The organism is Rouxiella sp. T17, assembly GCF_036663475.1.
In the GTDB taxonomy this organism is placed as follows: domain Bacteria; phylum Pseudomonadota; class Gammaproteobacteria; order Enterobacterales; family Enterobacteriaceae; genus Rouxiella.
This window is the reverse complement of the sequence record NZ_JAWUEA010000027.1, coordinates 115,344-173,014: the sequence shown is the minus strand read 5'-3', so window position 1 is coordinate 173,014 and position 57,671 is coordinate 115,344. Positions and strand designations below refer to the sequence as shown.

At 53.1% G+C, this 57,671-nt stretch carries 47 protein-coding genes and 1 tRNA gene (2 of these 48 cut by a window edge); 26 read left to right on the top strand and 22 right to left on the bottom strand.

The window, feature by feature from the left end:
- A protein-coding gene (locus SC206_RS08555) for an AsmA family protein (RefSeq protein ID WP_332736137.1) crosses the window boundary here: on the bottom strand, positions 1-1,795 show its 5' portion. 332 nt of this gene lie to the left of the window's left edge; the window shows 1,795 of its 2,127 coding nt (coding positions 1-1,795); the start codon lies at positions 1,793-1,795; its stop codon lies off the left edge, out of view.
- 234 nt (positions 1,796-2,029) lie between these two features.
- Here SC206_RS08555 and SC206_RS08550 point away from each other — a divergent pair, with 234 nt between their 5' ends.
- Positions 2,030-2,968, top strand: a complete 939-nt coding sequence (locus SC206_RS08550; protein ID WP_332736135.1) for a sugar kinase — start codon at positions 2,030-2,032, stop codon at positions 2,966-2,968.
- A gap of 28 nt (positions 2,969-2,996) precedes the next feature.
- Here the strand turns inward: SC206_RS08550 and glf are convergent, their stop codons facing one another.
- From glf to dppA, 9 genes are all read right to left on the bottom strand, one after another.
- Positions 2,997-4,157: a UDP-galactopyranose mutase gene (gene glf / locus SC206_RS08545; protein WP_332736133.1), complete on the bottom strand. Its 1,161-nt coding sequence runs from the start codon at positions 4,155-4,157 to the stop codon at positions 2,997-2,999.
- A gap of 159 nt (positions 4,158-4,316) precedes the next feature.
- On the bottom strand, positions 4,317-5,852 hold the full coding sequence (locus SC206_RS08540; RefSeq protein ID WP_332736131.1) for a M16 family metallopeptidase: 1,536 nt from the start codon (positions 5,850-5,852) through the stop codon (positions 4,317-4,319).
- Positions 5,853-6,269: 417 nt separating this feature from the next.
- Positions 6,270-7,550 carry a dicarboxylate/amino acid:cation symporter gene (locus SC206_RS08535; protein WP_332736129.1) on the bottom strand — a complete coding sequence of 427 codons (1,281 nt, stop codon included), beginning with the start codon at positions 7,548-7,550 and terminating at the stop codon, positions 6,270-6,272.
- Between the two features lie 278 nt (positions 7,551-7,828).
- On the bottom strand, positions 7,829-9,817 hold the full coding sequence (gene hmsP / locus SC206_RS08530) for a biofilm formation regulator HmsP (protein WP_332736127.1): 1,989 nt from the start codon (positions 9,815-9,817) through the stop codon (positions 7,829-7,831).
- A gap of 201 nt (positions 9,818-10,018) precedes the next feature.
- Positions 10,019-11,071: a dipeptide ABC transporter ATP-binding subunit DppF gene (gene dppF / locus SC206_RS08525; protein WP_332736125.1), complete on the bottom strand. Its 1,053-nt coding sequence runs from the start codon at positions 11,069-11,071 to the stop codon at positions 10,019-10,021.
- Positions 11,061-12,101, bottom strand: a complete 1,041-nt coding sequence (gene dppD / locus SC206_RS08520) for a dipeptide ABC transporter ATP-binding protein (protein WP_332736123.1) — start codon at positions 12,099-12,101, stop codon at positions 11,061-11,063. Before dppD ends, dppF begins: the two co-directional genes overlap by 11 nt.
- A 10-nt stretch (positions 12,102-12,111) precedes the next feature.
- Complete coding sequence (gene dppC / locus SC206_RS08515) at positions 12,112-13,026, bottom strand: dipeptide ABC transporter permease DppC (RefSeq protein WP_332736120.1); 915 nt, start codon at positions 13,024-13,026, stop codon at positions 12,112-12,114.
- A gap of 10 nt (positions 13,027-13,036) precedes the next feature.
- Positions 13,037-14,056 carry a dipeptide ABC transporter permease DppB gene (dppB, locus tag SC206_RS08510; RefSeq protein WP_332736118.1) on the bottom strand — a complete coding sequence of 340 codons (1,020 nt, stop codon included), beginning with the start codon at positions 14,054-14,056 and terminating at the stop codon, positions 13,037-13,039.
- 144 nt (positions 14,057-14,200) lie between these two features.
- Complete coding sequence (gene dppA, locus SC206_RS08505) at positions 14,201-15,808, bottom strand: dipeptide ABC transporter periplasmic-binding protein DppA (RefSeq protein WP_332736116.1); 1,608 nt, start codon at positions 15,806-15,808, stop codon at positions 14,201-14,203.
- An 826-nt stretch (positions 15,809-16,634) separates the two neighbouring features.
- Between dppA and SC206_RS08500 the strand changes: the two genes are divergently transcribed.
- The 11 genes from SC206_RS08500 (at position 16,635) to SC206_RS08450 (ending at position 28,107) form a co-directional block, all read left to right on the top strand.
- Positions 16,635-17,564: a LysR family transcriptional regulator gene (locus SC206_RS08500; protein WP_332736114.1), complete on the top strand. Its 930-nt coding sequence runs from the start codon at positions 16,635-16,637 to the stop codon at positions 17,562-17,564.
- 247 nt (positions 17,565-17,811) lie between these two features.
- Entirely contained in the window at positions 17,812-19,263 is a 1,452-nt protein-coding gene (locus tag SC206_RS08495; protein WP_332736112.1) for a M20 family metallopeptidase, read from the top strand.
- Positions 19,263-20,888: an ABC transporter substrate-binding protein gene (locus tag SC206_RS08490; RefSeq protein WP_332736110.1), complete on the top strand. Its 1,626-nt coding sequence runs from the start codon at positions 19,263-19,265 to the stop codon at positions 20,886-20,888. Before SC206_RS08495 ends, SC206_RS08490 begins: the two co-directional genes overlap by 1 nt.
- A 30-nt stretch (positions 20,889-20,918) precedes the next feature.
- Positions 20,919-22,001 carry an ABC transporter permease gene (locus SC206_RS08485; protein WP_332736108.1) on the top strand — a complete coding sequence of 361 codons (1,083 nt, stop codon included), beginning with the start codon at positions 20,919-20,921 and terminating at the stop codon, positions 21,999-22,001.
- Positions 21,998-22,933 carry an ABC transporter permease gene (locus SC206_RS08480; protein ID WP_332736106.1) on the top strand — a complete coding sequence of 312 codons (936 nt, stop codon included), beginning with the start codon at positions 21,998-22,000 and terminating at the stop codon, positions 22,931-22,933. Before SC206_RS08485 ends, SC206_RS08480 begins: the two co-directional genes overlap by 4 nt.
- A complete protein-coding gene (locus tag SC206_RS08475; protein ID WP_332736104.1) occupies positions 22,926-23,813 on the top strand; it encodes an ABC transporter ATP-binding protein in 888 nt (295 codons plus the stop codon). The genes SC206_RS08480 and SC206_RS08475 overlap by 8 nt, the downstream gene beginning before the upstream one ends.
- 77 nt (positions 23,814-23,890) lie before the next feature.
- The gene (locus SC206_RS08470; protein ID WP_332736387.1) at positions 23,891-24,628 is read left to right on the top strand and encodes an ABC transporter ATP-binding protein; all 738 of its coding nucleotides are present in this window, start codon (positions 23,891-23,893) and stop codon (positions 24,626-24,628) included.
- A 16-nt stretch (positions 24,629-24,644) separates the two neighbouring features.
- A complete protein-coding gene (locus SC206_RS08465; RefSeq protein ID WP_332736102.1) occupies positions 24,645-25,580 on the top strand; it encodes a serine hydrolase domain-containing protein in 936 nt (311 codons plus the stop codon).
- A 23-nt stretch (positions 25,581-25,603) separates the two neighbouring features.
- Positions 25,604-26,959 carry an MmgE/PrpD family protein gene (locus tag SC206_RS08460; protein WP_332736100.1) on the top strand — a complete coding sequence of 452 codons (1,356 nt, stop codon included), beginning with the start codon at positions 25,604-25,606 and terminating at the stop codon, positions 26,957-26,959.
- A gap of 327 nt (positions 26,960-27,286) precedes the next feature.
- Entirely contained in the window at positions 27,287-27,580 is a 294-nt protein-coding gene (locus SC206_RS08455; RefSeq protein ID WP_332736385.1) for a type II toxin-antitoxin system TacA family antitoxin, read from the top strand.
- Between the two features lie 2 nt (positions 27,581-27,582).
- Complete coding sequence (locus SC206_RS08450) at positions 27,583-28,107, top strand: GNAT family N-acetyltransferase (RefSeq protein ID WP_332736098.1); 525 nt, start codon at positions 27,583-27,585, stop codon at positions 28,105-28,107.
- On the opposite strand, the gene SC206_RS08445 is transcribed toward SC206_RS08450, so the two are convergent.
- From SC206_RS08445 to SC206_RS08430, 4 genes are read right to left on the bottom strand one after another with little or no spacing between them, the layout of a single operon-like run.
- On the bottom strand, positions 28,085-29,335 hold the full coding sequence (locus SC206_RS08445; protein ID WP_332736096.1) for an NAD(P)/FAD-dependent oxidoreductase: 1,251 nt from the start codon (positions 29,333-29,335) through the stop codon (positions 28,085-28,087). The two genes, SC206_RS08450 and SC206_RS08445, sit on opposite strands and share 23 nt — an antisense overlap.
- A gap of 20 nt (positions 29,336-29,355) precedes the next feature.
- Entirely contained in the window at positions 29,356-29,709 is a 354-nt protein-coding gene (locus SC206_RS08440) for a RidA family protein (protein WP_332736094.1), read from the bottom strand.
- Positions 29,710-29,755: 46 nt separating this feature from the next.
- Positions 29,756-31,258 (bottom strand): amidase, encoded by a 1,503-nt coding sequence (locus tag SC206_RS08435; protein ID WP_332736093.1) that lies wholly within the window; start codon positions 31,256-31,258, stop codon positions 29,756-29,758.
- A gap of 53 nt (positions 31,259-31,311) precedes the next feature.
- Positions 31,312-32,535: an MFS transporter gene (locus SC206_RS08430; protein ID WP_332736091.1), complete on the bottom strand. Its 1,224-nt coding sequence runs from the start codon at positions 32,533-32,535 to the stop codon at positions 31,312-31,314.
- A gap of 197 nt (positions 32,536-32,732) precedes the next feature.
- Between SC206_RS08430 and SC206_RS08425 the strand changes: the two genes are divergently transcribed.
- From SC206_RS08425 to SC206_RS08415, 3 genes are all read left to right on the top strand, one after another.
- Positions 32,733-33,647 (top strand): LysR family transcriptional regulator, encoded by a 915-nt coding sequence (locus tag SC206_RS08425; RefSeq protein ID WP_332736089.1) that lies wholly within the window; start codon positions 32,733-32,735, stop codon positions 33,645-33,647.
- Between the two features lie 549 nt (positions 33,648-34,196).
- The gene (locus SC206_RS08420) at positions 34,197-35,018 is read left to right on the top strand and encodes an alpha/beta fold hydrolase (RefSeq protein ID WP_332736087.1); all 822 of its coding nucleotides are present in this window, start codon (positions 34,197-34,199) and stop codon (positions 35,016-35,018) included.
- Between the two features lie 189 nt (positions 35,019-35,207).
- Positions 35,208-36,758, top strand: coding sequence for an FAD-dependent oxidoreductase (locus SC206_RS08415; protein WP_332736085.1), 1,551 nt, complete (start codon positions 35,208-35,210; stop codon positions 36,756-36,758).
- A gap of 83 nt (positions 36,759-36,841) precedes the next feature.
- On the opposite strand, the gene catC is transcribed toward SC206_RS08415, so the two are convergent.
- The 5 genes from catC to SC206_RS08390 form a co-directional block, all read right to left on the bottom strand.
- Complete coding sequence (gene catC, locus SC206_RS08410; RefSeq protein WP_332736083.1) at positions 36,842-37,132, bottom strand: muconolactone Delta-isomerase; 291 nt, start codon at positions 37,130-37,132, stop codon at positions 36,842-36,844.
- Positions 37,133-37,329: 197 nt separating this feature from the next.
- Positions 37,330-37,406 (bottom strand) — tRNA-Pro (locus SC206_RS08405).
- Positions 37,407-37,518: 112 nt separating this feature from the next.
- Entirely contained in the window at positions 37,519-39,204 is a 1,686-nt protein-coding gene (gene eptB / locus SC206_RS08400) for a kdo(2)-lipid A phosphoethanolamine 7''-transferase (RefSeq protein ID WP_332736081.1), read from the bottom strand.
- 171 nt (positions 39,205-39,375) lie between these two features.
- A complete protein-coding gene (locus SC206_RS08395; protein ID WP_332736079.1) occupies positions 39,376-39,801 on the bottom strand; it encodes an organic hydroperoxide resistance protein in 426 nt (141 codons plus the stop codon).
- Positions 39,802-39,974: 173 nt separating this feature from the next.
- Entirely contained in the window at positions 39,975-40,439 is a 465-nt protein-coding gene (locus SC206_RS08390) for a MarR family winged helix-turn-helix transcriptional regulator (RefSeq protein ID WP_332736077.1), read from the bottom strand.
- A gap of 130 nt (positions 40,440-40,569) precedes the next feature.
- On the opposite strand from SC206_RS08390, the gene SC206_RS08385 reads away from it, so the two are divergent.
- From SC206_RS08385 to urtE, 9 genes are all read left to right on the top strand, one after another.
- Positions 40,570-41,160 carry an HD domain-containing protein gene (locus SC206_RS08385; protein ID WP_332736074.1) on the top strand — a complete coding sequence of 197 codons (591 nt, stop codon included), beginning with the start codon at positions 40,570-40,572 and terminating at the stop codon, positions 41,158-41,160.
- A 177-nt stretch (positions 41,161-41,337) separates the two neighbouring features.
- Positions 41,338-43,182 carry an allophanate hydrolase gene (gene atzF, locus SC206_RS08380; RefSeq protein WP_332736071.1) on the top strand — a complete coding sequence of 615 codons (1,845 nt, stop codon included), beginning with the start codon at positions 41,338-41,340 and terminating at the stop codon, positions 43,180-43,182.
- 12 nt (positions 43,183-43,194) lie between these two features.
- Positions 43,195-46,872: an urea carboxylase gene (uca, locus tag SC206_RS08375; RefSeq protein ID WP_332736069.1), complete on the top strand. Its 3,678-nt coding sequence runs from the start codon at positions 43,195-43,197 to the stop codon at positions 46,870-46,872.
- 17 nt (positions 46,873-46,889) lie between these two features.
- Positions 46,890-47,603 (top strand): GntR family transcriptional regulator, encoded by a 714-nt coding sequence (locus SC206_RS08370; RefSeq protein WP_332736383.1) that lies wholly within the window; start codon positions 46,890-46,892, stop codon positions 47,601-47,603.
- 60 nt (positions 47,604-47,663) lie between these two features.
- Positions 47,664-48,929 carry an urea ABC transporter substrate-binding protein gene (urtA, locus tag SC206_RS08365; RefSeq protein ID WP_332736067.1) on the top strand — a complete coding sequence of 422 codons (1,266 nt, stop codon included), beginning with the start codon at positions 47,664-47,666 and terminating at the stop codon, positions 48,927-48,929.
- A 105-nt stretch (positions 48,930-49,034) separates the two neighbouring features.
- Positions 49,035-50,639 carry an urea ABC transporter permease subunit UrtB gene (gene urtB, locus SC206_RS08360; protein ID WP_442976053.1) on the top strand — a complete coding sequence of 535 codons (1,605 nt, stop codon included), beginning with the start codon at positions 49,035-49,037 and terminating at the stop codon, positions 50,637-50,639.
- Positions 50,639-51,715 carry an urea ABC transporter permease subunit UrtC gene (gene urtC, locus SC206_RS08355; protein ID WP_332736063.1) on the top strand — a complete coding sequence of 359 codons (1,077 nt, stop codon included), beginning with the start codon at positions 50,639-50,641 and terminating at the stop codon, positions 51,713-51,715. The genes urtB and urtC overlap by 1 nt, the downstream gene beginning before the upstream one ends.
- On the top strand, positions 51,712-52,518 hold the full coding sequence (gene urtD / locus SC206_RS08350; protein WP_332736061.1) for an urea ABC transporter ATP-binding protein UrtD: 807 nt from the start codon (positions 51,712-51,714) through the stop codon (positions 52,516-52,518). The genes urtC and urtD overlap by 4 nt, the downstream gene beginning before the upstream one ends.
- Before the next feature lie 36 nt (positions 52,519-52,554).
- A complete protein-coding gene (urtE, locus tag SC206_RS08345; protein ID WP_332736059.1) occupies positions 52,555-53,253 on the top strand; it encodes an urea ABC transporter ATP-binding subunit UrtE in 699 nt (232 codons plus the stop codon).
- Between the two features lie 104 nt (positions 53,254-53,357).
- Here the strand turns inward: urtE and SC206_RS08340 are convergent, their stop codons facing one another.
- The 3 genes from SC206_RS08340 to SC206_RS08330 all read right to left on the bottom strand — a co-directional run bounded on the left by SC206_RS08340 (position 53,358) and on the right by SC206_RS08330 (position 56,861).
- Positions 53,358-54,857, bottom strand: a complete 1,500-nt coding sequence (locus SC206_RS08340; protein ID WP_332736057.1) for a YwqJ-related putative deaminase — start codon at positions 54,855-54,857, stop codon at positions 53,358-53,360.
- A gap of 519 nt (positions 54,858-55,376) precedes the next feature.
- A complete protein-coding gene (locus SC206_RS08335; RefSeq protein ID WP_332736055.1) occupies positions 55,377-56,438 on the bottom strand; it encodes a hypothetical protein in 1,062 nt (353 codons plus the stop codon).
- A gap of 174 nt (positions 56,439-56,612) precedes the next feature.
- Positions 56,613-56,861, bottom strand: a complete 249-nt coding sequence (locus SC206_RS08330) for a GlsB/YeaQ/YmgE family stress response membrane protein (RefSeq protein ID WP_332736053.1) — start codon at positions 56,859-56,861, stop codon at positions 56,613-56,615.
- A 332-nt stretch (positions 56,862-57,193) separates the two neighbouring features.
- Between SC206_RS08330 and SC206_RS08325 the strand changes: the two genes are divergently transcribed.
- On the top strand, positions 57,194-57,640 hold the full coding sequence (locus SC206_RS08325) for a GNAT family N-acetyltransferase (RefSeq protein WP_332736050.1): 447 nt from the start codon (positions 57,194-57,196) through the stop codon (positions 57,638-57,640).
- Between the two features lie 13 nt (positions 57,641-57,653).
- On the top strand, positions 57,654-57,671 hold the beginning of the coding sequence (locus SC206_RS08320; RefSeq protein WP_332736048.1) for a HigA family addiction module antitoxin. The gene runs 303 nt beyond the window's last position; 18 of the gene's 321 nt are visible here — the first part of the coding sequence; the start codon lies at positions 57,654-57,656; its stop codon lies beyond the right edge, outside the window.

The following is a 57,671-nucleotide window of genomic DNA, read 5'->3' as shown; positions in this document are numbered from 1 at the left end:
GCGCCAATCCGCTCCTGATATTGACGTCGGCGGCCGCGCAGTTGATAGCAACCTCGTCGTCACCAAACAGTCGGGTCACCACGTAGTTACCCACGTTGAGGCCAGCAATTTCCATCAGGCCGCGACTGATAACGCCATCGTTGATCAGTAGTTTCATCTCGCCGTTGCTGGTCCCGAGCAGCGCCGCGACGGAGTTACCCGTGCCGGTCAGCTTGGCATCGCCGTTAAGCTGGCCCAAACTTTTCTGCATCGACTGCACGTTCGGCACCAGCTGTTTCAGCTGAAGGCCTCGCGCGTGCATGTCTACGCGGCCCTGCATTGGCGATTTATCGCCTTCAAGACGTACAGTCGAATTCAAGTTACCGCCCGCCACGCCAAAACGCAGAGGATCCAATAACAGGTCGCCATCTTTCAGTTTCAAATGCGTATTCAAGTTACTGATAGGCAGAGATTTACCGTGCTCGATACGCTTGGCGGTGAATTTCACGTCGGCGTCCATCACACGCCAGCTTTTAGTATCAAATTTCTCGACTGGCAAGACTTTGTCCGACGGCTGACGCGTCGTTTCGCCGCGCTTAGCTTTATCCTTGTTGGAATCTGCACCAATCAGCGGCGCCAAATCGGCAAAACGAAGCTGGTTGGAGGTTAACGCCCCTTCGAGAGTCGGACGCGGCTTGCTCGCGGTGTAAGTCAGTGAACCGTGAATATCACTGTCACCAATTTCGCCGTTGAAGTTTTCATACTGGAATTTAGCGCCGTTTTTATCGTGTAACTTGGCAATCAGATGGCCGTCGGTTTCATAAGGCGGCGTTTGCGGCAGCAGTACGCCGGTTAAACCATAGAGATCGGACAGCGTCTGCCCCGAGAATTTCAGCCGCAGGTCCAGCGCGCCAAGGTTCATCGGGTCAAGTAACGTTCCGGCAACCACTACGCGGGTATCACCCGAGCGCACGTCGGCCTGCAGCGGGAAAGGCGCGTCTTTGTCTTGCAACGCCAGCATGCCGCCGATTTTGCCGTTGCCCGACAGTGATTCGCCTTTGTATTTGCCGTCGACTTTCCAGCCAAACACAAAGTCTGGCGTGGCAGGCTTATCAGAATCAGAGCTTTTGGAATCAGAGCTTTTGGAAACCGAGTTATCAGCCGTTTTACTCTCTTTATCCGTTTTCTTGCTCGGCGCGTCTTTCTTGCCGGTAACCTCGGTAAAAGGCAGCGGTTTGCCCAGCGGGTCAACGACCGCGCGGAAATCGGCTTTCAGCGTCGCGTCTTTAAAGTCAATTTGTCCACGGTCAAAGACGATGTCATTCATTTTGAACGACCATGCTGACGGCGGCTGGTTAGGATCTTTGTTGTCACTATTGGCGAGATTAAAGGTCCAGTTATTCTTGCCATTGGCGAGTCGAATCAGCGACGCATCAGGCTGCTTCAGCCAAATACGCGGGATCAGCACTTCTTTATTAAGCAGCGCTAAAGGCGCAAGGCTGGCATCGACGCGTTGCAGGTGAACCATCGGCGTTTTGCTCGGCACATCTTCTGGATTACCCAGCACAATATCTTCGGCATGAATGTGCGGCCAAGGCACCCAGGCACGCCAGCCGCCCTCCTCCTTATGACGCGACCAATCCACGCCGAGGTCGCCCTGAATGGCGAATTCTCGGTTGAGTTCAGCGGAAACTTTCTTGTTAATCGTGGGCTTAAGGCGGTTCCAATCGAATAGCGCTATGAAAATAATGATAGCGACAACCAAGATGACCAAAATCCCACCTGTCCAGCTCAGCGCTTTTCCAGTGCGTGTCATAGAGTTATTCCTGTCAGGCAATTATATGAAAAGTTTCATTAAAGATAGTTGAGTTTGTCGGCCCCTGCATAATCAGGCGGCCAGAGAAGCACGGCTCGAACCAAAAAACGACATAAAAATTCGTGTTTTACGAGGCGTCTTGGAAAAAAATAAAACGCTGTTTTAATGCTATTGACTGAATCCGTGGGAGCGAAGAGACTGGTCAGCATATTTCTTAATCGCTGGGGATAGACAATGACTACCAAAAACATCGCCGTCATTGGCGAGTGCATGATTGAACTCTCGCAGAAAGGCGAATCGATAAATCGCGGGTTTGGCGGCGATACGCTCAATACGGCGGTTTATATTGCCCGTCAGGTTGATGAAGAAGCGTTAAAGGTCCATTACGTGACCGCGCTCGGCACCGACACTTTCAGCGCAGAAATGCTGGCTGCCTGGCAACGCGAAGGGGTAAAAACGGATTTGGTGCAGCGTCTCGACAATAAACTGCCCGGCCTGTATGTCATCGAAACCGACGCCAGCGGAGAGAGAACCTTCTACTATTGGCGCAATGATGCTGCGGCGAAATTTTGGCTAAACGGTCCTGATTCCGACGCGCTCTGCCAACAGTTGGCAGAGTTTGATTACCTCTATTTAAGCGGCATTAGTCTGGCGATTTTAAGCGATGAAAATCGTCAGCGTTTAATGAGTCTGTTGAAAGAGTGTCGCGCGCGCGGCGGCAAGGTGATTTTCGACAATAACTATCGTCCGCGACTGTGGGAAAGCGTCGAACAGGCCAGAGAAGCGTATCAGGCGCTGCTCGCCTGCACGGATATCGCCTTCCTGACGCTTGACGACGAAGATTTGCTGTGGGGAAAACAGCCTTATCAAGATGTCATTGCGCGTACGCAGGCATTGGGCGTGAGCGAGGTGATTATCAAACGAGGCGCGGACAGCTGCATCGTGTCGAATGCACAGGGCGAACACGACGTGCCGGCTGTAAAGCTCGACAAAGAAAAAGTCATTGATACCACCGCCGCCGGAGACTCTTTCAGCGCCGGTTATCTGGCAAAACGTCTATGCGGTGCCAGCGAGATCGAGTCCGCACGGTGCGGGCATTTAACCGCCAGCACCGTTATCCAGTATCGCGGGGCGATTATCCCACTGGAAGCAATGACTTGGTGCATATCCTAGTAAATGGCTTGGTGCATGTTTTGATAAATCAGTGAGCTTGCCCCGTTTCACAAGTGAAAGCAGGCATGGGGGTCGCATTTGCAACCGCGTCAAGAAACAGCTGCGCGGTTTGCATTGCTTCGGCGATGGTGACATCCATATCCAGATAACGATAGGTGCCCAAACGTCCCACAAAGGTGATAGCAGGTTCGTTTTTTGCCAGCGCCACGTATTTTTCAAGCTGGGTCATTTCACCGACCAGACGAATCGGATAATAAGGAATGTCATTTTCGCCGCAAAGTCGGCTGTACTCTTTATAACAGACCGTACCTTCATGACTTTCCCACGGCGCAAAATATTTATGTTCGGTAATACGGGTATAAGGCACGGAAGTTTCACAGTAATTCATTACGGCCGTGCCCTGATAATCGCCCTGCTGGCTGAACTCTTCAAAATCAAGCGTTCTATAAGCCAGATGACCAAATTGATAATCAAAATAGGCGTCTAAAGGTCCGCTATAAAATAGATGATCATATTTTTGCTTATCAGATTTTTCAAACTGAGTGTTTAGTTTTACCGTGATGTTGGGATGATTCAGAATACTTTCGACCAGCGGGGTATAGCCTTCTTCCGGCATGCCCTGAAATTTATGATTGAAGTAATTATCATCATAGTTAAAACGCACGGGTAAACGTTTAAGAATTGAGGCGGGCAGTTCGGAGGGATCAAGCCCCCACTGTTTGATGGTGTAGCCCTTGAAGAAGGCTTCGTACAGCTCTTTGCCGACAAAGCGCAGCGCCTGCTGTTCAAAAGAAGTCGGCTCGGTAATGGTGTGATCGCCTTTACTTTCGATCAGTGCTTTAGCCTCCTGCGGCGAGCAGGTTTTCTTAAAGAACTGATTGATGGTATGCAGGTTTATAGGTAACGAAAATACCTGCCCGTTCACCGTCGCTTTAACGCGATTAACGTAGGGCATCATGTTGGTATGTTTATTCACGAAGTTCCAGACCGTCTCATTATCTGTATGAAATATATGAGGTCCGTAGGTATGAACTAATACATTGGTTTCTTTATGACGCGCCGAATAACAATTACCGGCAATATGATTCCGCGAATCTATAATCGTTACTTTATAGTTTTCTTCAGCAAGCAGACGACCTATTACGGCACCGGAAAATCCGGCGCCAACAATCAGAATGTTTTTCTTCATATCAATCCTCGCCCTTATTATTTTGAGCTTAGTTGATTATTGGAAAAACTCCTTGCCGGAAAAAGGTTAATTAAATTAATCGATGAACATTCCCCGACACCGCTGATTTAGCCGTGCCGGGGAGATGTTGATAAAGCGTGGCGCAAGTAAATGTCGAGATTACTGCGCGGTCGTCGGATTGCTTGGCGCGGGCGCGTTGGAAGCCTGCGCGCCGTCGCTGGCCTGGGATTCTGACGGTGCAGAAACCGGCACGACGATGGCATCAAAGGTTTCTTGCAGCGTCTTCACGCTCAGCTCTTCTTCACCTTTTGGCTGAGCCAGCAGCAGAGAAGGCGCATGCGACAGCTGCTGTTTTAACTCCTGATTAAAGTCAGGCAGCGTCAGGGTCGACAAGAAAGTCTGGCGCAGTTTTTGATACTGTTCCGGCGCGATATCGACCACCGCATTCTGCTGGGAACGCAGACGCTGGCTCATCAAGATGCCGGTATCGGTGCGCGCGTAAGTCGCAAACAGCTGACCAAGCTGGTCTTTTTTCTGCGCAACCAAGGCATCGAACTCAGCCTGAGAGAGCCCGTTGTCGCGGACTTTCATCAGCTCGTTCGCCATGCGTTTCAGCATCGGTTGAATAGCCTCGCGCGGCGCTTCCATGCGAATCGCACACTGCGCATGCTGATACTGCACGCGACAGTCAAAGCCGAGCGCGGGCTGCACCGTTCCGCCTTCTTTGGCCTGCTTGTCTTCAGTGGAGGTTTTCAGCGCCTGCTGAAGGTGCTGGAACAGCGCCTCACGCGCCAAATCGCTGCGCCAGTAGGCGGTAATCGCCTGAGAGTCCTGAATGGGCTGCCACGGCATGCTCCACATCAGCGAAAGCCGGTCTTGGGTCAACGACGGATCAACGGTCGCCATGGCTTTTGACGGCACGTCAGCCAGCGTTGGCATCGTCTGCGGCGTCTGGCGGCTGCCTTTCAGCGTTGAGAAGGCGCGATTAATCTGCTCGGCCATGGCGCGGCTGTCGACGTTGCCGACCACGTAAAGCGTCATCACATCAGGCGTGTACCACTGATGATAAAACTTGGCGAGGTCAGCGGGTTTCGCCACGTTGGCGGGCAGCAGGTCAGGACTATGCCCCACCAGCGTTGAACCGTTGATGCGATAACGCCACCACATGTCGCTGGAGTCCATCGGCACGGAGTCGATCGGGTCCTGCGGTGCCTGATAAGCCGCGTGAACGGAGTCTTGGGTAATTACCATTTTTCCGGTGGTATCGACCAGCCAGTTTAACGCGCTCTTTATCAAGTCCGGGCGGCCATTGGGCAGGCTCAGATTGTAAGAGGTGAAATCGTAGGACGTGATCGCTGGCGAGAGAGGCCGCTGGTTGTCGATGGCCTGCTGCCAGAAAGATTGAAGCTGCGGCGTGGTGAAACCTTCACTGCGGATTAATGCCAGACGCGGTAAAAAGTGCGCGAAGCCTTGCTGCTGCGGATTTTCTGCCAGCGATCCGGTACGAACCAGTAATCTGAGTTCGATGCGATCGTTGGGACGCTGCGGCGTCGTTAACAATTGCCAGGTGAAGCCGTTGTCCAGTTTGCCCTGTTGCCAGGCCGGATCGGGTTGTAGTGCTTCAGCCTGCACGTTGCTGCAAGCCGAAGCCAACAACAACCCACCAAGGAGTAAGCGAATTCTGGTGCCCTGCATGTGGTGAACCCCTACATAATAACTCTACCCGTAGCGAGTGAATCTGCACGATTGAGGAGACAAAAGTGGCGACGCACAAGGCTCGAGTAATTCAATTTTCAATAATTAAATCTTGCTCTTACCTTAATCCTAAGGCGGCAAGCTCGAATACAAAAAACGAAAACGGCAAGAGTAGCACTACGTTGGACATCACGACTCTGCATATGTCGCGCGCGACAATGAAAATATTGTAATGTCTGGCAACGGGCCAAACGTTGAGGTCATCGAGATCCGGAAAGAGAATAAATAGCAGGTTATTATGAAGAAAATCGACCGGTTACATCAAGCAACCGGCCGATTTAATCGAAAATTAGCGGCTAAAGGGGCTGTTTTCGGGAAAAACAGCCGCCTTGCAGACCTAAAATTCGGAGGGAAGCATTATGCAGCCTTGTCAGCCGCTAATGATTTCTTGCCGGACAGCGTGTCATTCAGCTGTTTTTCATCCAGCTGATCGACCCATTTTGCCACGACAACGGTCGCCACGCCGTTACCAATCAGGTTAGTCAGCGCACGCGCTTCGGACATGAAACGGTCGATACCCAGAATCAGCGCCAGACCCGCCACAGGCAGATGACCTACCGCAGACAGCGTTGCCGCCAGCACGATAAATCCGCTGCCGGTCACGCCCGCCGCACCTTTGGAGGAAAGCAGCAGCACCACCAGTAGGGTAATCTGATGCCAGATATCCATGTGGGTATTGGTCGCCTGAGCGATAAACACCGCCGCCATGGTCAGGTAAATCGAGGTACCGTCGAGGTTAAACGAGTAACCCGTTGGAATAACCAGACCCACTACCGACTTCTTGCAACCCAACTTTTCCATCTTGTCGAGCATACGCGGCAGCGCAGATTCGGAAGAGGAGGTCCCCAGCACGATCAACAGCTCTTCCTTGATGTAGTTGATGAACTTGAAGATGTTGAAACCGGTGAAGCGCGCAATCAGGCCCAGCACCACAATCACAAACAGCACGCAGGTCAGGTAGAAGCAGAGGATGAGCTGACCCAGTTGCAGCAGCGACCCCACACCATATTTACCGATGGTAAACGCCATCGCGCCGAAGGCACCCAGCGGCGCAAGACGCATGATCATGTTGATAATGCCGAAGATAACTTTCGAGAAGCTGTCGATGAAGTTAAACATCAGCTGGCCTTTATCGCCTAAACGATGCAGGGCAAAGCCGAACATGATGGCAAACAGCAGCACTTGCAGAATGTTACCGCTGGCAAACGCGCCGATGACACTGTTTGGAATGATATCCAACAGGAACGGAATGATGCCCTGTGACTGCGCCTGCTCGGCGTAAACGGCCACCGCTTTGGCATCCAGCGCCGCAGGATCGACGTTCATCCCCGCACCCGGCTGCACAATGTTGACGATAATCAAGCCGATAATCAGTGAGATAGTACTCACGATTTCAAAATAGAGCAGCGCGATCGCACCTGTGCGACCCACGGCCTTCATGCTTTCCATCCCTGCAATTCCGGTAACTACCGTACAGAAAATTACCGGCGCAATAATCATTTTGATCAGTTTGACAAAGCCGTCACCCAGCGGCTTCATCTGTGCCCCCAGTTCTGGATAAAAGTGCCCCAGCAATACCCCGAGGGTTATCGCAGTCAACACCTGGAAATAAAGACTTTTAAATATTGTTTTTTTCATTTTACGGCCATCCTGTAGTGAAAGTATCCCCTCAGATTTCAATGCGCTGGAACGAAACGTGAAAAGCAATCCAAGGGAACATCGCCATACATATACAGCAGTCGGGCGAATAGCGACAGCCGGAAAATAACACCGACATAACAGGATGGAAATATATTGTTTCGTTTAGCAATCATTGATGTTAGAAAAGTTGAACTGAAAGGATTCAGCTAAAAAATTTAACAAAATTTAAAGTTAAGTCAAGCCAGTGTCGGTGCGGGTTTGCGAGGTATTAAGCGTTAATATTCTAAAGTTGCATTTAAGAGAAATTTTGTTTCAAAATCAGCCTGCGAAAGCGGGGCTGAAAATAGAAATCCCTGACCAATATTTATCCGATTGGCGATTAACCACTCACGTTGCGCGGCGGTTTCAACCCCTTCTGCTTTCAGCTGAATATTCATGGCGCGCGCGATAGACGCCACAATGCTGACCATTGCATCGTCTTCCGGCAAGGTGCTGACAAACAGACGGTCGATTTTCAGCGCGTCGACCGGCAGGTTACGTAGCCTATCCAGATATTCCAGGCCTGAATAACCCTGCCCGAAATCGTCAAGCTCGATGGAAATCCCGAGCTTGCGCAGCTCCGACAGCACGCCAAGCGCCAGCGGCCAGTCTTCAATCCGCGCCGTTTCGGTGATTTCGAGCACCAGCTGCCCGTGATCAATTTGATAGCGGCTCAGCAAACTGCGCAGCTCCGGCAGGAAATTGGCCTGCTGAATCTGAACGCCCGAAAGATTTAACGACAGCGGCAGCACAATGCCGCGCAGCCGCCAGTCGGCCAGAATATGACAGCCCAGCTCCAGCATTTTGTAGCCAAGCTGCGCCATCACGCCAATCTCTTCCGCGACCACGATAAAATCGCTTTCAAGCCCGTAGCTGCCGTCGCACAGCTTGCGGCGCAGGAAAGCCTCCGCGCCAATCACGTCGCCCGTCGCCATATTGAGCTGCGGTTGAATAAACAGCGCAAAGTCGTCTTTCTCCATCGCGTGAAGGATTTCGTTTTCCTGCTGCATACGGCGCTGGATCTTGGCGGTCAGGCCCGGCTCGAAGAACAGAATCTGGTTTTTACCCTGCTGATTCGCCGACAGGCGCGCGGTTCTGGCATTAATCAGCAGTTGCTGAGCGCTGATAGTTTTCCCGCTAACATACTGATATTGCGCAATACCTATGCTTCCGGTCGGATGCAGCGCCATCGGCGTATCATTCAAAGGCTGCGGCGCGTTGATACGCGTCATCAGCTGTTTTGCCAGCCGCATCGCCATAAACGGCCGTTCAATTTCGCTAACCATCAGCGCGTATTCGTTATAGCTGAGACGTGCCAGCAGGCTCTGCTCGGGAAGTTCCTCAAGCAGCGCCGAAATCACCGGACAGCAGGCCGCCTCGCCTTCACCTAAATTATCGATACCAATCAGCATGATATGAAAATCTTTTTGCGCCAGACTGCCGTGCATCCGCTGTTCGACGCGGGTAATAAACTGCGCCTCATTGGGGAAACGGTTCGACGTTTGCTGCATCGCCTTCAGCGCTTTGTCGAGCAGCTGCTGATTGCGGTTATAGCTGCGGATCAGCATGCCCAGCTCGTCATCCTGATGGCGCGGTCGCGTTTCAAGCTGATGATAGTGAACCTCGCTTTCCGGCAAAGATTCCAGCTCGCGTGCGATGGCGCGCAACGGCTTGACGATCAGGCGATTAATGCACCAACTTATTGAAATGGAAAGAATTAATGCCAGCAGCAAATAGGTGGTCAGCATGGTTGAAAGCGCGCTGACGAAGAACTGGAACATGCGATAAGGGTCGGCTTCCAGCACCAGATAAGCCAGCGGCTGGGCGGTATCAGGGTTCGCAACCGGTGAAAAAAGCGGCACCGTGACTTTTATCGGCAGGTCAAAACCTTTCATTATCCATTCTGGAACGGGGCGTCCTTCCGGAAAATGGGTATGCAGCGTCGAAATTTGGTTGGGCAGCACGAGGTCGGCGCGGTTAAGAATCCCGACCGGTCGCAGCGTGTTAAGAATATGCTGCGTCTCTTGAAGATTAACGTCGAGCACGGCCTGCGACAGCGGCCTCGCGACAGAATGGGCGATATTTTCCAGCTGCTGGGCGTAGTCTTCCCGCCTCTGCTCCACGAAGTGAAAAAGTTGGATGGCGATAAAAAAGCAGATAGTCACCAGCGCCACACCGGACACCGCCGCCATCTGTTTAATCGTTAATGAACGCCTAACCCGCACTGTATCTCTCCAATGAAATCGCCCTCACAGCCTGCCTGCCTGAACGCATGATAGCAGTTAGCGAGCAGAGACGCAGTAAACCTGTTAAGACGGGCTTAATGAGGATAATGGCCGCGATTGGTAGCGAAAACAGCAGGAAAGAGGCAAATTACGAGGAAAATGCCGGTCATTGCGCTGACCGGCAGAGAGACGTGGCGGGAATCAGGCGTGAGTGTCGGATTTTTCCTGCTCGTCCTGATCGACAGCAAAACAGGCGACCAGCTGATCACCGTACTGCTTCAGCTGCGGCTGAACCTGCGTGCATTTCACGAAAGCGCGACGACAGCGGGCGTTGAATGCACAGCCCGCAGGCGGATTCAGCGGGCTTGGCAGCTCGCCGGTCAGCTTGATGCGTTCGCGGCGATCGTCCGGATTCAGCCTCGGCGTCGCCGACAGCAGCGCCTGCGTGTAAGGGTGACGCGGATTATTGAAAATCGCCTCTTTGGTGCCCTTTTCCACGCAGCGCCCGAGATACATCACCATCACTTCGTCGGCAATGTGCTCGACCACCGACAGGTCGTGCGAGATAAACACGTACGACAGGCCGAGATCTTGCTGTAAATCCATCATCAGGTTCAATACCTGCGCCCGCACCGACACGTCGAGCGCAGAAACCGGCTCATCGGCGATCACGACGTCGGGATCCAGCATCAGCCCGCGCGCGATGGCGATACGCTGGCGCTGTCCGCCCGAAAACATGTGCGGATAACGGTCGTAATGCTCGGTTTTCAGGCCGACCTTCGCCATCATCGCCAGCGCTTTTTCACGTCGTTCGGCGCTGCTCAGCTTGGTATTGATAAGCAGTGGCTCTTCGAGAATTTGCCCCACTTTCTTGCGCGGATTCAGCGAGCCGTAAGGGTTCTGGAACACAATCTGGATTTTCTGACGACGCAGCTTTTCGGCGGTGACGTCGGGTTTCAGCAGATCCTGCCCCTGATAATAGAGCTCGCCGTGGCTCGGCACTTCAATCATGGTTAACAAACGGCCCAGCGTCGATTTACCGCAGCCCGATTCGCCCACCACCGCCAGCGTTTTGCCGCGCTCAAGCTCGAAAGAGACGCCGTCCAGCGCCTTGACCGTGCGATCGGGTTTAAACAGTCCGCCTTTTACCGCGTAGTGTTTTTTCAGGTCGATAGCCTTTAACAGCGGCTGCCCGCCTACGGAAGGCGTTACGCCGTTAGTTTTAATAGCTTCAACGGGATGATTAAGCGTCATAGGTTGGTCTCCCGGCATCATCCAGCGGATAATGACATTTGGACTGGCGGCCCGGCATACCTTGCAGGGCAGGCTCTTCTTTACGGCAGCGATCGGTGGCGTACGGGCAGCGCGGATTCAGCAAACAGCCGGTTGGACGATCATATTTACCCGGCACCACGCCCGGCAGTGACTGCAATCTCGCCTTGTCGGTTGAAAACTCCGGCAGCGATCGCAGCAGCGCCTGCGTGTAAGGATGACGAGGCGTGCGGAAAATCTCGTGCGATTCGCCCGTTTCGACCACCTGACCGGCGTACATCACGATGATGTGATGCGCGGCCTCGGCCACCAGCGCCAAATCGTGGGTGATCAGCATCAGCGCCATGTGCTCTTTCTGCTGTAGATCCAGCAGCAGCTCGATAATCTGCGCCTGAATCGTTACGTCGAGCGCGGTGGTCGGCTCGTCGGCAATCAGCAGTTTTGGACGGCAGGCGATCGCCATGGCAATCATCACGCGCTGGCTCATCCCGCCGGAAAGCTGGTGCGGATAAACGTCCAGACGCGAGGCCGGGTCAGGAATACCGACCAGATTCAGCAGGTCAATCGTGCGCTGACGGCGGGTCTTTTTATTGCCGCCCTGATGCACCTTGATGGCTTCCATGATCTGGAATCCGACGGTGTAGCACGGGTTGAGGCTAGTCATCGGGTCCTGGAAAATCATCGCCACTTCAGAGCCGACGATTTGTCGACGCTGTTTTTCGCTGATGCCCTGTAGATTTTGCCCGCCAAACTCCAGCTTGTCGGCCATGACTTTGCCCGGGAAATCGATAAGCCCCATCAATGCCAATGAACTGACGGATTTCCCCGAGCCCGATTCGCCCACGATGCCCACGACTTCACCCTGCTTCACGGTATAACTGATCCGGTCTACGGCGCGGAAAGGCGTGCCTTCGCTGCCAAAATGGACCGACAGCTTGTCGACGGTCAGCAGCGTTTTGCCGACCGGCACTTCGTTAATCAACGACTCTTCTTTATGTAATGTGGTTTCCATCTCTCGCCCCTTACTGCTTGAGTTTCGGGTCGAGGGCGTCGCGCAGGCCATCTCCCATCAGGTTGAATGCCAAAACTGTCAGCAGAATAACCACGCCCGGGAAGGTCACGACCCACCAGGCGCTTTGCGCGAACTGCAACACATCGGACAGCATGGTGCCCCACTCCGGCGTTGGCGGCTGAGCGCCCATGCCGAGGAAGCCGAGAGCCGCCATATCAAGAATGGCGTTGGAAAATCCAAGCGACGCCTGCACGATCAGCGGCGCAAGGCAGTTCGGCAGGATATTGACGAACATCTGCCGCGTCGAGCTGGCACCCGCCACGCGAGAAGCGGTGACGTAATCTCGATTGACCTCGACCAGCACCGCCGCGCGCGTTAGACGCACATAGTGCGGCAGCGCGACAAAGGTTAGGGCGAGCGAGGCGTTCACTATCGACGGGCCGAAAATCGCCACCAGCACCAGCGCCAGCAGCAGGCTCGGCAACGCCAGCATGATATCGACCACGCGCATGATAATCGCGTCGACTACGCCGCCGTAATACCCGGCAAACAGGCCGAAGATCACACCGAAAATCAGCGATAACACGACGACTAAACACCCGACGAGCAGCGAGAGCCGCGCGCCATACATTAAGCGGGTTAAAATATCGCGGCCAACATCGTCGGTTCCCAGCAGGAATTTCCAGCTGCCGCCCTCCATCCACACCGGCGGACGCAGCAACGCATCGCGGAACTGCTCGGCCGGCCCGTGTGGGGCCAGCACGTTGGCGCCAATCGCCAGCACCAACATGATGATGATGTAAACCAGCCCCGTAACGGCGCCTTTGTTACGCTTGAAATAGTGCCAAAACTCGCGCATTGGCGGCATAGGCGTCGGTGCGCCCGTGATCAGTTCACCGGCGACAGGTTCAGTAACTTGAGTCATTGTGCGCCTCTTATTTCTTGTGACGAATACGCGGATTGACGATGCCGTAAAGCACGTCGACCAACAGGTTGACCAGGATAATCAGCGTGGCGACCAGCAACACGCCGCCCTGCACCACCGGATAGTCGCGGCGTTGCAACGCTTCGATCAGCCAGCGTCCGACGCCGGGCCACGAGAAGATGGTTTCCGTCAGGATTGCGCCACCCAGCAGCGTGCCGACCTGCAAGCCAATCACCGTCACGACCGGCAGCATCGCGTTTCGCAGCGCGTGTACCACAATCACTCGCATCCGGCTCACCCCTTTGGCGCGCGCGGTGCGAATATAATCTTCGCCCAGCACTTCCAGCATCGAAGAGCGCGTCATGCGCACGATAACCGCCAGCGGAATAGTGCCCAGCACGATGGCAGGCAGGATCATGTGCATCACGGCATCTTTGAAATCGCCCGGTTCGCCCCAAATCAACGTGTCTATCAGGGTAAAGCCGGTTAGCGGCAGGCTGTCATCGAGGAACACCGTGTCGCTGATTCGCCCCGAAACGGGGGTCAAATTCCAGTGCACCGAGACCAGCATCACCAGCATGATCCCCCACCAGAAAATCGGCATCGAATAGCCGGTCAGTGAAATCCCGACCGCCGTGTGGTCGAAAATCGAACCGCGCTTCACCGCTGCCAGCACGCCAACCGGAATACCGACCAGCACCGCGAAGATCATCGCGCAGATACCCAGCTCGAGCGTGGCTTCGAAACGAGGGAGAAACTCGTGCCACACCGGCGTATGACTGCTCAACGACATGCCCAAATCACCGTGCAGCACGCCGTTCACATAGTGGAAATATTGTTGATAGAGCGGCTTGTCCAGCCCCATTTCTGACATCAGCTGAGCGTGACGCTCGGGAGACACACCGCGTTCACCCGCCATAATGGTCACGGGGTCGCCGGGGATGAGGTGCACGAAGGCGAAGGTCAGCAAAGTAATGCCGATAAACGTTGGGATGACTAACCCCAAACGTCGGAGTATGAACTGCAGCATATCCCGTACTCTCTGTGTAAAATGCCCGGCGAACCGTAGCGCGCCGGGCTTATTGTTGGCTCACATTGCTTTTAACGATTTACATCTTTCAAAGCCTGAAACGACACTGATGTTGTACTTATTTACTGTTTACTGTTTAGGCACTTATTTAATGTCGACGTTTTCGAAGTGATGTTTGCCCAGTGGATCAACCACATAGCCGGTCACTTCTTTACGCACAGGTTCATAAACGGTGGAGTTGGCGATGATCAGGGCGGGTGCCTGGTCATGCATAATCACCTGAGCCTGTTTGTACAGCGCGATACGTTTGTCGTGGTCCGGCTCGGCACGTGCAGGCTGAATCACGTCTTCAAACGGCTTGTAACACCATCTTGAATAGTTGGAGCCATCTTTCGCGGCCTGACAGCTAAACAGCGTCGCGAAGAAGTTGTCTGGGTCCCCATTGTCGCCGGTCCAGCCCATCATCACGGTTTGGTGTTCTCCGCTCTTCGCACGCTTCAGATATTCGCCCCACTCGTAGGTCACGATGTTGGCTTTCACGCCAATTTTTGACCAGTCAGCCTGAATCATTTCGGCCATGCGACGCGCGTTCGGGTTGTAAGGACGTTGAACCGGCATTGCCCACAGGTCGATAGAGAAACCGTCCGGCATGCCCGCTTCTTTCAACAGCGCCTTGGCTTTTTCAGGATCGTAAGGGTAATCCTTAACGTCGTTGTTGTAGCCCCACATGGTCGGCGGGATCAGGTTTTTCGCCGCTTGTCCTGCGCCCTGATACACCGCATCAATAATGGCCTGCTTGTTTACCGCCATGGTCAATGCCTGACGCACCTTGACGTTATCCAGCGGTTTCTTCTCGGTATTAAACGACAGATAACCGACGTTCAGACCCGGCTCTTGCATCAGGTTGATTTTGTCATCTTTTTTCATTGCCGCGATGTCAGCCGGGTTTGGATACGGCATCACCTGACATTCGTTTTTCTGCAACTTGGCGTAACGCACGGAGGCATCCGGCGTGATGGAGAACACCAGGCGATCCAGCTTCGGCTTGGTGCCCCAGAAGCCTTTAAACGCGGTATACAGAATGCGCGAGTCTTTCTGGTACTGCATCATCTGGAACGGGCCGGTGCCGATCGGGTTCAGGTCGATTTTCTCCGGCGTGCCGGCTTTCATCATGTTGTCGGCGTATTCGGAAGAGAGGATGGAAGCAAAATCCATCGCCATATCGGCCAGGAACGGTGACTCAGGATGGTTCAACACGAACTGTACGGTGTGGTCATCAACCTTGACGATTTTGCTGATCAGATCGCCCATGCCCATGCCGTCGAAGTATTCATAGTTGCCGCCCGACACTTTATGGAACGGGTTGGCGGTATCTTTCTGACGATTGAAGGAGAAGAGCACGTCGTCGGCATTAAAATCGCGCGAAGGCTTGAAGTCTTTGCTCGACTGCCACTTCACGCCCGAACGCAGGTGGAAAGTGTAAGTTTTGCCGTCGGCGCTCACGTCCCACTTTTCGGCCAGACCCGGCTGAATTTCGGTGGTGCCGATTTTGAACTCGACCAGACGGTTATAGATAGGCACGGAGCTGGCATCGTACGTGGTACCCGAGGTGAAGAGCTGCGGGTTAAAGCCTTCCGGTGAGCCTTCAGAACAATAGACCAGCGTCTTGGCCTGCACGCTTGCCGCCACGGTCAGCGCAATCAAACCCAAACTGAATTTCAGCAGGCCTGATTTACCCAAGGAGATTCTCATCGCTTTTGCTCCATTTTTTTATCGTGAAAATTAAGGTGATGTGGTTGTGTGTTGTGGTTCAGCTCGCCTTACCCTTTATTTTTTATTGACGGGTAAAGGCGTGTGTCGGATAGCTGCAGAAGTGAATTTCAGACGTATGACCGACGCCAACAGAGACATTTTTTGAGAAAGCATTTGCACCAAAAGAGGGTGTAAATAATTCCCTGACTCATCCTCTGGTCATTCCTGTTCCGTTCAATTTCGCAACTCTCTCAGGCGTCGTCAATATGGCGGGCAAGCTTTTACAAAGAGTGTGAGATACAACAAACAAACATAAAAAAACGGTGAATTGTTGTTTACAAGGTTAATATTTAGACATAAAGCCTTAACACAGGAGATAACACCGGTTAACAAAATTTAACCAGTGCATTACTCCACGTAAAAAGTCTAAAAATTTCATGCGGGAGGGAGTTTTTCCGCGTGGAAATTTTAAAAATTTAGGCCAATGGCAGGGTAAAATGCTGGCACATACCTCGAAAGAGTGCGACGAAACGCGCTTAATTCACTGGCGAAATAAACATTTCTGGTTGAAAGATGTGCGAATGCACTAAATCGGTGCGTCGAGGCGAGAACAAAAACGGCTCAATTTTGAAATTTTCGCTTAAAAGGCATACAGCACGGGCCTGCGAGAATGTAACTGATTATTTCAACGTTGGCGCGCTTGTTGCATCGTTTTTCCTTCCAAAAAGTTCTGTGCGGTAAAACGCATACTTTGCTCTCGGAGCTCATCTCTCCCGCAGCTTTTCTCCAGTAGACATGTCGCCATCACTTGTCAGGGGTTTGTCATATGGAATTGAAGTGGTTTGAAGATTTTCTTAGCGTCTCGCACTGTTTCAGCTTTACCCGTGCGGCCAGCGAACGCAACATTACCCAGTCGGCATTAAGTCGACGAATCAAGCAGTTGGAAGAGTGGTTGGGCGTGCCGCTGTTTGATCGCAAAACCTATCCCATTCGTCTTACGCCCGAAGGCCAGGAATTTCTGACCACCGCCTCCGAAATGGTCTTTTCGCTGACCCAATTGCGGGGCGAGCTGCGCGATCGCCACGGGCAGAAAAGCTCGATTCTCCATTTCGCCTCGCTAAATACGCTGGCGCAGACCTTTTTCCCCGACTGGATCAACAAGGTCGACCCGACGCATCAGTGCGGTTGCATTCGCCTGTCGGATCACCCGCCCTCTTTTGCAGGCAACATTGCGCTGCTGCTCGACGGCAAAACCGATTTTCTGCTGACTTACACTCACGATTCGGTCGCGCTGATGAAACAGCTGGAACGCTTTCCTTATATAGAGCTCGGGAAAGAGCGGGCGATGGCGGTTTGCGCGCCCGACAGCGACGGCAATCCGCTCTACCCGATTGTCGAGCGCGGCATGCCGACGCCGTTTCTTAGCTACGGCAACCGATCGTTCTTCGGCCACGCGTTGAGTGCTCTCTTTGCCGCGCGACCGCTGCCGTTAAAACCGATTTACGAGAATCCGATGTCCAGCGGCCTCAAGGCGATGACGATTTCCGGCTGCGGCGTGTCGTGGCTGCCCACCAGCCTGATCAAGGCCGAGCTGGCCAGCGGCGCGCTGACTCGCGCAGGCGATCGTAGCTGGGATATTCAAACCACTATTCGTCTCTATCGGCCTGAAAAATCGCGTAATATTCAGGCCGAAAACCTGTGGAACAAAGCGCGAAAACTGCACGCCACCCAGCTGCACGCTCAGGCCGTCGCCTGATTTTTTCCGGCCTGCGGGCCGGACCTTTCCTTTTTCACCTTTTATTTTTCAACTCTTGTTTTCACCTCGCCCTCTCCCCCAGCTCGCCCTAACTATGCCGTTTTTGCATGGATCCCGTTGGCACATTGCAAACTATGCCATTTCGGAATGAGGCATCCCAAACTCTCATTGGACCTTTGCCCGTTCTGCACACATTCTGCTCGAAAGCCTTTTTTTCCGCCCTCGATGCCGTAACAAGGAGTCCACGTTGAAAAGTGAATCTGCGCAGCAAAAAGAGTTGGTCTGGAGTTTGGTCGATGCCAAGAAAGCCCTGTTTACTGCCCTGAGCGACAGAGTCTGGGGCATGCCGGAAATTTGCTACACCGAATACCGTTCGGTGGCCGAGCACACGGCGATGCTGAAAGAGCAGGGTTTCACGGTAACGGAAAACGTCGCCGATATTCCGACGGCGGTGATGGGTGAAGCCGGTCACGGCGGGCCGATTATCGCGATTCTGGGTGAATACGACGCGCTGCCGGGACTCAGTCAGGTGGCCGGTTTGGCGCGTCAGGAAGCCTTGCCGGGCAATGGTCACGGCCACGGCTGCGGACACAATTTGCTGGGCTCCGCCGCGATGCTGGCAGCCACCGCGCTGAAAGATTGGTTAGCGGAAACCGGCACGCCGGGCCGCGTGCGTTATTACGGCTGCCCTGCCGAAGAAGGCGGCGCGGCGAAATCCTTTATGGCCCGTGCGGGCGCGTTTGACGACGTCGATATTGCCATCACCTGGCATCCGTCGGCCTTTAGCGAGGTGGCGCGCGCCGAATCTCTTGCCAATACGCGCATGGATTTTGTCTTCCATGGCCGCGCCTCCCACGCCGCCGCCGCGCCACATCTGGGTCGCAGCGCCCTCGATGCCGTCGAGTTGATGAACGTCGGCGTCAACTATTTGCGTGAACACGTGCCCGCCGACTCGCGCATTCACTACGCGATGCTCGACTCCGGCGGTATCGCGCCAAACGTGGTGCAGGCCCGCGCGGCGGTGCGTTACGCCATTCGTTCCCGCGACGTTCACGCCATGTTTGCCCTTAACGAACGGGTCAAAAAGGTCGCCAACGGCGCGGCGATGATGACCGAAACTACTGTCGATATCAGCATCATGAGCGCCGTCGCCAACCTGCTCGGCAACGAACCGCTGGAACAGGCGATGCAGCAAAACTTCGAGCTGCTCGGCCCGCTGGAGTTTGACGAGGCCGACAAAGCCTTCGCCGCCGAAATTCAGGCTACGCTAAGCCCTGAAGATATCGGCAGCGCCTATCGCCGTATCGGCATCAAAAAACCGCAGCAGGCCTCGCCGCTGTGCGAATTTATCGTGCCGCTCGAAGCCTCGGGCGAGCTGATGCTCGGCTCCACCGACGTCGGCGATATCAGCTGGAAAATCCCGACCGTGCAGGCTCACGTGCCAACTTATGCTATCGGCACGCCCGGCCATTCGTGGCAATTGACCGCGCAGGGAAAAATGCCCGCCGCGCATAAAGGTCTGGCTTACGTGGCGAAAATCATGGCCGCCACCGCCATCGATACGCTGACCGACAAAGTGCTGCTCGCCCGCGCCAAAACCGCGCATTACGAGCTGACCGCCGAAACGCCTTACGCCTGCCCTATTCCCGCCGAGGTTTCGCCTCCGCTTCAACCACGTCCGTCGGAGGAATCAGCTTGATGACTTACAACCCAAAGTTTGCCGGCAGAAAAAATCTTCTTAACTCGCTGATTGCGCTGACGTTGGCAGGCGGCGCGCTGCCTCTCGCGGCACAGGCCGCCACGCCCGCCGACTCCCTCGTCATGGCGTGGAACATTGATGCCATCAGTACTTTCGACCCCGCGCAAATCGGCGAGGTGGTGACTAACGAGCTGATTAAAAATACCTGTGACACGCTGGTCGATTTTGATCCCAAAGATGAGTCGAAAGTCATTCCTTCGCTGGCGAAAAGCTGGGACGTCTCCGCCGATCGCCAAACGATTACCTTTCATTTGAACAGCGGATTGGTCTTCCCGTCGGGCAATAAAGGCAGCGCGCAGGATTTGGCGTGGTCGATGCAGCGCGTGGTGCTGCTCGGCTTTGGCAACTCCGCCACCCTGACCGAATACGGTTTTACCAAAGATAACGTGATGGAGCGCATTACCGCGCCCGACGCCGACACGCTGGTGATGAAGCTCGACAAGCCTTATCCGACCAACCTTATCTTGCAGGCGATCGCCGCCAATGATGTCGCGATCACCCTCGATAAAGCGTTAATCGAGAAAAATGTTGTCGGCAATGACATGGGCAATAAATATCTGACCACTCACACCGCCTGCATCGGCGCTTATCAGCTGGTGCGCTGGAACGCGGGCGAAGGGCTGGTGTTGCAGGCGAATGAAAATTACTACGGCACCAAGCCGAAGTTAAAACGAATTTTGATTCGTCACGTGGCCGAAACCGGTACGCAACGCCTGTTGCTGACGCAGGGCGACGTCGATATTGCCCGCGATTTGGCCCCTGACGACCTGCGAGATCTCGATAAAAGCGGTCAGGTAAACGTCCAGAAAGTGCTGAAACCGCAGCTGTTCTTCTGGACCATGAACGCTGAAGACCCGATTTTCAAGAATGAGAAAGTGCGGCTGGCGATGCGTTATCTGATTGATTATCAGGGGCTTGCTTCTACGGTCATGCCTTATCTCGGCGTGCCACGCGCCAGTTTTGCCCAGCTCGGCGCCTTTGGTGCGCTGGATAAAGACAAAGGACAGCCCTTCAAACTCGACTTGGTTAAGGCAAAACAGCTGCTGACCGAGGCGGGTTATCCAAATGGCTTCTCGGCTAAAGTCTTTATCGGCACGCTGCCGCACTCCGCGCCTATCGCGCAGAATACGCAGGAAAACGCTGCCAAAGTCGGGGTCAAACTGTCGATCGAAAGCATGGCAAACGCCCAGCTGTTTAGCCGCGTGCGCGGGCGTGAATTCCAGAGCGCGATGATGGCCTGGCAGACTTCCGTGCCCGACGCCTACGGCAACGCCTCGCGACTGGTCTCTAATCCCGACAACAGCAAAGAGGCCAAGAAAACCCAGTATCCGAGCTGGCGCGCCTCCTATTTTGATCCCGCGATGAACAAAAAGGTCGATCAGGCCCTGCTGGAACCGGACGAGCAAAAACGTATCGCGCTTTACCACACACTTCAGGAAGAGCAGATGCAGCAAGGCCCGTTCGCCATTATGTTCCAGATGTACAACACCGCCGGGCTGAGCAAAAGCGTGAAAGACTGGACCTGGAACGGGTTCCGCGTCTATTACGCCGCCGCCTCGAAGTAAGCTTTTTGTGGTCATGATGGAGGAGATCCGATGTCGCTGATTGAACCCACGGCGGGCGCGCAGCCCGCTGAAACACTCGGAGTCAGGGTGGCAGAACACGCCGCCGCGCTGGCTAAACTGCTGGTTTCTGTCGCCGTAACGCTGCTCGGATTGGCGGCACTGACCTTCTTTATTGGTCGGCTGCTGCCTATCGATCCAGTGGTATCGGTGCTGGGCGATAACGCCAGTCAGGAAGCCTATCAAAAAATGTATGTTCTGCTCGGTCTCGACAAGCCGCTGTGGGAGCAGTTTTTGATCTACCTGAAACACGTCTGCATGCTGGATTTCGGCACCTCGCTGACCACCGGCCATCCGGTAAGCGAAGACATCGCCCGCGTATTTCCGGCCACGCTCGAACTTGCCACGCTGGCGGCGCTTATCGGCACCTCGCTGGGCATTCCGGCGGGCGTGCTGTCGGCCATGTATCGCAATACCTGGTTCGATCACTGCATTCGTTTTATCGGCCTGCTCGGCCATTCCGCGCCCAACTTTTGGCTCGGATTGATGGGATTAGTGCTGTTTTACGCCGCGCTGGGCTGGATTGGCGGACCCGGACGCATCGATTTTATGTATGAATTCGACGTCCACAAAGTCACCGGCTTTTATCTGATCGACACGGCGATTGCAGGAAACTGGGAGGCGTTTCGCAACGTGTTCAGCCACCTGATTTTGCCCGCCTCGATTCTCGGCCTCAGCGGCCTTTCCTACATCAGCCGCATGACCCGCAGCTTTATGATTGAACAGCTGTCGCAGGAATATGTCATTACCGCCCGGGTAAAAGGGCTGTCATGGGCGCGCAGCGTGTGGATCCACGCGTTTCGCAACGTGGCGGTGCAGGTGGTGACGGTTGTCGCGCTCTCTTACGCCTTCCTTCTCGAAGGCGCGGTGTTAACCGAAACGGTGTTTGCATGGCCCGGTTTTGGCCGCTATCTCACCAACGCCATGCTGGCCGGTGACATGAACGCCGTGGTGGGCTGTTCGCTGCTGATTGGGGTAATTTTCGTGATGCTGAACCTCATCTGCGACCTGCTTTATCGCATTTTCGATCCCCGCACCCGACAGGAGCAATCATGACCGATTCCGTGAAAACACCTGCTGAGCACGCTCCACGCGGCTCGCTGCGCAACTGGCTGGATGAGCCGTTTCCCGCCACGCCGTGGCAGGCGCGGGTGCAGCAAAGTCTCGGCCAGTGGCGACGCTTTCGCCGCAATACGTCGGCGATGTTTGGGCTAATCGTCATCCTGATCATTGCCTTTGCCGCGATTTTTGCGCCGTGGATTGCCACCCATAATATTTTTGCTCAGGACCTGCAAATTCGACTGGCCGCGCCGAGCCGCGAATACTGGCTCGGCACCGACGAATTAGGCCGCGACATTTTCAGCCGGCTGATTTATGGCGCGCGCATTACGCTCTACATCACCTGCCTGAGCGCGCTGATTGTCGGGCCGATCGGCCTGCTGGTCGGCACGATTGCGGGCACGGTCGGCGGCTGGACCGACACGATTTTAATGCGCGTGGTCGATATTTTTCTCGCCTTCCCGAGCCTGATTCTGGCGCTCGGTTTTGTCGCCGCGCTCGGCCCCGGCATTGAAAACGCCATTATTGCGATTTCGCTCTCCGCGTGGCCGCCTATTGCGCGTCTGGCGAGGGCCGAAGCGCTGTCGATTCGCAAGATGGATTACGTCGCGGCGGTGCGATTACAGGGCGCTTCGTCGCTGCGCATTATTTTGCGCCACATTATTCCGATGTGCCTGCCGTCGGTGGTGGTGCGCCTGACGCTGAACATGGCGGGCATTATTCTCACCGCCTCGGGGCTTGGCTTTTTGGGCCTTGGCGCGCAGGCACCGAGCCCGGAATGGGGCGCGATGCTCTCATCGGGGCGGCAATTTATGATGACCAACTGGACGATTGCCGCGATCCCGGGCCTGTCGATTCTTCTCACCAGCCTGGCTTTCAACCTGTTCGGCGACGGCCTGCGCGACGTACTGGATCTGCGCCATGATTAATTCCTCTTTCGATGAAAATGAGAAGCTGCTCGAGGTCGAGAATTTAAACGTGGTGTTTAAAGGCCATCGACAAGACCATCACGCCGTGCGCAATATTTCCTTTTCTGTCGGCCGTGAAAAAGTCGCCATCGTCGGCGAATCGGGTTCCGGCAAATCTTTAACTGGCCGTTCGCTGCTCAAATTGACGCCGCGCGGCGCGACAGTGACGGCGGGGAAAATGCGGTTTGGCGAGTTGGATCTTTTAGCCTGCTCGGAACGTGAAATGCGCAAAATTCGCGGCAAAAGGATTTCAATGATCATGCAGGATCCGAAATTCTCGCTGAATCCGCTGATGCGCGTCGGCCATCAAATTACCGAAGCCTATCGTATTCACTTTAATGTCAGTGAAAAAGAGGCGCGGGCCAAGGCGCTGCTGATGCTGGAGGCGGTGAATATTCGCGACCCGCAGCGCGTGTTTGCCCTTTATCCGCACGAAATTTCTGGCGGCATGGGCCAGCGCATCATGATTGCGATGATGTTAATTCCCGAACCGGATTTGATCATCGCCGACGAACCCACCTCAGCGCTCGACGTCACCGTGCGCCAGCAAGTATTGAACGTGCTCGACTCGCTGCTTGAACGCCGTAAAACCGGCCTGCTGTTTATCACCCACGATCTCAGTCTGGTATCGAGCTTTTGCGACCGCGCGCTGGTGATGTACGCCGGCAGAATTCTCGAAGAGATCGCCGCCGACCAGCTGCATCTGGCGAAACATCCTTACACCCGCGCCCTGCTCGCCAGCCAGCCCGACCTGCATCATCCGGTTGATATGCTGGCGATTCCTGCCCGCGATCCCGCTTGGCTTACCGGCCCCGTTTATCGCTATGGAGAAGCCGTATGACGCTGTCGCCTACAGAATCGAAAGATAAAGAGCTGCAAAATGATCCGTTGAAAAATGCGCCGCTCGCCGCCGACCGGATGATTGAAACTGTCGATCTCAGCATTGCCTTTGGCAAGGGCCACAAGCGGCGTCTGGTGGTCGATAAGGTTTCGCTAAATATCGCGCGCGGTGAAAGCTACGGGCTGATTGGCGAATCCGGCTGTGGAAAATCGACGATTCTACGCACGCTAACCGGGCAAAATACCCACTATGACGGCGCGATTTTGTATCAGAACCGCGAGCAGCATCCGCAGCGCGACAAAGACTATTATCGGCAGATTCAGATGGTGTTTCAGGACCCGTACGCCTCGCTGCATCCGCGTAAAATGGTCTATCACACGCTGCTCGAGCCGTTGGTGATTCACGGCATGGACCGCCGCGAGGAGCGGATCAGCGAGGTGTTGACGTCGCTCGGGCTCAGCGACGCGTTTCGTTATCGTTATCCGCACCAGCTTTCGGGCGGCCAGCGACAGCGCGTGGCCCTCGCCCGCGCGTTGATTATCGAGCCGCAGGTGTTGCTGCTCGATGAACCGACCTCCGCGCTCGATGTTTCGGTGCAGGCCGAAATCCTCAACCTGCTGAAAACGCTGCGTCGTCAGCGTAATTTGACCTATTTGATGGTCACGCACGACCTCGCGGTGGTTGCGCATCTCTGCGATAGGGTGGCGATTATGCATCAGGGAAAACTGCTGGAAGAGTTGACCGCCGATGAAATTCGACGCGGCGCGGCGACCCAGCCTTATACGCAGCAATTTTTGGCGGCGAGCAGCCACTAGCTTTGGAACTTTACTCATGACTCAACCTTTGATGCCCCGCGACGGATGGGAAGGGTTGCTGCGCCTGTGCGATCGCAGCCATTGTGATGCTTTGCTGGTGATTCAGGGCGGCAAAAACCTGTTCGAATACGGCGATATGCAGCAGCGTTTTCTCTGCCATTCGATGCGCAAAAGCTTTCTCAGCGCGCTGATTGGCATTCAGGTCGCGCAGGGCAATATCGACCTTTCGCTAACGCTGGCCGAGCTGGATATCGACGATCACGACCCGCTCAGCGAGGTCGAACGCAGTGCCACGCTGTACGATCTACTGATTGCACGATCGGGGATTTTTCACCCCGCGCACTATGAAACGCCGTGGATGACGCGCATCAAACCGCCTCGCCACAGCCAGCCGCCGGGCTGTCATTGGAGCTATAACAATTGGGATTTCAACGCGTTGGGCACGGCTTATCGCCAGCTTACCGGGTTGGATATTCATCAGGCTTTTCTTGAGCAGATTGCACAACCGCTCGGCATGGAAGATTTTCGCTACGACCCAGAGCGGCGCGACGGCTGGCTCGAAACCGGCGAAAAATCTCGCCACGCGGCCTATCCGTTTCGACTGTCGACCCGCGATTTAGCCCGTTTCGGCCAGCTTTATCTGCAAAATGGAGGCTGGAATGGCCAACAAATTTTGCCCGCCAGCTGGGTTCGCCGCAGCCTGATGCCCTATTCCGACGCGGGCGATCGCGGCGCTTATGGCTACATGTGGTGGCTGGCGCGGCAGGGCATCGCCTTTCCTGGCTGCGAATTGCCCATCGGCAGCTTTTTTGCCTATGGCGCGGGCGGACATTACTGCCTTGTGATGCCCGCGCTCGACGCCGTGGTCATTCATCGCGTGAACACCGATATCCCCGAGCGCAGCGTTAACCGATTTCAATTCGGTCGACTTCTCGACCTGTTACTTTCCTGATCAGCACTGCCGGAGAATCCCCAATGAATGCCATTCAAGCCATTGCCGACTGGAGTCGTCAGCAGCACACTTTTAGCCCGCAGACCCGCGAACTCGCGCGGCTGGCGATTACCGACACGCTGGCCTGTCTGTATGCCGGAAAAGCGGATTTTTCGAGCCAGACGGTGCGGCACGCGTTTGCCGGTTATCTCAACGACGGCGCAGGCGCGCGTGTAATAGGCGGCGGCAAGGCACCCGCGGCCATTGCCGCCTTGTTGAATGCCACGGCGGCACATGCTATTGATTACGATGATAATTTCCAACCCGGCATGAGCCACGCCTCGGCGGTGCTGGTCCCGGCATTATTAGCCGTTGCCGATGAAATCAACGCCAGCGGCCGTCAGTTAATTGATGCGTATTTGATAGGTTTGCAGGCGCAGGCTTTTGTCGGCTGGGGCGTGGGGCCTTCACATTACACGGCGGGCTGGCACGGCACCTCGACTGTCGGCTGTATCGGCACGGCGGCGGGCGTGGCGTGGTTATTGGGCCTCGATGCGGCGGGCATTGCGCGCGCGCTGAGTAACGCCGTGAGTTTTGCCTCCGGCACCAAAGGACAATTTGGCACGCCGATCAAACCGCTGCACGCCGGTTGGGCAGCGCGCAACGCCATTGACGCCGCGCGACTCGCCGAACAGGGCATGCTCGGTCGGCTCGATATTCTCGAAGCCCCGCAGGGATTTTTAGAACTTTTCGGTGGTGATTCGCCGTCGGGTTGGGACTGTGAATCTATTTTGGCGACGCAAAAACATGTGATCGAAACCGTTGGCGTGATGCCGAAACGTCATCCGTGCTGCGGCTCGACCCACATGATTATCGACGCGCTGCTGGATATCCGCGCGCAGCATGATTTTAGTGATGAAGAGGTGGTCAGCGTCGCCACGTTGGTCGGCATCGCCAATCAGCGCAATCTCGCGTATGTCGTGCCGGAAGATGAGATGCAGGCCCGATTTTCAATGAATTACTGCGTCGACACGCTGCTGCGAAACGGCGCGCTGGGCGTCAATGATTTTACGCCCGCCCGCGTCGCCGCGCTTGCCGATCCGGTTCGTTTAGCGCGTATTTCAATGCAGGCTTACCGCGCCGAACAGGAAAAAGATACGCCGCCCGGCGAGCGTCTGGCGCATCGCGTCACCGTGACGTTGAAAGATGGCCGCGTGCTGGAAGCCGAACGCAAGCTGGCAAAAGGCTCTCTCATCGAACCTTTCACCCCCGCCGATCGCCTGCAAAAGTTTGTCGACTGCTGCGCGTCATTACCTTCCGCCCACACGATTTTCACGCAACTCTCCCGCCTCGACGAACAGCAGGATTTAACGTTTTTGAATGAGATGATGGGTGAATAAATAACCTATTGAGCGTTTGATGAGAGTACAAAACCACGAGATTTTATAAACTACGGCGTAAATTTATTTAAGTAATTTACTGTTTTAAAAGAGGATTACATGAAAAACTTACGCCAAGCTTTAACGAGGCGCGCGTCTCAAAGACAAGTACGCGTTACAGAAATAACAAACGAAATAAACCTCGGTACGCGTTTGTATCTATTAAGAGAAAAATGTAGATATCAGCAAGATTCAAACCTACTGTTTAGTACACATAATAAACAATACTGTAATGACAATGACATTACACCCTGTTACTGTGTGGCTTTCCTACCAGAGGCCAAAATGATGCCAACACCTAATTCTCAAAGGCCAGCAAGTAAGCGAGAATCGCTAAACCTTAGAATTCGTGCTGAAGATAGGGATTTAATTGATCGCGCTGCACAAATTAAAGGTAAAAATCGCACTGATTTTATTCTCGAAGCTGCAAAATCTGCAGCGCAGCTCGCGCTTTTGGATCAGACAGTATTAATGATTAATCCCGAGTCCTATGCCGCATTTATCGCGGAATTGGATAGTCCTGCGCAAATCAATGAAACTCTGCGTCGGACGTTGCAAACTCCAGCACCTTGGGATAAATAGTCATGACATTGGACGTGCCAGTCCCACTTAATGAGCAGCATCGGCTCAGTGAATTTGATTGTGGTGAACCAAATCTTAATGAGTGGCTAGTGAAACGTGCTAAGGGCAACCAAATAAGCGGTGCTTCACGGACATTCGTCGTTTGTGATAGCGGCAAAGTCGTCGCTTTTTATGCTTTGGCTGCCGGGGGCGTAACCAGCTCCTCCTCAACAGGCAGCGTAAAGCGCAATATGCCTAACCCGGTACCCGTAGTTTTTCTAGCACGCCTTGCCGTTGATCATACTTCTAACAGAAAGGGCATAGGCAAAGCATTAGTACGTGATGCAGTGCTCCGCGTGCTTAACGCAGCAGATAATATTGGTATCCGTGCGCTGGTCATTCATGCCTTAGACGATAAAGTGAAAGATTTTTATCAGCGGCTTGGCTTTCAGTCATCACCTTTCGAGCCTTTAACGTTAATGGCAACACTAACATCATTACGATCCAACCTAGGCTACTCCTCGTTTAAAACCGTCTTGCCGGGCTAAAAGGTTGCATGGCGATCTGTGGGGTTTCGTGGGTCATGAGGCTGGCGAGCAGTTGACCGGTGGCGGGGCCGAGCGTGAAGCCCTGATGGCCGTGACCGAAGGCGCACCACATTCCCTCGACGCCCGGCACGGCGCCAATCACCGGTTTCATGTCCGGCATGCATGGACGCGCGCCCTTCCACGGCTCGGCGTCAACGCGATCGCCCAAGGGCAGTAAATCGCGCGCTATAGGTTCCAAATCTACTAATTGCGTCGGCGTCGACGGACTCTCCACCAGCGCCAACTCTGCGCCGGTCGTTAGTCGTAGCCCGTTTTTCATCGGCGCGACCAGATATCCGCGCTCTTCATCCAGCACCCAATGTTCGAGCTTTCTGTCGGCCAGCGTCGCGTAATGCATGTGATATCCCCGCTTCACGAACAGCGGCGGTGCGAACCCAAAACGTTCGGTCAGCCGCGTGCTCCACGGGCCGAGCGCGATCACCACCTCTTTTGCCGTCACTGTCTCGCCACTTTGCGTGCGCACCTGCCAGCCTTCGGCCTGTTTTTCCAGCGAAAGCGCATCGCCAAGCAGCATTTCGCCGCCGCGTTGGCTAAAGAGATCGGCGTAGGCCAGCACCAGATCGCCGGGACTGCGCAGCGTCCAGGGATCGGTCCAATGCACCGCGCCCGCCAGTTGATCGTTGGCGATCCCGGGTTCCAGCGCGGCCAGCTGTTGTCGATTAAGTTTTTGATGATTTACGCCGTTTTCCAGCTGCAAAATATCAGCCTCGGCAAAGGCGGCCGCGAGATTTTTTTCGCTGCGCATCAGCATCAGCCAGCCCTGCTTTTTCACCAGTGATTCCGCCTGCGCCGCGCGGATCAGCTCGTCGTGGCTTTCTATCGACAGCGCAATCATCGACGCATAGTCGGCGGAAATCTTTTGATAAGGCGTTGCAGCCGAATGGTTGAAATAACGCAGCAGCGGTCCCGCCACGCGCGGCAAGGCTAAGGCATGATAACGAACGTCAAAACGACGATTGGTAGCAGCTCCGGCAATAACCGACAGGGCGCGCGGAAAAGCATAGGGCCGCACGGCTTCGCGCTGGATAATGCCGGCATTGCCAAAAGAGGTTTCCAGCCCGGCGGCCTGACGATCAAATAACGCCACCGAGCGCCCTTTCGCCTGCAAATGCAGCGCGCAACTCACGCCAACCATGCCCGCGCCCAACACCAAAACGTCGTATTTCATGCCAGTAAACTCCAAAAAAATTAGGCCGGAACGCGGGCGATCACGCTGATTTCCATCGCCGCGCCGTCAACCATCATTCCGGCGCAGACGGTGGTTCTGACCGGCAATGGCGCGCTAAACCAGCGAGCGTATGCCTGATTAAACTCGGCAAAATAGGCTTTATCGGTCAAATACACGGTGCAGGAAAACACGTCGCGCATTCTGATTCCGTTCTCTTCCAGACGCGCCTTGACGCGCCCGAGCATGGTGTCAGTTTGTTGGGTAATACTTTCTGCAAAGCTGCCGTCGGCTTCGAACGGCACTTCACCGGATAAATAGGCCACGCCGTCAATGATGCGAATCGGCGAGAAAGGCAGAGTAACAGGGTTAGTCATAATCGGATTCCAAAAGTTAAAGAGATATGAGACGGCTTTCTTATCGTTAACGGGAACCTGTAGGTAAAAAGAAATCCGCCATTTCCGCAATCGGGCGCGCCTGTTTCAGCGCGGCGATATTGGGCACCGGACGCGAGGTCGCTCGATCGCCTTTCAACTGCTCCTGAAGCGCGTACGCCATGCGCAGCAGCCCGACATCACTGCCGCGCGGGCCGATAATTTGCAGCCCAAAAGGCATACCGTATTGATCGACGCCGACCGGCAGGGAAATCGACGGCAAACCGGCAATCGTCGAGGCATAGGCCAGCGCCAGCCAATGATAATAGGTGCGCGTCGCCTGGCCGTTAATCTCCTTCGGATAAAGCTCGGTCCACGGCCGCGGGCTGATGGTCACCGATGGCGACAGCATAAAATCGTAGTCATCAAAGAAGGTCTGCCAGCGGCGATAAATCTGCGTTTGCAGGTCGAGGCCGTGCGCAATATCCTGCGCCGTGTAGCGTAATCCCTCTTCCACGTTGAGCCGCACGTTTTCGCCAACCTGACTTGGGTCGCGCTGATAAAGCTCCCGCGTGCCGGTCAAAAACATCAGTGAACGGATTTTTTCGAACGCTTCGTCGGTGCCGCTACAGTCTGGCGTCGCGAATTCCGCACGTTTAAAACCCTGCTTAAATCGGTTGGTTTTGTCGATAAAGGTCTCGGCGACGCCCGTTTCCGTCGGCGCAAAGCCGAAATCGGTGGTTAACGCCACGCGCTGGGCGGAGAGGTCCAGCGGCGCAATCGGCGTAAATTCGCTGGTCTGACGCATCGTGCGGCCATGAACAGTATGCGCCAGCGGATCGCTTTTATCCTCGCCCATCATCACGCTAAATAATGTTGCGACATCTTCCACCGTGCGCGCCATCGGGCCTAACGTCGAGATTTGCAGCCATGCCGTGCCGCGTTTTTCGGCGGGAATTAGGCCAGCCGTTGGGCGAAAACCGACTACGCCGTTGAAGGCCGCCGGATTTCGCAGCGAGCCGCCGGTATCTGAGCCGGTGGCAATCGGGAACATGCCGCTGGCAAGGCCCGCTGCCGAGCCGCCCGACGAGCCCGCCGCTGATTTAGTCGTATCAAACGGATTACCCGTGGTGCCGTAAACCGGATTGCGCGAATTGCCGCCCGCCCCCCATTCCGGCACGTTGGTTTTGCCCAGCACGTTGGCACCGGCTTCGCGAAGCACGCGCACCAGACGCTCATCTTTTTCGGGAATAAAATTTTTGCGCGACAGGCTGCCGCAGCTGGTCGGTAAACCGGCGGCGTCGATCATATCTTTGACCCCCAGCGGCAATCCGTGCAGCGGACCTAAATCTTCACCGCGCGCCACGGCCTGTTCCTGCTGTCGAGCATGATGTCGTGCGGCGTCAAAATCATGCGCCACCACGGCGTTAATCGCCGGATTCACCTGCTCGATGCGCTGAATACAGCTTTCCGTCAGCTCGACCGGCGAAATTTTTTTCTGTCCAATCAGACGGCGCGCTTCTGTCGCAGATAGGTCGCAAAGATCGGTCATGTCCTCTCTCCTTGTTCAAAAAGTTTTTTAAGTCAGCGGCCAATTTTCAACGCTTATCCGCGCGTCGCTTTAATTTGCTGGCTGGTTGGCGTGCGCAGCGTCATGCTGATAACAACCGATGACGCGGCGGCGATCATCAGGAAAATAAAGGCGGCGGAATAGCTGTAATGTTGCACCAGGACGCCGATGACCAGCGGGGCGACAAAACCTGCCGCCTGACCGCCAAAATTAATCATGCCGATTCCCGTGCCCATCATTTTCTCGGCCAGCATTTTAGTGGGCAGCGCGATGGCCACGGCAAAGACGAAAGATTTGAAGAAATAGACGCAGGCCTGCGCCGCGATAACGGCGGAAATCGACTGGGCGCTGTACATGAAATAGAGGAAAAATGCGGTCAACGCCGCGCTCATCATCAGCATATATTTCTCTTTGCCGTCAAAGAATTTGATCATCACCCAGCCGCCGATCATCGTCGCAATACCGGCCATCAAATAGGGAATGGGTAGCAGCACGCCAACGGCCTTGAGGTTTAGTCCGCGTTCGGTCATCAGGTAAATTGGCATCCAGCTGTCGAGGCCTTTGTTGATGAGGCTTAACCCGAACCAGACGGCGGCCAGTTTCCACATAAGCGGTTTTTTTAGCAGCTCGCGTAAATCGGCACCGTTCATGCGCTGTTGAACCTCGGTGCCGCTTTCTTTCGGGCGCACGGTCAGCCCGTAGACCAGCACGAAGGCGATGCCCAGCCCGCCAATCATCATAAACACGTGACGCCAACCGAAATGAATCAGCAGCGGTGCAATTAATAACGGTGCCAGCATGCTGCCGATGTAGTTGGACGACATCAGGAAAGAGGAAACTTTGGGCTTGTCTTCAAGACGGAAATTTTCGGTGACGCCTTTGACCGATGCCGAAGGGAAAATGCCCTCACCCACGCCGAAAAGTAAACGAATCACTAACAGCGCGCCGAGCGACCAGGCCATGCCGGTAAACAAGGTGAACAGTGACCAGCAGCCGATACCGATCATAATGATCGGCTTGGATCCAAAACGGTCAGCCAACCAGCCGCCCGGCAACTGCATCAGCCAGAATCCAAAATAAAAAATACTTAAAACCATGCCGATTTCGGTGGGCGAGAGGTTGAGCTCTTTCGCAATGACCGGTGAGCCGAGACTGAGTACGACTCGATCAATAAAAGCGATACACCAGGCGGTGTAGAGCAATCCGAGCACCCAAAATTTATTGTCCTTTGCTGCTTTGCCAATTATCGCGTCTACCATGTTCATTTTCTCCGCGCAGGATGAAAGAAGAACCCGTTTTTATCATTCGAAAGTCGAGCCAAAGTTTTGATACGTAGATTTTTATATAGAAGCGGCCTGTTATCGGCTAATTGCATCCTATCCAGCGCTCACCCATACTTCCAGTTCAACTTTTTGCAGACTTCATTGCCGAAACGGCAAACTTTGAGGACTTTTCTATGAGCGCTCGCATTCTTCAGGACACGGCCATTCGTTATTTTCTTGAAGTGGTGCGCTGTGGATCAATCAGTGAAGCGGCGATAAGGCTCAACGTGGCCGGTTCGGCAATAAGTAGACAAATCAGCGGATTAGAAGCCAGTTTAAACACCACGCTATTCGAACGCCGCAAGCGCGGCATGATCCCGAGCGCGGCGGGCGAGCTGCTGGCCGCCTACGCGTTTAAAAATCAGCTGGAAACGGAACGGGTCAGTAACGAAATTATTGAATTACAGGGAATGCGACGAGGAGAAGTGCGGATCACCAGCACGACAGGATTTTCGATCGATTTTCTACCGCGTGTTATTAGCGAATTTCGCGAGCGTTTTAGCGGCATTCATTTTCATCTGGATGTGGTCAACGCCAGAGAGGTGACCCGTCGCCTTCTGGAAGGCGAAACGGATATTGGCCTGACCTTCAGCCAAACGCCGGAACCCAATATTAACGTGCAGTGCCGTCGCAGCGCGCCAATCTTTGCCGTAATGAGTCAGTCTCATCCGCTGGCAAATCGTCAGAGTTTGCGCCTTTCGCAGCTGGCCGGTTATTCGCTCGGCATGCCAACGCGTGAAATTATGATGCGTAGCGTAATAGACGCCTGTTGCAGTCGACAGGGGTTATTTATCGAACCTACTTTCACCACCACCTCAATGATTTCGCTGCTTTCCTTCGCGAGTTTGAATGGGGGAATCATCTTTTCGACCGAATTATTGGTACGTCATTATCTTCAGGCCTATAATCTGCTGGCTATTCCAATTTCTGATCGTGATATGAACTCTCTTAATATGGAATTGCATACTTTGGCAGGGCGAACATTGCCAAAAGCAGTATCAAGTTTTGTTGATTTGCTGAAAGCGCGGCTGCAACACACGGTTGATTGACATGACACGGTTGATTAACATGAAGCTGATTAAATTAGAAGCGTTATGGGAGGAGAAATTAATTCATTATTTTTGCTAAAGTTAAAAAACAAAATTTTATATTTACTAAGAGAAATCCGAAAATAAAATATCGTTATGCCAGCGCATTTCCATACAATAAAATTAATTCCCCTTATTCCTTTCATATGCTTTTTTTATCTATTAACAATATTGCAATCTCCCGATTACTTCCTATAATCCAAATTATCTGTTTATTCTTGGCGTCTGCCCGTTCATTCTCTGTGGACATCACTCCCGTATAATAATACTATTTTTTTAGTGCCTGGCTGACGCACTTATAACATCATAATTTATAAGGCTTTTGGGTGATTTTTTTATACCCTGAGGCTCACGGATCGTATTGACTCAAATAACGATAACGCTGCGTCATTATTATTTTAATAAAATGTAGTCAAACGTTCATATTAGCCTAATTTTTTGTCTTTATATTCAGGGAAGCATTTTTGGTCGTTGCATTGACGGTGTTGACTTAACAGAGGAGGGGGTTTTATGAAACCAGAATCAGAAGTAGTACATGTCGGTGATTGGCGTGTCTATATCGAGAAGTATATTTATCCTGACGTGAAAGAGACCGTTATCTGTGTCAACGGGGCACTTTCCACTACCTTGGCGTTTCGTAACTGCGTACGTAATTTGAAAGACAAGGTAAACGTTATCCTCTTTGATTTGCCATTTATTGGCGGTTCACGAGAGCATAATACGCTGACCCGACCTATTCCAAAGGCCGAAGAAGTCGAAATTCTTAAACACCTTATTGAACTGTATAAGCCTGAATATTTGCTGTCAGTTTCATGGGGTGGTCTGGCAACATTAATGGCGTTGGCGTCGCAGCCATCTTCCGTGCTTAAAGCCGTGGTGACATCGTTCTCGACGCGTGTAACACCAGCGATGGAAATGTATATTTCTCGCGCAAAACAGCTGCTGGACGAAGGTCGTAATGACGAAGTCGCGACCCTGCTCAATAATGAGGTGGGCAAATATCTGCCTTCAATCCTCAAGCGTGCCAACCATCATCACATCAGTAGTCTTGATCACGACACTTATCGTCAGGCGAGTTTCCATATCGACCAGATAAGCCGTCTTAAAGAAGAAGATTACATCGATATTTTCCACAATATCAAAACCCCATTAGTGTTCATTAATGGCGATCTTGACGAATACACCACCGCAGAAGATATCAGACACATTGCCAACCACATTGAAAATTGTGAGTTTGCCACTGTGCCTCAGGCCGGACATTTCCTGGATATGGAAAACCGCACTGCCTCTCAACATCTGTATGGAATTCTAACTAATCATTTCGCTGCATAACTCTCTTTAGCTTTATTTTCCTCGTTGGGAGCCTTCGGGCTCCCATTTTTATGGGCCGCGGTCCGAATCCTCCTAATCCGCCCTCTTCGACTGGCAGGCAAAATCATGGCTGCTAGGCTTAAGACAGTCCTGCTTTTTGTAGGGTCTTTGTTGAATAAACAATCACACGCAAAAGAAAAGGAGCATGTCGTGGCTTTTAAAACAGCAATCGCGCTTTCCGCGCTAGAAAATAATCAGTTAAAACAGGTCGAAATTGGCGAGACAAAAATCGTGCTGGTCCGTCAGGGCGACAGCGTGCATGCGTATCAGGCAAATTGTCCGCATGCAGGTGCGCCGCTGGAGAAAGGGGCCATTTGCGAAGGAAAACTGGTCTGCCCTTGGCATAAAGCAGTTTATGACCTCGAAGATGGTAGCCTCGATCAGCCACCTTCACTTGAAAGTCTAAAAAAATATGCCGTGAAAATCGAATATGGTCAGGTGATGGTCGAAGTCGATAATCCGACGCAGCACACGCATCTTCAAGCAGGCGAAGAAAGCGATCAGATTGTGATATTAGGCTCTGGTGCAGCGGGCAGCGCGGCGCTCAGCGCGTTGGAAGAGAGTGGCTATCATGGCCGCATCGTCGTGATCGATCAGGAAAAATCGGCGCCTTATGACCGCACCGCGTTAACGAAATTTGTGCCAAACGGCAGCATGGACGTTAGTGAAGTGCCCACGCTGCTTGAAGAGAACGCTTTCGAACAAAAAAACGTTCAGCGAATTGTGAGCACGGTGACGCAAATCGACAGCAAAAAGAAAAAGCTCCTGCTGGCCAACCAGCAGCATATTTCATTTAAAAAGCTGCTGATCGCTACGGGCGGCGCGCCAACTCGCCCCGATCTGCCGGGCGTCGAGCTGAGCGGTATTCACGTGCTGCGTAATTTGCAGCAGGAAAAAACGCTGCTTTGTGCTGTCGATCAGTTGAAGCAGCTGGTGATTGTCGGTAACAGCTTTATCGGCATGGAAATGGCGGCGGCGCTACGCAAAAGAGGTATCGATATTAAAGTTATCGCGCCTCATCCGCTGCCTTTCGAAGCGCAATTCGGTGAAGAGATCGCCCGTTATTTCCGTGCTCTACATGAACAAAATGGCGTCGAATTTATCGATGGCGAGGTGGCCGGCTTCACAGGCGATCGTCGCGTTGAAGCAGTAAATCTGCAAGACGGTTCCCAAGTGAAAACCGACGTGGTCCTGCTGGCGACGGGCGTTAAGCCGGTGACCTCATTTGTGCATGACTTGCCGTTAAACGAAGATGGCAGCATGAAAGTGGATGAATATTTGCAGGCGGCGGAAGATATTTACGCGGTCGGTGACATTGCCAGTTTCCCGCTAGACGGCAAACCTACGCGCATTGAGCACTGGCGCGTGGCGCAGCAGCAGGGCCGTACGGCGGCAAAAAATATGCTGGGTGAAAAAGAGGTTTACGATCGCGTGCCGTTTTTCTGGACCCAGCAGTTTGGTACTCGTTTCGAGCATTTAGGTCATCCGCAGAAGTGGGACAACATTGACATCATCGGCTCGCTTGAGGATCAGAATTTTGTCGCGCTTTATGGGCTCAAAAATCATTTAGTGGGCGTATTTGCTACGGGTCGCGTGCGGACTACCGGCAAACTCTTACTCGAAATGCAGCACGACTTAACGCTTAAACAGGCGCAGCAGTTGGTTAACGAAACCCAAGAAGGCGGATCGAAAAACGGCTGATCGACAAACAGAAGTCAGCCAACAAAAAACGGGCCACTTCCTTTACCGTTTTGAGGGTAAAAGAGTGGCCCGTTTTTTTATGTCTATCGATCGTCTTCGTGAATCGACGACGGATGGCGGCACAGCGGCGTGACCTGGATTTCCATATATGGATAAAGCGGAAGTCCTGAAAGCAGGTTGTGCAGCTCGCTGTTACTTTCGACATCGAAAATGCTGACATTGGCGTAACTTCCCGCCACGCGCCATACGTGACGCCATTTACCCGCCGCCTGAAGCTCCTGCGCATACTGTTTTTCACGCAGTTTAATGTCGTTGGCGTGCTCTTCCGTCATCGTCGCAGGGAGTTTTACGGTCATTTCGACTTTAAATAACATGCTGATTTTCCTTTTGAATGCGCGCGCAATCGAGTGATGCACGCCAGCGTTATTTAATCTTAGTTCAGTAGAAAAAGGCCGGAAACAGAATAATTGGATTAGAAAGAAAATCGTGGCGCTTTGGAGCTTTAGTCCGGCTAGCAAAACCCAAATAGCAAAAAACCCGCGAGCCAGAAGCTTGCGGGTTTTTCTAAATGTGGTCGGCGAGAGAGGATTCGAACCTCCGACCCACTGGTCCCAAACCAGTTGCGCTACCAAGCTGCGCTACTCGCCGAATTGGGCCGAATCTTACTGCTGCTGATGGTAAGCGTCAATCCCTTTTTATCACTGTCGCGCCAACTGCTTATAAAACAGACGAACCTGAGCCAATACGGCGATTTAAACCGCTAAAGCACCTTTTCTGCCTGAGGATCGGCGCACCAGTTGTTGGCCTGATTTATTCCGCCATTTGGTGAACGGTAGCCCAGACAACCCAAAATCGAATCAAAAAGCTCGACGTGGCGATGCGGTTGCTGTTTATTTTGCTGCGCTTTTAGCAATTCGAAAGCGCGTTGATGATCGGATTGGGCGAGGAAGCTGTCGGACGCCCACACAATCATCGGCACACGAAACTGCTCCGGCGGTGCCATCTCGCGCGGCGTACCGTGCAGATGCGAATTTTCACCGATAGATTCGCCGTGATCCGAGGCGTAAAACACCAGCGCTTTTTTATCTCGCAGCTGGTCGATCACCCGAGTAATAAAAGTGTCGGTATATAACACGCTGTTATCGAAGGCATTAACCAGCTGGGCTTCGCTGCAAGATTCATCCACGCCCATGCATTCAGGGGTAAAGCGCGCAAAGCTGCGCGGATAACGCTGCGAATAAAGATAGTGTGAACCTTTGGTATGCAGCACCACTAAATGTTTGCCTTGCGGGTAACGCTTGAGCGATTCCTGCAATTCGCCCACCAGCAGCATGTCATCCACCGATTTACCGTCGTTGCGCTTTTCAGACGCGATCAGCTCGCGGAAAGAGTAATTATTGGTGTTGGCATTGTTGTAAAACCACACTTCGCTCTGCATCGCAAACAGCTCCGAGCTAAAGCCCAGGCTGCGCATCACGGCAAAAATGTTCTGTTCTTTCAGCGTGCGTTGCGCATTATTTTCCGCTCCGCCCTCTCGCACGAACATGCAGCGCAGCGAAAGTTTGGTCGCGGTATCGCAGGAGGTGCCTTTAAAAGCCACCAAATTCTTCTCTTTTGCCATCAGCGGCGTGGTATCGCGCCCGTAACCGAGCAACCCCATGTGATCCCAACGGGTGGTTTCACCAATAATAAATACCACGTAGGTATCGTCGATACCTTCAGGAGGCTGATAGGTGTAGGCCTTGGCGGGATCGAACAAGTCTTGGGCGTCCTGTCTTTCATCAACCTGCGTGTAGGCAAATAAACCCAGCGCTGCCAACCAGTTAGATGGCAAATAAGAGTGCGCCACCACGCCGCCATAGCTCGGCATATCGACATTACTGGTTTTTTCGGTGCTCTTTTGCTGCTTGTCCATGACCCGCAGCGGCAACCAAACCAGCAGACCGGCGATAATCAGCACCAGCAGCGGTTTTATCCGCTGGCCCGGCGTTTTCATCTGCTCAAGCAGCGTGTAACGCATTGATCCAATAAGTATAATCCACAAAGGCAAGGCGCTGACCAGCAGCATCCACAGCACGAACTTGTAGCCGATCACCTCTTTGCTGAGGTCAATGTCCGTGGTCATTACCGACATAATAATGCCGTAGCCGATCACCACGTTGAAATAGGTCATGTAATAACTGGCGGCGACTGAAATCAGCACCATCAGGCTGGCCATGATGCGGAAAAAGGTTTTGCCGCCGAATGACAGCAGTCGCAACACGAAGAAGCTAAACAGTACGGTAGTGGTGATTTCGATGGCGGCAGCGATCGACTCAGCAGAATTCGGTGAGGCAACGAGAGGCGCGAAGCGACGCACAAATACGGAAAGGTTTAAAAAGATGCCGATGTAAACGGCTAACAATAAACAGATTTTTTGCTGCGAAAGAGCTTTTACTCTAATCATGTCAAATTTTAATCCAAGATCTCTGAAATATTTTGAATCATTGTGACACGATTAAAGCGTGAGCGTTTACATAATCTATTAGGGGATCGTCTTAAAGCGCGCTGTCAAAACGACAAACGGGAAGCCGAAGCTTCCCGTGATGACAACTCTAACGTAATGAGTCGCAATGAATTATTTGACGTTTAAGGTCACGTCGATGTTGCCACGGGTCGCGTTGGAGTAAGGGCAGACTTTATGCGCTTTCTCGACCAAATCTTCAGCGACGCTGCGCTCAACGCCAGGCAGGGTGATATCAAGCTGAACTTCGATGCCGAAGCCGCCCGGGATCTCGCCAATGCCGACCGCGCCTTCAATTTTCGCATCGGCAGGAATGCGTACTTTTTCCAGTGACGCGACGTGTTTTAGCGCGCCCAGGAAGCAGGCGGAGTAACCTGCGGCGAAAAGTTGCTCAGGGTTGGTGACTTCACCGCCCAGACCGCCCATCTCTTTTGGCAGACCCAATTTAACGTCGAGCACGCCGTCTGAAGAGGTTGCGCGGCCGTCACGACCACCGGTTGCAGAAGCATGAGCGCGGTAAACGACTTTTTCGATAGACATAATGAGTTCCTTTAAGGTTTGGTGGTAAAAGTTTAGTTCAACTTTGCCGGTTTAAATAGCCGCGCTATTAAATCGCTCGCTACTTATATTTTCTAAAAAAAGTATTTTGCAAATAAAGGCGCAAACCTTGCACCTCTATTGTTATCAAATATTGTTATCAATTTATGACGACGTTACGCCCTGTGCTGCAGATTTCGGCGCAGGCTTTGCATCTGCTCTTTAATCGCCGTCATGTCTTCGACGCTGCATTCAGCGGCACAGGCGATCGCTTCCGGAATGCCCAAGGCTTTTTCCTGCAACGCGCGCCCTGCATCGGTCAGAGAAATAATCACCTGTCGCTCGTCGATTTGCGCCCGACGTCGCACCAGCAGGCCCGACACTTCAAGGCGTTTCAGCAGCGGCGTTAACGTGGCCGAATCCAGAAACAGCTTCTCGCCGATATCAGAGACCATTAATTCATCCTGCTGCCACAGCACCAACATCACCAGATACTGGGGATATGTGAGATTCAGCTGGCCGAGCAATTTTCGATAGACTTTATTCAGCGCCAGATTCGCGGAGTACAACGCAAAACACATCTGTTGATCTAAGTGAAGCGCAATCGGAGATGCCGCTTCTGCGTCGTCTTTTGTATTCATAAAATCTGTCTCTTTGCTCATGATTGAAAAATACATCGCGCGCTATTTTATAGCAAGCATATTTACAAAGGGTGCTTTTTACTGCGTCCATGATATAACGATAGCAGGCATAACCCACGGGGAAAAATTCATGAGCGAGATAGTGGAAAAAGCAAGACGTTATGCCACCAAAGCACACGCAAGTATCGATCAGCGGCGAAAATACACCAACGACCCGTATATCGTGCATCCGCACGCGGTGGTGAATATTGTCAGCACGGTGCCGCACGATGAGATTATGCTGGCCGCCGCCTGGCTGCATGACACCGTTGAAGATACGCCAACCACGCTGGAAGATATCCACCAGCATTTTGGTGCCGAGATCGCCGAACTGGTCGCCATGCTGACCAATGTCAGTTGCGATTCACAGGCCGATCGTATCGAGCGCAAAAACCTCGACCGCCATCACAGCGCCAAAGCCTCTGCCGCCGCCAAAACCATCAAGCTCGCCGATCTCATCGACAATCTGCGGTCGCTCATTACTCACGACCCCGATTTCGCCAAAATCTACCTGATCGAAAAACGCCTGCTGTTAGCGGTTTTAAAAGAAGGTGACCCCACGCTGTGGCAACAGGCACAACATATCATCAACGACGGGCTGCAACGCCTGCTCCAACCGCCCCACAATATCCCGAACAGCTGGTTCGATGGCACCGAAGCGGCGTATTTGGCGGGAGAATAATATTATAGATCGCCCATTTATTGCCCTGAAAATGCTCAAATGCGCCGCAATAGGGATGCAGGGTTTTGCACGTTACAGCAGTGAATTAATAAATATTCCATTAAATCATAAAGATAAATAATGGCACGCCACTTGCTTAGTTGAATTCAATCTTGTGTACTAGATGGAATTCAAACTATGGCCTCAGTATCCACTCCTTATACCGGTTTTCAGTTACGTGACTGGCAGCACCATTATCAAAGCGCGCCCGACAGTCTGCGCAGCTCTCTCGGTATCGTCGTAAATAGCCTCGATGCGGCAGATAATGCCTGGCTTTATCGCGTCACGCCTGCCCAGCTCGACGAGCAAATTGCCCTGCTCGAATCTCTGCGCGATCAGGCTGGCGGCTCGCTCGCCTCGCTGCCGCTGTTCGGCGTGCCTTTCGCGGTAAAAGATAATATTGATGTCGCAGGCTGGCCCACCAGCGCCGCCTGTCCGGCCTTCGAATACGTGGCAAATGCCGACGCCGCCGTGGTCGCCAATCTGCGTGCCAAAGGCGCGGTAGTCATTGGAAAAACCAATCTCGATCAGTTCGCCACCGGCTTGGTCGGCACCCGCTCTCCTCACGGCGCGGTAAAAAATACCTTTAATCCTGAATACGTTAGCGGTGGATCAAGCTCCGGCTCGGCGTCCGTATTGGCGCGCGGCCTAGTCGCTTTCTCTCTCGGCACCGACACCGCCGGTTCTGGCCGCGTTCCTGCCGGTTTCAACAATATTGTCGGCCTCAAACCGACCAAAGGCTGGCTGTCGAATCGCGGCGTAGTGCCTGCGTGTCGCCTGAACGACGTGGTCTCTATTTTTGCCCTGACCGTTTCCGATGCCTATCAAGTTGCATCGCTGGCGGGCGGATATGATGCAGAAGACGCCTATTCCCGCGCTAATCCGCACACCGCGCCCGCGGCAATGTCGACGCAGCCGCGCTTTGCCGTGCCCGACACGCTTGAGTTTTTCGGCGATACCGAATCGGAAAAAGCCTTCCAGCAGGCGTTGGATAAGCTGGTCAGCAGCGGTGTCAATCTGGTGAAAATCGATTTCACGCCGTTTAACGCCCTTGCCGAGCAGCTTTATTACGGCGCGTGGGTCGCTGAACGCACCGTCGCCGTCGGCAAAATCTTCGAAGAAACACCGGAAGTAATGGACCCCATAGTGCGCGGCATCGTCGCCAACGGCCTCAATTATTCCGCCTGCGACGCGTGGAAAGCCGAATACCTGCGCGCCGAGCTGTCACGCACCATTAATCAGGCGCTGGAAGGTTTCGACGCGCTGGTTGTGCCCACGTCGCCCACCATTCGTACCCTCGAAGAGATGGTGCAGGAGCCCGTGCTCTACAACTCGCAGTTTGGCACTTACACCAATTTCACTAACCTCGCCGACCTCGCCGCGCTGGCCTTGCCGTCGAGTATTCGCGACGACGGCCTGCCTTCCGGCATTACGCTGATTGCGCCCGCCTGGCACGATGGCGCGCTGGCCGCCTTTGGCCGTCAGTGGCAACGCAGTCTTTCGCTGCCGTTAGGTGCGACCGGCAAAATGCTAAACGCCGACAGCGCGATGACCGGCCCGATTGCCGTCAGCCGCGATCACATCCGCGTGGCCGTAGTAGGCGCGCACCTTACCGGCATGCCGCTGAACTTCCAGCTCACCACCCGCAACGCCGTGCGCGTCGAGCAAACCTACACCGCCAACGATTACAAACTCTATGCCCTCGCCAACACCCAGCCGCCGAAACCGGGTCTGGTCAAGGCCGAAGGCGGCAGCAGCATCATCGTCGAACTCTGGGATATTCCGCTGGCGCGCTTCGGCGAATTCGTGGCCGAAATCCCTGCTCCGCTGGGCATTGGCACCTTGCAGTTGGCCGATGGCCGTCAGGTGAAAGGTTTTATCTGCGAGCCGTGGGCAATTGCCAGCGCGACCGATGTGACCTCGTTCGGCGGCTGGAGAAGCTACGTCGAGCATTTGAAATCCACCGCCACGAAAAACGCCTGAGGAGCCACGACCATGTTTCATACTGTCCTGATCGCCAACCGCGGTGAAATCGCCTGTCGCGCTATTCGCACCTTAAAACGCCTCGGCGTCACCAGCGTCGCGGTCTATTCCGATACCGATCGCAACGCGCCGCACGTCACCGACGCCGATATCGCCATCGCGCTCGGCGGTGAAAAAGCCGGTGAAAGTTACCTGCTGATCGACAAGATTCTGGCCGCCGCCAAAGAAACCGGCGCGCAGGCGATTTATCCGGGCTACGGATTTTTATCCGAAAGCGCCGAATTCGCCGACGCCTGCGAAGCCGCGGGCATCGCGTTTATCGGCCCGACCGCCCATCAAATCCGCGAATTTGGCCTCAAGCACCGCGCCCGTGAGTTAGCCGCCGAAGCCGACGTGCCGATGACGCCGGGCACCGCGCTGCTCGACAGTATTGAAGACGCGGTCACTGCCGCTGCGCGAATTGGCTATCCGATCATGCTGAAAAGCACGGCGGGCGGCGGCGGTATCGGGTTAACGCGCTGTGACGACGAAGCCGCGCTGCGCCTCGCGTGGGACAGCGTAAAACGCCTCGGCGAGCAGTTTTTCCGCGACGCTGGCGTGTTTTTGGAGCGTTTCGTCGACCGCGCGCGCCACGTTGAAGTGCAGATTTTCGGCGACGGCAAAGGCACCGTCGTGGCGTTAGGCGAGCGCGACTGTTCGCTTCAGCGCCGCAATCAGAAAGTAGTAGAAGAAACGCCCGCGCCGAATCTGCCGCAGGCGACCCGCGAGGCGCTGCATCACGCCGCCGTGCAGCTTGGCGAGTCGGTCAATTATCGCAGCGCCGGGACCGTTGAATTTATTTACGACGCCGCGCGCGACGAATTTTATTTCCTTGAGGTCAACACGCGCCTGCAGGTTGAGCATCCGGTAACCGAAATGGTGACTGGGCTGGATTTGATTGAGTGCATGCTGCGCGTCGCCGCTGACCAGCCGCTCGACTGGCCGCGCATGAAACAGGCCCCGAAAGGCGCGTCGATTGAAGTGCGTATTTACGCCGAAGATCCGCTGAAAAACTTCCAGCCAAGTCCGGGCGTGCTGACCGAAGTCTATTTCCCCGCTGACGTGCGCGTCGACGGCTGGGTTTCAACGGGTAGCGAAGTCTCGGCATTTTATGACCCGATGATCGCCAAACTGATCGTTTACGGCGACGACCGCCAGCAGGCGCTGGAAAAAATGTCCACCGCGCTGGCCGCGACCCGTTTGCACGGCATCGCCAGCAATATCGACTATTTACGTCAGGTGGTCGCAACGCCCGTTTTCCATCAGGGTGAAATGTGGACCCGCATGCTCGACAGTTTCGACTATCGTCCGCACGCGGTCGAAGTGTTGTCGCCGGGCACTTACAGCAGCATTCAGGATTATCCGGGCCGCCTCGGCTATTGGGATATCGGCGTGCCGCCGTCCGGTCCAATGGATGATTTCGCCTTCCGTTTGGCTAACCGCATCGTCGGCAACCATCTCGACGCCGCCGGTTTGGAATTTACGTTACAGGGCCCGACGCTGCGTTTTCACTGCGACGCGACTATTGCGCTCACCGGCGCGGCGTGTCCCGCCTCGCTCGACGACGAGGAGATCGCCTACTGGCAGCCGATCGCCGTTAAAGCTGGCCAAACGTTAACGCTGGGCCGCGCGAAGTCGGGCTGCCGCACTTATCTCGCCGTGCGCAACGGTTTTGACGTGCCGGTTTATCTGGGCAGCCGTTCGACCTTTGCTCTGGGTCAGTTTGGCGGTCACGCCGGACGCACGCTTCGCGTCGCCGACATGTTGACGGTTTCACAACCCGATTTGCCGGCCTGCACCACGCCCGCGCCGGTCGATTTACCGCAGGCCGCCGCGGCCAATATTGTGGCGGCCTACGGCGACGTCTGGAATATCGGCGTGCTTTACGGCCCGCACGGCGCACCCGATTTCTTCACCAAAGAGTCAATCGACCGCTTTTTTGCCGCCGAATGGCAGGTGCATTACAACTCCAACCGCCTCGGCGTGCGGCTTACCGGCCCGAAACCGCTCTGGGCGCGTCTCGACGGCGGCGAAGCAGGTCTGCATCCGTCCAACGTTCACGACTGTGAATACGCGATTGGTGCAATCAATTTTACCGGCGATTTCCCGGTGATTCTGACCCGCGACGGACCAAGCCTCGGCGGTTTCGTTTGTCCGGTGACCATTGCGAAAGCCGAGCTGTGGAAAGTCGGTCAGGTGAAACCGGGCGATCGCATTCGTTTTCATCCGATAAGCTTCGAGCAGGCGCAGGCGCTGGAAATGGCACAGCAGGGCACTATCGATTCGCTCATGCCGATTGAGGCAATGGAAATGCCCGCGCCTTCTTTATTACCCCTTAAAACGGCCTCGGCGGCGATTCTGGCCGAGCTTCCCGCTACCGACGGCCGCCCTTCCGTGGTTTATCGTCAGGCGGGTGACGGCTACGTGCTGATCGAATATGGCGACAACGTGCTGGATTTGGCGCTGCGCTTGCGTATCTATCTGTTAATGAAGGCGATTCGCGAAGCGGCGCAGGAGGGTATTGAAGAGCTGTCGCCGGGCGTGCGTTCGTTGCAGGTTCGCTACGACAGCCGCGTGATGCATCAGTCCGCCTTGCTGCAACACTTGCTGGCGCTGGAATATGAGCTGGCCGACTTGAGTCATTTGAAAATTCCGACCCGTATCGTGCATCTGCCGATGGCTTTCGAAGACAGTGCCACCTTGGGCGCGGTCGAACGTTATCAGCAAACCGTGCGCGCCGACGCGCCGTGGTTGCCTAATAACGTCGATTTTATTCAGCGCACCAACGGTTTGGCGACGCGTGAAGAGGTCAGAGACATTATTTTCGACGCCAGCTATCTGATTCTCGGCCTCGGCGACGTTTATCTCGGCGCGCCGTGCGCGGTGCCTGTCGATCCGCGTCATCGCCTGCTGAGCTCGAAATACAATCCGGCGCGAACCTACACCGCAGAAGGCACCGTCGGCATTGGCGGCATGTATATGTGCATCTACGGCATGGATTCGCCGGGCGGCTATCAGCTGGTGGGCCGCACGGTGCCTATCTGGAATAAATTCCTTAAAAACAGTCAGTTTGCCGCAGGCGAGCCGTGGCTGCTGCACTTCTTCGATCAGGTGCGTTTCTATCAGGTAACCGAAGCGGAGCTGGAAGAGCAGCGCGACGCTTTCCGCGAAGGCCGTGCGCAGGTGCGTATCGAGCATTCAGAGTTTGATTTCGCCGAATACACGCGCTTCCTCGCCGATAACGCAGAAGATATCGCCGATTTCCGCGAACGTCAGCAAACCGCGTTTATCAACGAGGTTGCACACTGGCAGGCCCAGGAAAGCGCGGCGGTGGACGCGGCCGTAAATGGCGAGCAGCCGACTGAAGACCTTGCCGATCAGCCGGGCGAGCTGGTTAGCGCCGATTTGAACGGCAACATCTGGAAGATTCTGGTCGAACCGGGTCAGCGCGTTGAAGCCGGCGAGCCGCTGATTGTGGTCGAAGCGATGAAAATGGAGCTGTCGGTGAATGCGCCTTGCGCAGGCACGGTGCTGAAAATCGGCTGTCAGCAGGGTCGTCCTGTTGGTCCGGGCGATGCGCTTCTTTGGATCGATAAAGACGGGATCGATAAAGACGGGATCCATAAAGACGCGATAGATAAAAACGCTTAACGCCAAAAGGATGAATGATGCAGTTAACTGGCGCACGACAAGGACGGACCAAAACTCGCCCGGAAGGGTTGGCGGAGCGAATTTATCTCCAGCTGAAGGACGATATTTTCAGCTTTCGCCTGCTGCCGGGCGACAGGTTTAGCGAAAACGAAATCGCCGAACGGATGGAAGTCAGCCGCACGCCGGTGCGACAGGCGCTGTTCTGGCTGGAGCGCGAAGGCTATGTAGAGGTGTTTTTCCGCAGCGGCTGGCAGGTGCGGCCTTTTGATTTCGAATATTTCGAGCAGTTATATGACCTGCGCATCGTGCTGGAACTTGAGGCGGTCAAACGCCTCTGTGCGCAAATCGAAACGCCCGTGGCACTGCACGCGCTGAAAACGTTCTGGATAGACGAACCGCAGCGGGAAGACGGGCTGGAAGTGGCCCGTTTTGACGAGGAGTTTCATATGGCGCTGGTGGAGGCCGCCGGTAATGGCGAAATGGCAAAAATCCACCGCGATTTGACCGAAAAGATCCGCATTATCCGGCGTTTAGACTTCACGCAGGATGCACGCGTCAACGCAACGTATCACGAACACGCGAGCATTTTGCTCGCCATCATCCAACGTCAGACAGAGGAGGCGCAACGCCAACTACAGGACCACATTGCCGTCAGCAAGGCCGAAGTGCGCAAGATAACGCTGCACATGCTGCATCAGGCCAGACCGGAAAACGATAACACAGCGTCTTGATTTTTATGATTTTAAGGTTTTCACACAACAATATCGCCCCACTCTGAAACAGGAGCTTAAATGAAAAAATTTATAAAAGCATTCGCCCTTTCCGCAACCGTGGTCAGCATGGGTTTGGCTTTCGCCGCGCAGGCTGCCGATACTATTAAAGTCGGCATCATGCATTCGCTTTCCGGCACCATGGCCATTTCTGAAACGCCATTAAAAGACGTGGCGCAGATGACCATCGACGAAATCAACGCCCACGGCGGCGTGCTTGGCAAAAAGCTGGAAGGCGTGGTGGTCGATCCGGCCTCCAACTGGCCGCTGTTTGCCGAAAAAGCCCGTCAATTGCTGACGCAGGACAAAGTCGCGGTCGTTTTCGGCTGCTGGACGTCGGTATCGCGTAAATCCGTGCTGCCGGTGTTTGAAGAGTTAAATGGCCTGCTGTTTTATCCGGTGCAATACGAAGGCGAAGAGATGTCGCCAAACGTCTTTTACACCGGCGCCGCGCCAAACCAGCAGGCGATTCCAGCCGTGGAATATCTGATGAGCGAAGACGGCGGCAGTGCAAAACGCTTCTTCCTGTTGGGTACCGATTACGTGTATCCGCGCACCACCAATAAAATCCTGCGTGCCTTCCTGCATTCGAAGGGCGTACAGGATAAAGATATCGAAGAAGTCTACACCCCGTTTGGCTACAGCGATTATCAGACTATTGTGTCCAACATCAAAAAATTCTCCGCAGGCGGTAAAACGGCTGTTATTTCAACCATTAACGGTGATTCCAACGTGCCGTTCTACAAAGAGCTGGCTAATCAGGGCGTGAAAGCGACCGACGTGCCGGTGGTGGCCTTCTCGGTCGGCGAAGAAGAGCTGCGCGGCATTGATACCAAACCGTTGGTCGGCGATTTAGCGGCCTGGAACTACTTCCAGTCGCTGGATAATCCAACCAACAAAGCCTTCGTGGCGCAGTGGAAGGCCTACGCCAAGGCGCATAATCTGCCAAACGCCAGCACGGCGGTCACCAACGACCCGATGGAAGCGACCTACGTCGGTATTCATATGTGGGCGCAAGCCGTTGAAAAAGCCGGAACAACCGACGTCGATAAAGTCCGCGCGGCGATGGCGGGTCAAACCTTCAAAGCGCCGGACGGCTACACGCTGACCATGGACGCCACCAACCATCACCTGCATAAACCCGTGATGATCGGCGAAATCCAGTCTAACGGTCAGTTCAACGTGGTGTGGCAAACCGATAAACCGGTGCGCGCCCAGCCGTGGAGCCCGTATATCGCCGGCAACGACAAGAAGCCTGATTATCCGGTGAAAACCACGCAGCAGTAAAACGTCGTTAACCTGACGCTTTGTCTCGTTTCGCCCTGCCTCGTTTGGCGGTGAATCGGGACAACGCGTCAGCGTATAAAATCACTTAAAGCGATGATGATTATGATGAAACTCTTGCGCTTTGCCGATCTGCGACTCGCTCGAAAACTGAGTGCGCAAATCCTGACTTTCCTGCTTTGCTGCCTGCCGCTGTGGGCCAATGCGGGTCCGGCCGACGATTTTGCCGCCGCCAGCCGCGCCAATCAGGCCACGCTGCTGCAACAGTGGGCCACCGATCCGCAACCCGAGCGCTTGCCGCTGTTAGAGGCGTTAAAGCAGGAAAATGTCGTCATTGATGAGGCGCATCACGCCTTTGTTAAACAGGGTGAAACGCTAACACCGCTGGAAGGCAGCGCCGCGCCGCAGGGTGAAACCAAAAAAGTCTGGTTAAACAACCGACTGCGTAATCTTATCGCCAACGCGCTTTCTACGCATCGGCTGGTAAGCAAAGAGAGCGCCGTGCGTTTGCAGGCCGCCAAATCTTTGCAGCGCGAGGCGCAGGCCGACCAGTTACCGTTGCTGACGCAGCGTCTGGCGCTAGAGCAAGACAGCGCGGTACACGCCGCGTTGAGCATCGCGCTGGCCAATCTACAGCTCAGCGACCCGAATCCGCAGGTGAGATTGCGCGCCGTCGAGCTGCTCGGCGACTCGGCCGATCCTGATACTCAGGGCCATTTACAGCCGTTAACCGATCCGAAAATCGAGCCTGACGCCATCGTGCGCACCGCCGCCGCCGCCAGTTTGAAAGCCGTGCAACACAGTTTGATGATTGGCGATTTGCTCGGCCAAGCCTTTACCGGCCTCTCGCTCGGCTCGATTCTGCTGCTCGCAGCATTGGGTTTGGCGATCACTTACGGCCTGCTCGGCGTGATAAATATGGCCCACGGCGAGATGCTGATGCTCGGCTCTTATTCAACGTATATGGTGCAGTCGCTGTTTCAGCACTACGCGCCCGGCATGCTGGCGCTCTATCCGCTGGTCGCGCTGCCGGTGGCGTTCTTTATTACTGCCGGGATCGGCATGCTGCTCGAACGCACCGTGATTCGCCATTTATATGGTCGTCCGCTGGAAACCTTGCTCGCCACCTGGGGCATCAGCCTGATTCTGATTCAGGGCGTGCGGGTGCTTTTCGGCGCGCAAAACGTCGAGGTTGCCAATCCGAACTGGCTCTCTGGCGGCGTGCAGTTGTTGCCAAATCTGGTGCTGCCGTATAACCGAATTGCCGTGATTATTTTCGTGCTGCTGGTGCTGGCGCTGACCTGGCTGCTGCTGAATAAAACCCGCCTCGGCATGAACGTTCGCGCTGTGACGCAAAACCGTGCGATGGCCGCCTGCTGCGGCGTGCCGACCGGTCGCGTCGACATGCTTGCGTTTGGTTTAGGGTCAGGAATCGCCGGACTCGGCGGCGTCGCGCTGTCGCAGCTCAGCAACGTCGGCCCCGAACTCGGACAGGGTTATATCATCGACTCCTTCCTCGTCGTGGTGCTCGGCGGCGTTGGCCAGCTCGCCGGCACCGTGGTCGCCGCCTTTGGTCTCGGCATCGTCAATAAAATCCTCGAACCGGAAATCGGCGCGGTGTTAGGTAAAATCCTGATCCTCGCGCTGATTATCCTGTTTATTCAGAAACGTCCGCAGGGACTCTTCGCCTTCAAAGGCAGGGTGATTGACTGATGACGCAACCTTTAACGATTACGGGCGTACAAAAAGCGCCGCGCGTGGCGATAAGCGTGGGCGCGCTGGTGCTGGTGATTCTGCTGGTGCTGCCGTTTCTGGCGCTGCTGCCGCAGACTAATCCGCTGGCGATTTCGACCTACACGCTGACGCTGGTCGGCAAGATCCTCTGCTATGCGATCGTGGCGATCGCGCTGGATCTGGTCTGGGGCTACGCGGGTTTACTCTCGCTCGGCCACGGGCTGTTTTTTGCGCTCGGCGGCTATGCGATGGGCATGTATCTGATGCGACAGGCGGCGGGCAGCGGCTTGCCGGACTTTATGTCGTTTCTGTCGTGGAACGAATTGCCGTGGTTTTGGGCCGGAACCCAGCATTTTGCCTGGGCGCTGTGCCTGATTGTGTTGGTGCCCGGCGTGCTGGCCTTTGTTTTCGGCTATTTCGCTTTCCGTTCCAAAATAAAGGGCGTCTATTTCTCAATCATGACCCAGGCGCTGACCTACGCCGGTATGTTGCTGTTTTTCCGCAATGAAACCGGCTTCGGCGGCAACAACGGTTTTACCGGCTTTACCACCCTGCTCGGCTTTCAGGTCACCGCCACCACAACCCGCGTCGGGCTGTTTATCACTACGGTGCTGCTATTGGTCGCGAGTTTGGCGCTCGGTTTTGCGCTGGCACGCAGCAAATATGGCCGCGTGTTGACGGCGGTTCGCGATGCTGAAAACCGACTGATTTTTTGCGGTTATGACCCTAAAGGTTTCAAGCTGTTTGTGTGGACAATCTCCGCGATGATTTGCGGGCTGGCGGGCGCGCTGTACGTGCCGCAGGTCGGGATTATCAACCCGAGCGAGATGTCGCCGACCAACTCCATCGAGGCGGCAATTTGGGTCGCGCTCGGCGGACGCGGCACCTTGATTGGCCCAATTTTGGGCGCGGGCATCGTCAACGGCGCGAAAAGCTGGTTTACCGTCGCCATCCCGGAATACTGGCAGTTTATTCTCGGCGGGATGTTTATCGTCGTGACGCTATTCCTTCCTGACGGCGTGATTGGCCTGCTGCGCAAGAGGAAATCGCAATGAATTCAATGACCACCACGGGCGAGCTTTTTACCCAGCCGATGCCCGCCGATAGGCACCGCGATCAGTCCGACCCGATTCTTACGCTGGATAAAATTAACGTCAGCTTTGATGGATTTAAAGCGCTAACCGACCTTTCGCTGCGCATCGGCGTGGGCGAGTTGCGCTGTATTATCGGCCCGAACGGCGCGGGAAAGACCACGCTGATGGACGTGATTACCGGCAAAACGCGGCCTAAATCGGGGCAGGTAATGTACGACCAAAATATTGACCTGACGCGACTGGATCCGGTGCGAATTGCGCAATCTGGCATTGGCCGCAAGTTTCAGAAACCAACGGTATTTGAGGCGTTAACCGTTTTCGAAAACCTCGAGATTGCGCAAAAAACCAATAAATCGGTTTGGGCCTGTCTGCGCGCCAAAATGAACAGCGAACAGCGCGACCGAATTGACGAGATGTTAGTGACGCTGCGTTTGCAGGGCGAACGCCAGCGCATGGCCGGCATGCTGTCGCACGGTCAGAAACAGTTTCTGGAAATCGGCATGCTGCTGGTGCAGGAGCCGCACCTGCTGCTGCTCGACGAACCGGCCGCAGGCATGACCGATGCGGAAACGGAATACACCGCCGAGCTGTTTAAATCGCTGGCCGGCAAGCATTCGCTGATGGTGGTTGAGCACGACATGGGTTTTGTCGAGACTATCGCCGATCACGTGACGGTGCTGCATCAAGGGCAAGTTTTGGCCGAAGGTTCGCTGCGCGACGTGCAGGAAAACGAGCAGGTCATTGAAGTTTATCTGGGCCGCTAAGCCGCGCTGCGCAAAGAGCAGAATAAGGAGAATGTTATGTTGCAAGTTAACGAATTGAATCAGTTTTACGGCGGTAGTCATATTCTGCGCGGACTCTCTTTCGAGGCAAAAATCGGCGAGGTGACCTGCTTGCTGGGCCGCAACGGCGTGGGAAAAACCACGCTGCTGAAATGCTTGATGGGGCTGATCCCGGCGAAATCCGGCACCATTAGCTGGAACGGCGCGGTGATTAATGGCCGCAAACCGCACCAGCGAGTGCAGTCGGGCATTGCCTATGTCCCGCAGGGGCGCGAAATTTTTCCGCGCCTCACCGTTGAAGAAAATTTGCTGATGGGGCTATCACGATTTTCGGGCAGTCAGTCAAAAACGGTGCCGGACGAGATTTATCATCTGTTCCCGGTGTTGCTCGAGATGAAACATCGCCGTGGTGGTGACCTGTCCGGCGGACAGCAGCAACAGCTGGCGATCGGTCGCGCGCTGGCCTGCAAACCCAGTTTATTAATTCTCGATGAACCGACCGAAGGCATTCAACCCTCTGTAATCAAAGAGATCGGCGCGGTAATCCGCCAACTCGCCGCACGGGGCGACATGGCAATTTTGCTGGTCGAACAATTTTATGATTTTGCCGCCGAATTGGCCGACAGCTATTTGGTCATGTCGCGCGGCAACATCATCAAACGCGGCCCCGGCAGCGAAATGGAAATAGAAGGCGTAAGAGGGCTGGTGGCGATTTGAATAATGAGGCGATGCCATTTAAATGATATCGCTCTCTTATAATAAAATAACACTCCGCCACTGATACGTTATTATGCGGTTATTTAGACCCAATCAAATTTGGTTTATTTTACAGACAAACTACGTATTATTCTTATATTCTTATTAACAATGCCCGTCACAATAGTTTCCATTCCATTCAAAATGCCAGTGCAATTTGCACAGGCGACGAAAGCTTGGCCAGCGAGTACAGTCGGACTATCAAAAAGTCTGTGCGTAACAATATAGGCTTGTCTCAAATGCTTAGCATTGGCTTTATCCAACCTTATTATTTCTTCGTTTTCCTCTTCAGTAAGAGAGGTGTTACTCCTTTGTAATTCGGCAAATTCTTCGTGTGATTTATCTAACTCTGTAAATAGATAATTTAACGCTTGTACTTCAGCGTGCGTGCCCGCTATACCCGCCCCGGTACTCAAAATATAATTTTCCTTTATAACATGCCTTCGAATCCTTTTTCTAATTTCGGGATGCAGCTCTATTCCAGCTTCCGATTTTTTATATGCCAATGCAATTTCATCTAAAAATTCCTCAATATCTTCAACACGATAATGTGGCAGTTGAGAAACAGGTCTAAATATTCTTCCTGGGTGATCTTTTGATGCCGCCAATGCTCTATTAATTTCAGCATCTGAAGAATAATAACCAGTTGAAACAGTGTTCGGTATATCAAGCAATTTTATCCCTTTAAAAAGATCATCGGGAGATAAACTTGCTTGAATATTGGTAAAACTCTTATTCCCTAAGAAAACACCTCCATCTCTTGCACCTGTTTGATTGTGTTCATTTATTTCTATTATTCCTGCCCTAGCCGTTAATCTTTTTAACTCAGTTGACGTATAAACTTTTTTTGCGTTTTTATTGATTTTCTTTGGTTTCTCGGGTTTTATTTTTACACCTGCTACAGGTATGTTCCCATTGTTTAGATTTTTATCATTAACCATTTTTAATGCTTGCGCAGTTTTTATATCTCTTGCTGGCTTTATCATTTCCTCGGTTTCAACATTGAAAATTTTAAGATAATCTTTTAATGACTTATTATTTTTTCGAGCATTATTTACGCGTGACTCTGTATTGTCATGCAAATCAACGCTTAAATAGTCTATATTCCGGATATTACCTTCTTGATTAGTTGAGGGCGGAACATCAGCATTCGGGTATTTCGAGGTAACAAAATGATATTTTTCAGGAAGGGAATGAGAAAAACCATATTTTTGTAACTGGTCACGGTATCCTAATATTCTATTTAAAGCCTCGTTATCATTTTTAAGCTTTTCTTTCCTTTTTTTCATGGCATCAGTTTTTTTATCTTGTTGTTCTTTAATAAAATTATTGGGTTTATTTTTATTTACAATAGAATTTTTGGAAGGTAATGTTGATGCTTCAATATCTTTAGTGTTATCTACTATAGAAGTTTGTTTTTTTTTGAGAAGAGGAGATAATTGTTTATGGCTTAAATCTGAACCTGTCTGCTTTTGTGGATTATGAAGGTGATTATCTTTAGAGTTTTTTTTCATAACCTGCTTATGGCTATTCTCTACATTCTGTACATTAGCATGGCTTGGCATTATTTTTTACCTTATGGCATAGCGCCAGAGTTTCAAGGCTATCTATCCAACACCACAGAAAATCTTAATTATGCGAATTTACTCCACTTAGAATATAAGAGTTCTCTGTGCATTTAAAATGTATAACTTATTGCTACTCTACCATTACAATTTTTGGCTATAGGCTATACGACCTAAAGATGTCTTATTATCCGCTTCATAGATCACCTCTAATTGATGACATATCAGTTACATTAGGTAAATTCTGCTAAGTAATATACTTTTTCACTTGTGCCAAGTGAAAAATTAAAAATTCACTTAATCGACTTGTCATTTCCAGTAACCTTGTAAATGGGCTGGTTAAAAGCAACATTAAGCAGAATAGAGGACTATATCTACAGTGCACTATTCCACCTAAAAAATAGTCATTATTATAAAAACCAAACTTTTAAAGTTTATAAACCAATCTACAAAGTTGTCATATATAACAATTTAAATCGATATGTTTGCTATCATTGGAAATGATGGATTGTTATTTTGTTATTTTGTTATTTTGTTATTTTTTCGAGATATCCAGTTTTTGAAACGCTCTGTGGCACTTTGAGCATGCCCAATATAGTCACCACTAATTACTCCTGGATGCTCCAGTTTATCAATAGCATCGGCGATTCCTGGTGCCCCGTTGATGAGTAACTTTTTCAAACGTCCCATAGTAAAAATGTTTTTTGTTATAGCGGGCATATTTGTTTGCATAATATTTATTAAGTCATTGGGTGCTTGATCTTTGTGGAATTTGGTAATTTTTTCTGCCGTTTTTTTCCAGCTGGTTGAATTCGGCCACTTTGTATTAGTTTGACTCTTGTAATCCCAATAATTTTTATTATTGCCTTTGTACTTATGCACCATAATAGCCAAGTTTTTATTTTTCTCTAAAACATTAACTGTCGCAGATCCTAAATTCTGGTCGTCAAGGTCAGCTTTAATAATTTGATTGCTTTCATCAAGCCCTAATGTCTGTTCAAAAAAGGCATCCCCATCGGACTTAGTAGTCCCTTTATTAATTTTATCATCTTCTATAACAAACTTAAGTAAGTAGAAGTTTCTTTTATCTGTTTTTGTATGTTCTAACAACGAGTTAACGTCATTAACTGCATTTCCCCCAGCAATACTGCCACCATGTATGAAGCCAAAAGAACCATCCTTTCTTTTTTTCACACGTATATCAAAATATTTAACCCCTTTTTCTGCCTGTTCCCTAAGTGTCAGATTTTGAGTTTTGAAAGCAAAGGGAAACAGTGCTCCCATGCTATTGAGCTTGCCGTCATTTTTTTTTCTACTATAAGCATACGTCCCTGCATCATGACTGCCTAACATAGATATTTGAGATAACTTGGTATTTACCGGCAGAGTGATATGATCTGGTGATAATGAGTTCATTTGATGGTTATTTGAACTTTCTGAAATATCACTTATGCCAGAGCCGCTAGACTCATTATTTTCAGATTCACTTGATGTACCTTGATGCTCAGTATCATTAGAAAAGTTTGCTCGTTTGATAGATTGTTTTTTGAAATTTTTATTACGATATTTTCTTGTTGACATATCTCACCTTGCACCAAAAATGTAATCAACGAATATCTCTATTAAACACGTTGAGCGCAGTGATATCTACAAGGTGCGATTCCACCTAAAACGACGCTATCTCCGCCTATTTCTGGATCAGCAAAAACAAAAAAGCCGCGACAGTGCGCGGCTCTTTTAACTCGGGTGTTACGACTACGAGCGAATCTTGCGATAGATAAACAGCACCACAATCGCACCGATTACTGCGACAACGAAGCTGCCGAAGTTGAAACCGTCTACGCGGCCAAAGCCGAAGAAGGTACTGATATAACCACCGACAACGGCACCAATCACACCCAAAATTACGGTCAGAATAAAGCCACCACCGTCTTTACCCGGCATGATCCACTTAGCCAGAATACCTGCAATCAGACCAAAAATAATCCAGGATAAAATACCCATTTGACGTCTCCTAAAACATTGGTGTTACCGTGAATGTTGTTCAGCCAAGCGGCCAAACCAAAAGTAGAAGTTCCTTATCTACATTCCCTTTCTACATAACAGTCCGTACGTAGCGCCCCAGACTTTTTTGTTACTCGCGTTCAAGTTTAGCAGAGATACAGAAACTCGCTCAAAATCAGCCACAAGCCCGTTTTTTAAACTAACAGTCACAGCCTTGCACTCTCCTTTCGCCTACCGTTTCTTGGGCCACTTTTTTTGTTACCCTAGTCGTTATCTTAGTCACTATCAGCAAACGCTGAACTTTTTAACTCTATCTTCACAAGGCAATGGCAATGAAAACCCGCATTACCGCAGCACCGACTCTCGACGAAATTGAAACCGTGAAAGCTGGCCTGCGCGCCTACAATAAAAATTTTATTCCGCAGAATTCCTTTAAAGAGCTGGGCATTTTTATCGAGGATGAATCGGGTAACAAAAGCGGCGGCCTGATTGGCGAAACGGTCGGTAATTATTTGATGATCAAATATTTGTGGGTCGATGAATCGCTGCGCGGACAAGATTGCGGCACGCATTTGATTCGTCAGGCAGAAGAGGAAGCGATGGCTCGCGGCTGCCGCTATGCGTTGGTTGATACGTTCAGCTTTCAGGCGCGTCCGTTTTACGAGCGCCAAGGCTACGCGTGCAAAATGACGCTGGAAGAATTTATCGCTGACATCCGCCCACTCCCCGAGCTCGAAGCCACCCACCAGCGTTTTTATCTGACTAAAAAGTTGGGTTAACTAAGGAAAACAAATGGATACCCTAACGCGT

Excerpts from the sequence above, each read along its gene's own strand:
- SC206_RS08480 (WP_332736106.1), top strand. The coding sequence starts at position 21,998 with ATGACCGATTCCGTGAAAACACCTGCTGAGCACGCTCCACGCGGCTCG.
- SC206_RS08450 (WP_332736098.1), top strand. The coding sequence starts at position 27,583 with ATGACATTGGACGTGCCAGTCCCACTTAATGAGCAGCATCGGCTCAGT.
- SC206_RS08535 (WP_332736129.1), bottom strand. The coding sequence starts at position 7,550 with ATGAAAAAAACAATATTTAAAAGTCTTTATTTCCAGGTGTTGACTGCG.
- SC206_RS08460 (WP_332736100.1), top strand. The coding sequence starts at position 25,604 with ATGAATGCCATTCAAGCCATTGCCGACTGGAGTCGTCAGCAGCACACT.
- urtA (WP_332736067.1), top strand. The coding sequence starts at position 47,664 with ATGAAAAAATTTATAAAAGCATTCGCCCTTTCCGCAACCGTGGTCAGC.
- SC206_RS08475 (WP_332736104.1), top strand. The coding sequence starts at position 22,926 with ATGATTAATTCCTCTTTCGATGAAAATGAGAAGCTGCTCGAGGTCGAG.
- urtC (WP_332736063.1), top strand. The coding sequence starts at position 50,639 with ATGACGCAACCTTTAACGATTACGGGCGTACAAAAAGCGCCGCGCGTG.
- dppB (WP_332736118.1), bottom strand. The coding sequence starts at position 14,056 with ATGCTGCAGTTCATACTCCGACGTTTGGGGTTAGTCATCCCAACGTTT.
- SC206_RS08425 (WP_332736089.1), top strand. The coding sequence starts at position 32,733 with ATGAGCGCTCGCATTCTTCAGGACACGGCCATTCGTTATTTTCTTGAA.
- SC206_RS08490 (WP_332736110.1), top strand. The coding sequence starts at position 19,263 with ATGACTTACAACCCAAAGTTTGCCGGCAGAAAAAATCTTCTTAACTCG.
- SC206_RS08440 (WP_332736094.1), bottom strand. The coding sequence starts at position 29,709 with ATGACTAACCCTGTTACTCTGCCTTTCTCGCCGATTCGCATCATTGAC.
- uca (WP_332736069.1), top strand. The coding sequence starts at position 43,195 with ATGTTTCATACTGTCCTGATCGCCAACCGCGGTGAAATCGCCTGTCGC.
- SC206_RS08465 (WP_332736102.1), top strand. The coding sequence starts at position 24,645 with ATGACTCAACCTTTGATGCCCCGCGACGGATGGGAAGGGTTGCTGCGC.
- dppD (WP_332736123.1), bottom strand. The coding sequence starts at position 12,101 with ATGGAAACCACATTACATAAAGAAGAGTCGTTGATTAACGAAGTGCCG.
- SC206_RS08370 (WP_332736383.1), top strand. The coding sequence starts at position 46,890 with ATGCAGTTAACTGGCGCACGACAAGGACGGACCAAAACTCGCCCGGAA.
- SC206_RS08335 (WP_332736055.1), bottom strand. The coding sequence starts at position 56,438 with ATGTCAACAAGAAAATATCGTAATAAAAATTTCAAAAAACAATCTATC.
- SC206_RS08500 (WP_332736114.1), top strand. The coding sequence starts at position 16,635 with ATGGAATTGAAGTGGTTTGAAGATTTTCTTAGCGTCTCGCACTGTTTC.
- urtE (WP_332736059.1), top strand. The coding sequence starts at position 52,555 with ATGTTGCAAGTTAACGAATTGAATCAGTTTTACGGCGGTAGTCATATT.
- SC206_RS08485 (WP_332736108.1), top strand. The coding sequence starts at position 20,919 with ATGTCGCTGATTGAACCCACGGCGGGCGCGCAGCCCGCTGAAACACTC.
- dppA (WP_332736116.1), bottom strand. The coding sequence starts at position 15,808 with ATGAGAATCTCCTTGGGTAAATCAGGCCTGCTGAAATTCAGTTTGGGT.
- SC206_RS08445 (WP_332736096.1), bottom strand. The coding sequence starts at position 29,335 with ATGAAATACGACGTTTTGGTGTTGGGCGCGGGCATGGTTGGCGTGAGT.
- SC206_RS08540 (WP_332736131.1), bottom strand. The coding sequence starts at position 5,852 with ATGCAGGGCACCAGAATTCGCTTACTCCTTGGTGGGTTGTTGTTGGCT.
- SC206_RS08395 (WP_332736079.1), bottom strand. The coding sequence starts at position 39,801 with ATGTCTATCGAAAAAGTCGTTTACCGCGCTCATGCTTCTGCAACCGGT.
- dppC (WP_332736120.1), bottom strand. The coding sequence starts at position 13,026 with ATGACTCAAGTTACTGAACCTGTCGCCGGTGAACTGATCACGGGCGCA.
- SC206_RS08435 (WP_332736093.1), bottom strand. The coding sequence starts at position 31,258 with ATGACCGATCTTTGCGACCTATCTGCGACAGAAGCGCGCCGTCTGATT.
- eptB (WP_332736081.1), bottom strand. The coding sequence starts at position 39,204 with ATGATTAGAGTAAAAGCTCTTTCGCAGCAAAAAATCTGTTTATTGTTA.
- catC (WP_332736083.1), bottom strand. The coding sequence starts at position 37,132 with ATGTTATTTAAAGTCGAAATGACCGTAAAACTCCCTGCGACGATGACG.
- glf (WP_332736133.1), bottom strand. The coding sequence starts at position 4,157 with ATGAAGAAAAACATTCTGATTGTTGGCGCCGGATTTTCCGGTGCCGTA.
- SC206_RS08550 (WP_332736135.1), top strand. The coding sequence starts at position 2,030 with ATGACTACCAAAAACATCGCCGTCATTGGCGAGTGCATGATTGAACTC.
- atzF (WP_332736071.1), top strand. The coding sequence starts at position 41,338 with ATGGCCTCAGTATCCACTCCTTATACCGGTTTTCAGTTACGTGACTGG.
- urtD (WP_332736061.1), top strand. The coding sequence starts at position 51,712 with ATGAATTCAATGACCACCACGGGCGAGCTTTTTACCCAGCCGATGCCC.
- SC206_RS08325 (WP_332736050.1), top strand. The coding sequence starts at position 57,194 with ATGAAAACCCGCATTACCGCAGCACCGACTCTCGACGAAATTGAAACC.
- SC206_RS08330 (WP_332736053.1), bottom strand. The coding sequence starts at position 56,861 with ATGGGTATTTTATCCTGGATTATTTTTGGTCTGATTGCAGGTATTCTG.
- SC206_RS08385 (WP_332736074.1), top strand. The coding sequence starts at position 40,570 with ATGAGCGAGATAGTGGAAAAAGCAAGACGTTATGCCACCAAAGCACAC.
- SC206_RS08455 (WP_332736385.1), top strand. The coding sequence starts at position 27,287 with ATGCCAACACCTAATTCTCAAAGGCCAGCAAGTAAGCGAGAATCGCTA.
- SC206_RS08430 (WP_332736091.1), bottom strand. The coding sequence starts at position 32,535 with ATGGTAGACGCGATAATTGGCAAAGCAGCAAAGGACAATAAATTTTGG.
- urtB (WP_442976053.1), top strand. The coding sequence starts at position 49,035 with ATGAAACTCTTGCGCTTTGCCGATCTGCGACTCGCTCGAAAACTGAGT.
- SC206_RS08470 (WP_332736387.1), top strand. The coding sequence starts at position 23,891 with ATGATTGAAACTGTCGATCTCAGCATTGCCTTTGGCAAGGGCCACAAG.
- dppF (WP_332736125.1), bottom strand. The coding sequence starts at position 11,071 with ATGACGCTTAATCATCCCGTTGAAGCTATTAAAACTAACGGCGTAACG.
- SC206_RS08340 (WP_332736057.1), bottom strand. The coding sequence starts at position 54,857 with ATGCCAAGCCATGCTAATGTACAGAATGTAGAGAATAGCCATAAGCAG.
- SC206_RS08390 (WP_332736077.1), bottom strand. The coding sequence starts at position 40,439 with ATGAATACAAAAGACGACGCAGAAGCGGCATCTCCGATTGCGCTTCAC.
- SC206_RS08420 (WP_332736087.1), top strand. The coding sequence starts at position 34,197 with ATGAAACCAGAATCAGAAGTAGTACATGTCGGTGATTGGCGTGTCTAT.